The 57,671-nt window shown below is 64.2% G+C and carries 46 protein-coding genes and 1 pseudogene (1 of these 47 running past the window's edge); 29 read left to right on the top strand and 18 right to left on the bottom strand.

All coding sequences use genetic code 11. From position 1 onward, the window contains the following. Together B2246_RS14035 and B2246_RS14030 are read right to left on the bottom strand one after the other, a co-directional pair. Positions 1 to 326, bottom strand: the beginning of a protein-coding gene (locus B2246_RS14035; RefSeq protein WP_024570037.1) for a CoA transferase. 787 nt of this gene lie to the left of the window's left edge; the window shows 326 of its 1,113 coding nt (coding positions 1-326); it begins with the start codon at positions 324 to 326; its stop codon lies beyond the left edge, outside the window. Positions 327 to 334: 8 nt separating this feature from the next. After that, on the bottom strand, positions 335 to 1,336 hold the full coding sequence (locus B2246_RS14030; protein ID WP_008646695.1) for a tripartite tricarboxylate transporter substrate binding protein: 1,002 nt from the start codon (positions 1,334 to 1,336) through the stop codon (positions 335 to 337). 130 nt (positions 1,337 to 1,466) lie between these two features. On the opposite strand from B2246_RS14030, the gene B2246_RS14025 reads away from it, so the two are divergent. Next, complete coding sequence (locus B2246_RS14025) at positions 1,467 to 2,408, top strand: LysR family transcriptional regulator (protein WP_008646697.1); 942 nt, start codon at positions 1,467 to 1,469, stop codon at positions 2,406 to 2,408. On the opposite strand, the gene B2246_RS14020 is transcribed toward B2246_RS14025, so the two are convergent. Next, positions 2,365 to 2,919, bottom strand: coding sequence for a DMT family transporter (locus B2246_RS14020; RefSeq protein ID WP_286882325.1), 555 nt, complete (start codon positions 2,917 to 2,919; stop codon positions 2,365 to 2,367). The two genes, B2246_RS14025 and B2246_RS14020, sit on opposite strands and share 44 nt — an antisense overlap. A gap of 98 nt (positions 2,920 to 3,017) precedes the next feature. On the opposite strand from B2246_RS14020, the gene B2246_RS14015 reads away from it, so the two are divergent. Both B2246_RS14015 and B2246_RS14010 read left to right on the top strand, forming a co-directional pair. Further along, on the top strand, positions 3,018 to 3,929 hold the full coding sequence (locus B2246_RS14015; protein ID WP_035884076.1) for a LysR family transcriptional regulator: 912 nt from the start codon (positions 3,018 to 3,020) through the stop codon (positions 3,927 to 3,929). Between the two features lie 164 nt (positions 3,930 to 4,093). Next, positions 4,094 to 5,635, top strand: coding sequence for an MDR family MFS transporter (locus tag B2246_RS14010; RefSeq protein WP_286882323.1), 1,542 nt, complete (start codon positions 4,094 to 4,096; stop codon positions 5,633 to 5,635). 5 nt (positions 5,636 to 5,640) lie between these two features. Here B2246_RS14010 and B2246_RS14005 read toward each other — a convergent pair whose 3' ends face one another. The 5 genes from B2246_RS14005 to B2246_RS13985 form a co-directional block, all read right to left on the bottom strand. Further along, positions 5,641 to 6,567: an oxygenase MpaB family protein gene (locus tag B2246_RS14005; RefSeq protein ID WP_286882322.1), complete on the bottom strand. Its 927-nt coding sequence runs from the start codon at positions 6,565 to 6,567 to the stop codon at positions 5,641 to 5,643. A 49-nt stretch (positions 6,568 to 6,616) separates the two neighbouring features. Further along, on the bottom strand, positions 6,617 to 7,654 hold the full coding sequence (locus B2246_RS14000; protein WP_286882320.1) for a cytochrome d ubiquinol oxidase subunit II: 1,038 nt from the start codon (positions 7,652 to 7,654) through the stop codon (positions 6,617 to 6,619). Beyond that, positions 7,651 to 9,012 (bottom strand): cytochrome ubiquinol oxidase subunit I, encoded by a 1,362-nt coding sequence (locus tag B2246_RS13995; protein WP_017511167.1) that lies wholly within the window; start codon positions 9,010 to 9,012, stop codon positions 7,651 to 7,653. The genes B2246_RS14000 and B2246_RS13995 overlap by 4 nt, the downstream gene beginning before the upstream one ends. 3 nt (positions 9,013 to 9,015) lie before the next feature. Beyond that, positions 9,016 to 9,660 (bottom strand): GbsR/MarR family transcriptional regulator, encoded by a 645-nt coding sequence (locus B2246_RS13990; RefSeq protein WP_008652475.1) that lies wholly within the window; start codon positions 9,658 to 9,660, stop codon positions 9,016 to 9,018. A 693-nt stretch (positions 9,661 to 10,353) separates the two neighbouring features. Then, on the bottom strand, positions 10,354 to 12,774 hold the full coding sequence (locus B2246_RS13985) for an AAA family ATPase (RefSeq protein WP_035884071.1): 2,421 nt from the start codon (positions 12,772 to 12,774) through the stop codon (positions 10,354 to 10,356). 212 nt (positions 12,775 to 12,986) lie between these two features. Here B2246_RS13985 and B2246_RS13980 point away from each other — a divergent pair, with 212 nt between their 5' ends. After that, positions 12,987 to 13,937 carry a toll/interleukin-1 receptor domain-containing protein gene (locus tag B2246_RS13980; RefSeq protein ID WP_035884069.1) on the top strand — a complete coding sequence of 317 codons (951 nt, stop codon included), beginning with the start codon at positions 12,987 to 12,989 and terminating at the stop codon, positions 13,935 to 13,937. A 21-nt stretch (positions 13,938 to 13,958) separates the two neighbouring features. On the opposite strand, the gene B2246_RS13975 is transcribed toward B2246_RS13980, so the two are convergent. Further along, entirely contained in the window at positions 13,959 to 14,633 is a 675-nt protein-coding gene (locus B2246_RS13975) for a hypothetical protein (RefSeq protein ID WP_035884068.1), read from the bottom strand. 177 nt (positions 14,634 to 14,810) lie between these two features. Here B2246_RS13975 and B2246_RS13970 point away from each other — a divergent pair, with 177 nt between their 5' ends. From B2246_RS13970 to B2246_RS29165, 8 genes and pseudogenes are all read left to right on the top strand, one after another. Next, the gene (locus B2246_RS13970; RefSeq protein WP_286962655.1) at positions 14,811 to 16,985 is read left to right on the top strand and encodes a phage integrase family protein; all 2,175 of its coding nucleotides are present in this window, start codon (positions 14,811 to 14,813) and stop codon (positions 16,983 to 16,985) included. 465 nt (positions 16,986 to 17,450) lie between these two features. After that, positions 17,451 to 17,963, top strand: a complete 513-nt coding sequence (locus B2246_RS13965) for a hypothetical protein (RefSeq protein ID WP_286882318.1) — start codon at positions 17,451 to 17,453, stop codon at positions 17,961 to 17,963. Positions 17,964 to 18,033: 70 nt separating this feature from the next. After that, positions 18,034 to 20,151, top strand: a complete 2,118-nt coding sequence (locus B2246_RS13960) for a Mu transposase C-terminal domain-containing protein (protein WP_286882317.1) — start codon at positions 18,034 to 18,036, stop codon at positions 20,149 to 20,151. Continuing rightward, positions 20,141 to 21,067, top strand: a complete 927-nt coding sequence (locus tag B2246_RS13955; protein WP_286882316.1) for a TniB family NTP-binding protein — start codon at positions 20,141 to 20,143, stop codon at positions 21,065 to 21,067. Before B2246_RS13960 ends, B2246_RS13955 begins: the two co-directional genes overlap by 11 nt. After that, positions 20,973 to 21,404, top strand: a pseudogene (locus B2246_RS29170) (TniQ family protein); the annotation flags it as partial. The gene B2246_RS13955 and the pseudogene B2246_RS29170, both read left to right, overlap by 95 nt. Positions 21,405 to 21,533: 129 nt before the next feature. Further along, on the top strand, positions 21,534 to 22,751 hold the full coding sequence (locus B2246_RS13950; protein ID WP_035884062.1) for a hypothetical protein: 1,218 nt from the start codon (positions 21,534 to 21,536) through the stop codon (positions 22,749 to 22,751). A 256-nt stretch (positions 22,752 to 23,007) separates the two neighbouring features. Continuing rightward, the gene (locus tag B2246_RS13945; RefSeq protein ID WP_035884059.1) at positions 23,008 to 23,553 is read left to right on the top strand and encodes a DUF2726 domain-containing protein; all 546 of its coding nucleotides are present in this window, start codon (positions 23,008 to 23,010) and stop codon (positions 23,551 to 23,553) included. Between the two features lie 7 nt (positions 23,554 to 23,560). Then, complete coding sequence (locus tag B2246_RS29165) at positions 23,561 to 23,941, top strand: DUF4124 domain-containing protein (RefSeq protein WP_411431806.1); 381 nt, start codon at positions 23,561 to 23,563, stop codon at positions 23,939 to 23,941. Positions 23,942 to 24,342: 401 nt separating this feature from the next. On the opposite strand, the gene B2246_RS13940 is transcribed toward B2246_RS29165, so the two are convergent. Together B2246_RS13940 and B2246_RS13935 are read right to left on the bottom strand one after the other, a co-directional pair. Continuing rightward, positions 24,343 to 26,376, bottom strand: a complete 2,034-nt coding sequence (locus B2246_RS13940) for an alkyl/aryl-sulfatase (protein ID WP_080709852.1) — start codon at positions 26,374 to 26,376, stop codon at positions 24,343 to 24,345. 166 nt (positions 26,377 to 26,542) lie between these two features. Then, the gene (locus B2246_RS13935; RefSeq protein WP_008652497.1) at positions 26,543 to 27,715 is read right to left on the bottom strand and encodes a porin; all 1,173 of its coding nucleotides are present in this window, start codon (positions 27,713 to 27,715) and stop codon (positions 26,543 to 26,545) included. A gap of 443 nt (positions 27,716 to 28,158) precedes the next feature. Here B2246_RS13935 and B2246_RS13930 point away from each other — a divergent pair, with 443 nt between their 5' ends. Then, positions 28,159 to 29,286, top strand: a complete 1,128-nt coding sequence (locus B2246_RS13930) for an MBL fold metallo-hydrolase (protein ID WP_008652499.1) — start codon at positions 28,159 to 28,161, stop codon at positions 29,284 to 29,286. Continuing rightward, positions 29,283 to 29,528, top strand: coding sequence for a hypothetical protein (locus tag B2246_RS13925; RefSeq protein WP_035884057.1), 246 nt, complete (start codon positions 29,283 to 29,285; stop codon positions 29,526 to 29,528). The genes B2246_RS13930 and B2246_RS13925 overlap by 4 nt, the downstream gene beginning before the upstream one ends. 223 nt (positions 29,529 to 29,751) lie before the next feature. Here B2246_RS13925 and B2246_RS13920 read toward each other — a convergent pair whose 3' ends face one another. Further along, a complete protein-coding gene (locus B2246_RS13920) occupies positions 29,752 to 31,329 on the bottom strand; it encodes a class I adenylate-forming enzyme family protein (protein WP_008652500.1) in 1,578 nt (525 codons plus the stop codon). Positions 31,330 to 31,579: 250 nt separating this feature from the next. On the opposite strand from B2246_RS13920, the gene B2246_RS13915 reads away from it, so the two are divergent. Genes B2246_RS13915 through B2246_RS13905 form a run of 3 tightly spaced genes read left to right on the top strand, consistent with a single transcriptional unit; the run spans position 31,580 to position 34,445 of the window. Next, positions 31,580 to 32,752, top strand: a complete 1,173-nt coding sequence (locus B2246_RS13915; RefSeq protein ID WP_008652502.1) for an acyl-CoA dehydrogenase family protein — start codon at positions 31,580 to 31,582, stop codon at positions 32,750 to 32,752. Positions 32,753 to 32,794: 42 nt separating this feature from the next. Continuing rightward, positions 32,795 to 33,250, top strand: coding sequence for a MaoC family dehydratase (locus tag B2246_RS13910; protein ID WP_035884161.1), 456 nt, complete (start codon positions 32,795 to 32,797; stop codon positions 33,248 to 33,250). A gap of 58 nt (positions 33,251 to 33,308) precedes the next feature. After that, positions 33,309 to 34,445, top strand: a complete 1,137-nt coding sequence (locus B2246_RS13905) for an acyl-CoA dehydrogenase family protein (RefSeq protein ID WP_200876311.1) — start codon at positions 33,309 to 33,311, stop codon at positions 34,443 to 34,445. A gap of 102 nt (positions 34,446 to 34,547) precedes the next feature. Here the strand turns inward: B2246_RS13905 and B2246_RS13900 are convergent, their stop codons facing one another. Then, entirely contained in the window at positions 34,548 to 37,268 is a 2,721-nt protein-coding gene (locus B2246_RS13900) for a LuxR C-terminal-related transcriptional regulator (protein WP_186425588.1), read from the bottom strand. Between the two features lie 273 nt (positions 37,269 to 37,541). Here B2246_RS13900 and B2246_RS13895 point away from each other — a divergent pair, with 273 nt between their 5' ends. From B2246_RS13895 to B2246_RS13880, 4 genes are all read left to right on the top strand, one after another. Next, the gene (locus B2246_RS13895) at positions 37,542 to 38,315 is read left to right on the top strand and encodes an enoyl-CoA hydratase/isomerase family protein (protein WP_008652512.1); all 774 of its coding nucleotides are present in this window, start codon (positions 37,542 to 37,544) and stop codon (positions 38,313 to 38,315) included. 74 nt (positions 38,316 to 38,389) lie between these two features. Beyond that, positions 38,390 to 39,634: a thiolase family protein gene (locus tag B2246_RS13890; RefSeq protein ID WP_286882314.1), complete on the top strand. Its 1,245-nt coding sequence runs from the start codon at positions 38,390 to 38,392 to the stop codon at positions 39,632 to 39,634. 277 nt (positions 39,635 to 39,911) lie between these two features. Next, positions 39,912 to 41,270, top strand: a complete 1,359-nt coding sequence (locus B2246_RS13885; RefSeq protein WP_286882313.1) for an MFS transporter — start codon at positions 39,912 to 39,914, stop codon at positions 41,268 to 41,270. 69 nt (positions 41,271 to 41,339) lie between these two features. Continuing rightward, positions 41,340 to 42,095: an SDR family NAD(P)-dependent oxidoreductase gene (locus B2246_RS13880; RefSeq protein ID WP_286882312.1), complete on the top strand. Its 756-nt coding sequence runs from the start codon at positions 41,340 to 41,342 to the stop codon at positions 42,093 to 42,095. 66 nt (positions 42,096 to 42,161) lie between these two features. Here the strand turns inward: B2246_RS13880 and B2246_RS13875 are convergent, their stop codons facing one another. Continuing rightward, positions 42,162 to 42,944 carry an SDR family NAD(P)-dependent oxidoreductase gene (locus B2246_RS13875; RefSeq protein WP_286882311.1) on the bottom strand — a complete coding sequence of 261 codons (783 nt, stop codon included), beginning with the start codon at positions 42,942 to 42,944 and terminating at the stop codon, positions 42,162 to 42,164. 27 nt (positions 42,945 to 42,971) lie between these two features. Continuing rightward, positions 42,972 to 43,766, bottom strand: coding sequence for an enoyl-CoA hydratase/isomerase family protein (locus B2246_RS13870; RefSeq protein WP_008652519.1), 795 nt, complete (start codon positions 43,764 to 43,766; stop codon positions 42,972 to 42,974). 276 nt (positions 43,767 to 44,042) lie between these two features. Here B2246_RS13870 and B2246_RS13865 point away from each other — a divergent pair, with 276 nt between their 5' ends. From B2246_RS13865 to B2246_RS13835, 7 genes are all read left to right on the top strand, one after another. Next, complete coding sequence (locus B2246_RS13865) at positions 44,043 to 44,840, top strand: enoyl-CoA hydratase/isomerase family protein (RefSeq protein WP_035884052.1); 798 nt, start codon at positions 44,043 to 44,045, stop codon at positions 44,838 to 44,840. 54 nt (positions 44,841 to 44,894) lie between these two features. Continuing rightward, complete coding sequence (locus tag B2246_RS13860) at positions 44,895 to 46,076, top strand: lipid-transfer protein (RefSeq protein WP_008652521.1); 1,182 nt, start codon at positions 44,895 to 44,897, stop codon at positions 46,074 to 46,076. An 11-nt stretch (positions 46,077 to 46,087) separates the two neighbouring features. Then, positions 46,088 to 47,284, top strand: coding sequence for an acyl-CoA dehydrogenase family protein (locus B2246_RS13855; RefSeq protein ID WP_186425586.1), 1,197 nt, complete (start codon positions 46,088 to 46,090; stop codon positions 47,282 to 47,284). Positions 47,285 to 47,298: 14 nt separating this feature from the next. Continuing rightward, positions 47,299 to 48,420 (top strand): CaiB/BaiF CoA transferase family protein, encoded by a 1,122-nt coding sequence (locus B2246_RS13850; protein WP_035884050.1) that lies wholly within the window; start codon positions 47,299 to 47,301, stop codon positions 48,418 to 48,420. Between the two features lie 27 nt (positions 48,421 to 48,447). Beyond that, entirely contained in the window at positions 48,448 to 49,242 is a 795-nt protein-coding gene (locus B2246_RS13845; RefSeq protein WP_186425585.1) for an enoyl-CoA hydratase/isomerase family protein, read from the top strand. Between the two features lie 139 nt (positions 49,243 to 49,381). Further along, positions 49,382 to 50,296, top strand: a complete 915-nt coding sequence (locus B2246_RS13840) for an SDR family NAD(P)-dependent oxidoreductase (RefSeq protein WP_215242742.1) — start codon at positions 49,382 to 49,384, stop codon at positions 50,294 to 50,296. Positions 50,297 to 50,448: 152 nt separating this feature from the next. After that, complete coding sequence (locus B2246_RS13835; protein WP_286882309.1) at positions 50,449 to 52,017, top strand: class I adenylate-forming enzyme family protein; 1,569 nt, start codon at positions 50,449 to 50,451, stop codon at positions 52,015 to 52,017. Positions 52,018 to 52,075: 58 nt separating this feature from the next. On the opposite strand, the gene B2246_RS13830 is transcribed toward B2246_RS13835, so the two are convergent. The 3 genes from B2246_RS13830 to B2246_RS13820 form a co-directional block, all read right to left on the bottom strand. Then, on the bottom strand, positions 52,076 to 53,137 hold the full coding sequence (locus B2246_RS13830) for an NAD(P)-dependent alcohol dehydrogenase (RefSeq protein WP_286882308.1): 1,062 nt from the start codon (positions 53,135 to 53,137) through the stop codon (positions 52,076 to 52,078). Between the two features lie 89 nt (positions 53,138 to 53,226). Then, positions 53,227 to 54,690 carry an acyl-CoA reductase gene (locus B2246_RS13825; protein ID WP_035884159.1) on the bottom strand — a complete coding sequence of 488 codons (1,464 nt, stop codon included), beginning with the start codon at positions 54,688 to 54,690 and terminating at the stop codon, positions 53,227 to 53,229. Between the two features lie 23 nt (positions 54,691 to 54,713). Then, entirely contained in the window at positions 54,714 to 56,141 is a 1,428-nt protein-coding gene (locus tag B2246_RS13820; protein ID WP_008652536.1) for a hypothetical protein, read from the bottom strand. 279 nt (positions 56,142 to 56,420) lie between these two features. On the opposite strand from B2246_RS13820, the gene B2246_RS13815 reads away from it, so the two are divergent. Then, complete coding sequence (locus B2246_RS13815) at positions 56,421 to 57,089, top strand: TetR/AcrR family transcriptional regulator (protein WP_008652537.1); 669 nt, start codon at positions 56,421 to 56,423, stop codon at positions 57,087 to 57,089. Positions 57,090 to 57,671 lie beyond the last annotated feature (582 nt).

The raw sequence follows: 57,671 nt of genomic DNA, 5'->3' as shown, positions 1-57,671 counted from the left end.
CCGAGGCCGAATCGTTCCAGCACGCCGGGGCGCAGGTTGTCGACGACGACATCGCACGTGGCCGCCAGGGCGAGAGCGTCGGCGCGGCCCGCTTCGGAGCCCAGGTCGATATCACGACAGTCCTTGCCCGCATTGAGCGCAAGAAAGCCCTTTCGGCCAGTCTCGGTCCTGCGCATGACATCGCCGCCATTGGCGTTCTCCATCTTCAGCACATCGGCCCCGAGCTGTGACAGGTAGAACGTTGCCAACGGGCCCGCGATGACATGCGAGAAGTCCAGTACCCGGACGCCGGCAAGGGGGGAGAACGAGAGGTTTTCGGTGGTCATGGGTGGCCTCATTGCAGCGAAATATGGTTCGATTCGATGATCCGGCGGTACTTGACCATCTCGTCGGCAACGAATCGGTCAAAGGCTTCCTGGCTCGGTGTGGGGTCGATCACCGAACCCGCCTTCTGGAACATGTCGCGTGTGCCCGGATCATTCAGGGCCTTGATCACAGCAGCCTGCAGGCGTGCAACCACGGGCTTTGGCACGCCGGCGGGCGCCCAGATGCCGAACCATGAATCCAGCGCCAGGTCGTTCCGGCCCAACGCCTCGTTCAGGGTTGGCACCTGGGGCAAGCCGGGCAAGCGGGATGCGGAGGTAACCGCCAATGCACGCACCTTGCCGTTCTCGATCTGCGGGATCGCGGTCGATGCAATCGGGAAGCCAAGTGTTGCATCGCCCCGGATCAGCGCGGGAACGATCTCGACCGAGCCCTTGTAGGGCACATGGACCAGGTCGATCGCCGCGGCGCTTGCCAATGCCGCGCCCGACAGATGGGCGGCGCTGCCGATGCCCCCCGACGCATAGTTGAGCTTGCCCGGCGACTTGCGCGCGGCAGCGACAAGATCGGCCACGGACTGGTAGGGCGAGTTGCTCCTCACCAGCATGACCTGTGGGCTGAAGCCGGTACGGATGATGTGGGTGAAATCCCTGGCAGGGTCGAACCTGACCGACGGCTGCATCAGTTTCTGCACCAGATGCGTGGAGGCGCCGATCATCAGCGTGTAGCCGTCAGCCGGCTGCTTGGCGACGAACTCAGCGGCAAGAATGCCTCCTGCGCCAACCTTGTTCTCCACAATGACCGGTTGTCCCAGGTCGCGCGAGACGACTTCGGCCAGCTTGCGGGCCTGGATGTCCGGGCCGCCACCTGCGGCGTAGGGAACGATCAAGTGCACGGGCCGCGTGGGATATCCGGTTTCCGCCGAGGCTGCTGCCACGCTTGCCACCCCTGTTGTGCCGATCGCCACTGCCAGGCCAGGTAGCCATGCCAGTCGCCTTGCGATTCGCCGCATTTTGTCTCCTCTTGCTCAGGTGAGCTTGTTTGACAGCATTGTGCGAGCCGGATTCTTTCCTGTAAATTATGATGTCTTGATTGCGTCATCACGTTTTGTTATGACCCGGGTATTGCCTGAGCAACACGGTATGGGCCTGTACAGGCCAGCGCGCGCGCAGCGGCTGGATCGCTTGCGCATCCGGCATCTACGCTTTCTGGAACTCGTGGCCGAGCATGGCTCGTTGACGACGGCGGCCGCACAACTGGCGCTCAGCCAGCCTGCCGCAACCAAGATGTTGCAGGAGCTGGAATCTGCCTTCGGGGTGGAACTGGTCGCGCGTACCACGCGCGGCGCAGCACTTTCCCCTGCGGGACTGGTCGCACTGGACCGTCTGCGTATCGCGCTCAGCGCGCTGGCGGTGGCGGCTCAGTCGGCGGCGGAAGCACCCCCCGCTCCCGTGGTGCGGCTTGGCGTACTCCCGCTGGTTGGCGTGGTGATCCTGCCGAGATTGCTGGCGGCAATGGCTGCGCGGCCAGACTGCCCAAGACTCGTCGTGCGTGAATCGACGGTGGGCGGGCTGCTCCGAATGTTGAGCCGTGGCGATGTCGACTGCGTGATTGGCCGAATCGGCGTGGAGCTGGATAAGCAGTCTGCAAGCAAGCTGGCGGTCACGCCGCTGTGGCAGGAGCCGCTCGCCATTGCGTGCGCACAGGACCACCCACTGCGCCGCAGGCGCAACGTCGGGTTGGCGGAACTGCGCGAACAGGGTTGGATCGTGGCGTCACGCGAGGCCTATACGCGCCAGGTGTTCGACGACACCTTTCTGTCCGCAGGGCTGGTGCCGCCCCATCCCAAGGTCGAGTCGTTCTCGTTCCACACGAATCTGAGTGTGGTGGCAAGCAGCGATCTCTTGACCGTCGCACCGGAAAGCGCCGTGGCGCACTATGCGCAACTGGGAATGGTGCACCCGGTACGCCATGATTTTTCGTTCCCGGTGGGGCGCACGGTATTCATCACAATGGCGGAGATGGGGGCCTGGCCCGGCATCACGCTGATCCGAGATGCCTTGGCTGATCTGACTGTCCCCTGAGATTCCGCTCGCTTAATGCGTTGCTCGTGGCTCGCGCCGGCTGCCATTGCATGACGCAGATGCCCGCCAGGACCAGCACCACGCCGGCCAGGCGCGCCAGCGTGACGGGCCGGGCAGGCAGGCCCACCAGTCCGAAATGATCGACCAGCATCGACGCCAGCAACTGGCCGGCCACGGCGCCGACGATGAAGTTCGCGGCGCCCACGCGCGGCGCCAGCCACAGCGCCGCGGTGATGTAGATCACGCCGAACAGCCCGCCGATCCATTGCCACCACGGTCCCTGCGCGGCCGCAGCGAGATTGGGCGCCGATGCGCGCAGTGCCAGCAGCACGGGCACGACGGCAACCAGGCTGATCACGAGCGAGACGACGGTGGCCCAGAGCGGGTGCCCGAGCGCGCGGCCCAGCGTGGCGTTGCTGCCGGCCTGGAATGGGATCATCGCGCCGGCCAGAAGCGCGACGCCCAATGGCATCCAGAGCGAGCCAGCGGATGCGGCAAGCGGCGAGGTCATGATAATTTCTCCGATTCGAATGCAATCTGTTGTCGGGCATGTTGCACGCGCCGCCGCCGCAATGGAAATTCGCAATCCATACATGAGACATTCGCCGCATGGATGACCTGCGCCGTATCGACCTGAACCTGTTGCTGACATTGCACGCCTTGCTGACCGAGCAGCATGTGACGCGTGCCGCCGTGCGGCTGCACAAGAGTCAGCCGGCCGTCAGCCACGCGCTGGCCCAGTTGCGCGATATCTTCGACGACCCGCTGCTGGTGCGTCGCGAAAACGGCCTGACGCTCACCGCACGCGCGCGCGATTTGCTGGGCCCGCTGGACGATGCACTGGGTCAATTGAACGGACTGGTGGGCGAATCCACGTTCGACGCCGCCCATGCGCGCCGCTGCTTCCGGCTGGCCTTGTCCGACTATGGCGCGCGCAGCGTGTTGCCCGCGCTGATGCGGCGGCTGCGCCGCGAGGCGCCCGGCATCGACCTCGCCGTGATCCAGGCTGGCCGCGAGGCGATGCTCGCGCAGCTTGCCGATGGGGAGACCGATCTGGCGATCGGTGTCTTTCCACGGCTGCCCAGCGATATCGAGGTGGCTACGCTGTTCGAAGACCACTACACGAGCGTGGCGGACCGGACCACGCTGCCTCGGCGGGGGCCGCTATCGGCGGAGGACTGGTTGGCGCGGCCGCATGTGCTGGTGGCGATGCGTCCCGACGCGCCCAGTGAGATCGATCTCGCCCTGGCCGAGGCTGGCATGCAGCGGCATGTGGCCCTGGTGCTGCCCCATTGGGGCGCTGCGCTCGATCTCGTGCCCGGCACCGACCTGATCCTGACCGTCGCGACCCGCGCGGTTGCCGCGGCGCCAAATCGCGCGCTGCGGGCGTTCGCGCCGCCGATCGCGTTGGCGCCGGTGCCGTTCCAGCAGGCCTGGCACGCGCGGCGCAGGGCCGATCCCGCGCATCGCTGGCTGCGCCAGACGGTGTGGGAGTGCAGCCAGCAGCCCGAGGGCACCTAGCCGCGCGGTTTCGATGTGGTGGCGGGTGATGGGGCGAGCACGCGCCACCGGGCTGAAAGCAAGCCGACAAGCACGGTTTGAAGCGCTCGCATAAAATGGCGGCTCTTCTTGACCAACAAGAGCAGGCAGGCCGTCCGGCCAATGCCTGCCGTGCAGGCTCCTCCATGTCCGCTCCACAAGCGCCCTCCGCCCCGCATTCCCCCCCAGACGTGCCCGTGATGCAGGTCATCTTCGGCCTGATGCTGGCCATCATGCTGGGTGCCCTCGAACAATCGATCGTGGCCGTGGTCCTGCCCGAGATCGCCTTGCAGCTCAACGGTTTCGAGGACATGGCGTGGGTGATCTCCGCCTATCTGGTGGCGTCCACCGTGGTCACGCCGATCTACGGCAAGCTGTCCGACGTGCTCGGGCGCCGCTCCGTGCTGACGTTCTCGATCGTGCTGTTCGTGCTGGCGTCGATCGCCTGCGCGATGGCCACGACGATGCCGATGCTGATCGTCGCGCGCATTCTGCAGGGCCTTGGCGGTGGCGGCCTGATCTCGGTATCGCAGGCAACGATCGCCGACGTGGTGCCGCTGCGTGAACGCGGCAAGTACCAGGGCTACGTCAGCGGCGTCTGGGCCGTGGCCAGCATGGCCGGGCCCGTGATTGGCGGCTACCTTGCGCATTTCCTCTCATGGCGCTGGATTTTCTGGATCAACATTCCGCTGGGGCTGATCGCGCTGGTCGTGGTGCGCCGGGCGCTGCGGCATCTGCCGGTCAGCGGACGCAAGCATCGCATCGACTACCTCGGCGCGCTGCTGTTTGGCGGCGGCCTGTCTGGCGTGCTGGTGTTCCTGACGCGGATGGGGCAAGGCCACTCGCCGATGGAGCCGCAGACGATCGGTCTGCTGGCTGCCGGGGTGATCGGTCTGGTGCTATTCGTCTGGCAGGAGCGGCGTGCCATCGACCCGGTGATTCCGCTGAAGATGCTCGCCGTGCCGACCGTCGCGATCTGCTGCCTGACGCTGTTCCTGTGCTTCTTCCAGTTGATCGCGATGTCGGTGCTGCTGCCGCTGCGCTTCCAGGTCGTGGGTGGCGCGGGGGCCGACACCGCCGCGCTGCGGCTGGTGCCGCTGACGCTGGCCATTCCGTTCGGCGCCTATGCGTCGGGCCGGCTGATGTCGTGGAGCGGGCGTTACAAGCCGCTGCAACTGACTGGCTGTCTGGTGGCGCCGATTGCCATCGTCGGGCTGGCCTTTGTGCCGCCGCAGGCGGTGGTGCCGGCCGCGCTGGTGATGATCGTCCTGGGCCTGTCAATCGGCCTGCAACTGCCGAGCGGGCTGGTGGCCACGCAGAACTCGGTGCCACCGCAGCAGGTTGGCATCGCCACCGCGCTGACCGCGTTCTCGCGCCTGCTTGGCGGCGCGGTGGGCGTGGCGGTGCTGACCACGGTGCTGATCGCGCTGCTACGCCATAGCGGCATGGCGGTCAGTGACCTGCATGGTGGCGAGGATGTGCTGATGAGCATGTTCCGACGGGCCATGGATGCGGGGGATCAGGGCGACGCTGCCACGGTGCGCGAGGCGGCGGAGCATGCGTTCCGCCTGCTGTTCCTGATGAGCGCGGGCGTGTCGTTGATCGCGCCGTTCTTCGTCATGCGGCTCAAGGAGAAGACGCTGCGCGGCAGCCCGGCCGGGGCGGCATCGGCAGCCGCCGCGGAATAACGCCGTCAGCCCGTGCTGGCCACGCGTCGCCGCGCGCGCGCCGCCAGCCCTGGGCCAAGCGCCCAGCGCAACGTGGGCGCCAGCGCGCGCATTCCGGTCAATGCCAGCGAGCGGCGCAGCGATGGCCGGTGCAGGCCGAGCATCTGGCGCGCCCAGGGCGGCAGCAGCGCCACACCCGCATCGGCCATGGTCCGTACCGCCGGTATCAGCAGCGGATTGGCCACCGGCATCGTCATTACCAGTTGAACGACTTCGCGGGTGCGCTCGCTATTGACCAGCAGCGGCCGCTGCGCCTCCAGATATGCGTCGATCTCCGCGCGGGAACGCGGCACGTCCGGCGCGCCAAGCAGCGCGGCGACCCTGGCTTCCTCCTCGAAGTAACGATCCTGCTCGGCTGCGGAGAGCGGCCCGACATAGCGCAGGTATCCCGTCAGAAAGCTCGACACTTCGGCCACGTGTACCCACGTCAGCAGCGCCGGGTCGTCGGCGGCGTAGGGCTGGCCATCGGGCGCGGTGCCCTTGATGCAGGCATGGATGCGGCGCACGCGCTCGATCAGCGCCATGGCGTCGGCATGGCTGCCATACGTGGTGCCCGCGATGAACTGCGCCGTTCGCCCGAGCCGGCCCTGCATGTCGGTGCGAAACGTGGAGTGGTCCCAGACGCCCGCCAATGCCAGCGGATGGAGCGCCTGCAGCAGCAGCGCGCTGACACCCCCGGCCAGCATCGCCGGGAAATCGGAATGGACGCGCCAGCAGACCGCGTCCGGCCCGAACAGGCCGGGGTCTCCGGGTGGGTTGTCGTAGTCGAGCGTCAGCCCGGAATTGCTGCGCGTCAGGGCGCGGACCTGCGCGCCGGCCTGGTTGCGCAGACGCTGCAACGGGCCGGCGGAAGGTGTGGACGGGGCGGACGAACGGGGGAGTCCTGGCGGCATTGCGGCATGGGCGCCTCCTCGACGCCAGAAAGCCACGGGTTCGATGGGGTCAGTCGTAACGCAGGTCCGTGGCCTTGCCCCAGAATACACGGTACGCGTAGGCCGTGTAACCCAGGATCGTGGGCAGCACAATCGCCGCGCCGATCAGGATCACCATCAGCGATTCCGGCGCGCTGGCCGCCTGCCAGATGTCGATGCGATCGACCACGAGGTACGGGAACAGGCTGTAGGCCAGGCCGTTGAACGCCAGCAGGAAGATCACGGCGGTGCCCACGAACGGCACCCAGCACCAGCGGTCGTTGCCGTTCGCGTGCAGCTCACGCATCCGGCGCAACAGTCGCTCGATGACCACGAACAGCACCATCGTCAGCAGCGGAATCGGCGCCAACAGGATGATGTTCGGCAGGGAGAACCACTTCTCGAAGATGCGCTCGCTGACCATCGGCGTGACGATCGAGATGGCGGCCACGCCAATCGCGGTGAGCCACAGGCTGCGGCGCGCCCAGTAGATCGCGCGCAACTGCAGGTTGCCCGTGGTCTTCATGATCAGCCAGCTTGCGCCCAGCAGGCAGTAGCCGGCCACCAGACACAGGCCCACGGCCACGGCGAACAGCAGGTTGGGCAGGTCGTAGCGGAAGCCGGTGATGTACAGGCCGAGCATCAGACCCTGCGAGAAGCTGGCCAGCAGCGAGCCGGCGTAGAACGCGAAGTTCCACCAGGGCTTGTGCGGGTCTCGTGCCTTGACGCGGAAGTCGAATGCCACGCCACGGATGATCAGGCCGGCCAGCATCAGCGCCACGGGCAGGTACAGCTGCGTCAGGATGACGCCGTGCGCCATTGGAAACGCGGTCAGCAGCAGGCCCACGCCGAGCACGAGCCACGTTTCGTTGGCGTCCCAGAACGGCCCGATCGAGGCGATCATGGTGTCCTTGTCGGCGTCGTCGGCGCGCCGCAGCAGCACGCCCACGCCAAGATCGTAGCCGTCAAGGATCACGTAGATCAGCATCGACAAGCCCATCAACGCCAGGAACACCAGCGGCATCCAGCCGGCCGGCTGGGAGAGATCGTGCATCGTGGCCGGGTTCATTGCGCGCTCCTGAGCTGACCTGGGATAACGGATTGGGAGGAATCGCCCTTTGACTTGCCGGCCTTGCGCGCCAGGTGGAATACCACCGAGATATAGGCAACGATCAGTACGGCATAGAGCGTCAGGTACATGGCAAGCGTGCTGCCGATCATCGTCGCGGGCACCTTGGAGGCAGCCTGCGCCGTGGTCAGCACGCCGTACACCAGATACGGCTGGCGGCCGATCTCGGTGACGTACCAGCCGGCGACCAGTGCGACCCAGCCGGAGAACGTCATCACCACCAGCAGCCGCGCCATCCACGGCGCGGGTGCGCCGCGCTTGCGGAACTGCCACGCAGCGACCCACGAGGCTGCGAGCATCAGCAGGCCAACGCCAACCATGATGCGGAACGCGAAGAACAGCGGGGCTACGGGCGGGTGGCGATCGGCAAATGCGTCGATGCCCTTGATTTCGCCGTCGATCTTGTGGGTCAGGTAGATCGATGCCAGCTTCGGAATCGCGATCTCGAAATCGTTCGACTGCGTCGTGGCGTTGGGCAGGCCGAACAGCACAGCCGGCGCGCCCTTCTCGGTCTTCCAGATACCTTCCATTGCCGCGATCTTGGCCGGCTGGTGATGCAGCGTGTTCAGGCCGTGCAGGTCACCGGCCACGATCTGCAGCGGAATCAGGATTGCCGCCAGCACCACGCCCGTACGCATCGAATGCAGGACTTCGCGGCTGCGATCGTTGCGCAGCCAGCGGTATGCGGAAATGCCGGCCACCAGGAAGGCAACGGTAAGACCGGAAGCCAGCAGCATGTGGACCAGACGGTAGGGGAAGGACGGGTTGAAGATGACCTCGATCCAGCTTGTCACATGCGCGCGGCCGTCGATCATCTCGAAGCCGGCCGGGGTTTGCATCCACGAGTTCAGTGCCAGGATCCAGAACGCCGACAGCGTGGTGCCACCTGCCACCAGCAGCGTGGCGATGGTGTGCATCCGGTTGCTGACGCGGCGCATCCCGAACAGCATGATGCCCAGGAAGGTGGCTTCCAGGAAGAACGCGGTCAGGACTTCATAGGCCAGCAGCGGGCCCGCGATATTGCCGACGGTCTCCATGTATCCCGGCCAATTGGTGCCGAACTGGAAGCTCATCGTGATGCCGCTGACCACGCCCAGCGCGAATGTCAGCGCGAAAATCTTCACCCAGACGCGATACGCGTCCATCCAGCTTTCGTCGCCGGTCTTGTTGTAGCGCAGCTTGAAGAACAGCAGAACCCACGCCAGAGAGATGCTGATGGTGGGGAAGAGGATATGGAACGTGATATTCGCGGCGAACTGGATGCGGGCCAGTATCACCGGATCGACACTTGCAAACACGAATTACTCCTTGCGGGAACGGGCGGACTTCGCGGGGGCCTTGGCGGCTTCCCGGGGGGCTGGCTTGCTCGATGCCTTGCTGGATGCCTTGTCTCCGCCGATACCGATGGCGGAGGTCAGGCGGTCCTTCACGTCGAGCAGCTTGGTGACGCGCGAGCCCAGGCGCATCAGCTTTTCCAGCGTGGCGACGTCAAGCTTCTGCGTGTCGCCGAACCACGTGGTGACCAGGAAAATCAGCCCGTACATCTCCTTCATGCGCGCCTGCGCGTGGAGATCCTCGGGTGATGTCGGCGTTTCGAGCTGCACTTCGCGCAGCATCGACAACGTGGGATCGATCTCGCGCCGGCGGCGTTGCTCGGCCAGCGTGCGGAAGATGGCCCAGACGTCGTCGGGCGCGGAGAAGTACTCGCGCCGGTCGCCGGGCTGGTGGGACAGGCGCACCAGATTCCAGGATTCCAGTTCCTTCAGACCGATGCTGACATTCGAGCGCGAAAACCCAAGAGATTCGGCGATTTCGTCGGCGTTGAGGGGGCGCGAGGCCGTGAAGAGCAGGGCGTAAATCTGACCAACCGTTCGGTTAATCCCCCAGCGACTGCCCATCTCCCCGAAGTGGAGAACAAAGCGCTGGATCAGGGGCGAGAGTTGCATGTTCGTTTCGAACTTTCAGAATTTTGTGAAAGTTTAGTACGAAACGCCTGATCGTGCTCAAAGAAGTTTGCGCGGCGCTTTGCCGCAGGGGGTCAATCGGCCTGTCACGTCTCATAGTTTGTGGGTTCTGTCTCACAGTTTGTGGGTTGAATTCTCAAAGTTAATGGGTACACTGGACGACTCGGATCCGGCCATGGAGGCCGATTTCGGGGCGGCGGGACCTCCGTGGGATTTGTCGAATGGTGTTCTTCTGCTGGCGCTCGCACAGGGAATGCTCCCGTGTCGTCGATGCGATGGCCGAAGCGACGCACGCCGCGGCAGCAAGACGGTTCTCGTACGAACGCCGGTCGTTGCTCGAGTGTGGCGGCGATGTCAAGGCGACGCTTTACGCCGCGTTGCGCAGAACGGCCCTTGCGGCCAGCGCATCCGCTATAGGCTCTGGAATTGCGAGCAATGGTGGGCTAAGTCACCGGTTGGCGTAGCCGTAAGCGATTGGTGCGCGGTGTTCAGTGCACCGTCGAGTCCTGAGGCAGATCGTATTCTCGGCTTGTGTTCGGTGCGGAGACCTGCGTGGGCCGCTGCGTGGCTCTCGTGCCGAAGCGCCGCCAATATTTTCCGCTGCACGTCGCGACTCGAACGTGCATGCGTATCCGGAGTTGATCGATTACGACTCAAGCTCCGGACGAAGACCGCTCAGGCTTGTGCAAAGGGATCCGATCTTTCGATGCTGAGCAGAAAGTGATCAAACTGTTGGCGATCGTTGTCGCGAATCTTCTTCAGCACAAACTTTGCGAGGGACGCAATCTCCGTGCAATCGATTGGCTGCGTGCTCCGATCGATGAATTCGCCCAGATGCGAAAACTCATTGATGAGTCGCTGGACGAAGGCCTCCGTATTGGAGCCGTCACCAAAAAATAGTCTGACGCGCTCATCATGATCGGCGCGGTCGTTCCGGGCAGAGGGATACTTGAAGAAGAGAAAGGCCTCGAGAAACTTCCGTAGATTGTTGCCGAAATTGTAGAAGCTATGGAACTGGTCCGTGGCATTGGCATCATCTGCGCAGCAAAAAATCTCACCGAACAAATAGTTCAGCTCAGTCACGTAGTTGCGCAAGTAATGCGGCATCAGCCCGATTGCGCTGGATGAGTCCTTGCGCGTGATAAGGAAGCTCTCATTGTCCTTCCCGGGCTTCGTTAGCCGCTTCAAGTACTTCAGAAATTCGAGATTGTGAGTAGAGATGAACAGCTGCTCATACCGATAGGTCGGCTTGGCGTTGGCGTCCTTGATGACATTGCCATCGTTGTCTTCGAGCGGCTTTGCGAGGTACGTCTCGATCAAGCTGAAAACGAAGAAGATATGGTTGCTGTCCAGGCTCGAGATCGGGTCGTCGATATAGACGATTAGTTTCTTACCCTCGGTGTCGACATCCTTGAGCTTGGCAAGAAAGTAGCAGAACGCCACCAAGCTGCATTCCCCCTCACTGAGGTTGTACGCTGCGTGCTCCCCGCGCATGATTTGGAACCGATACGTGGTCGAGCCTTCCGCTTCCAAGGCCGACAACCGCAAGCCACCATGTCCAAGAAAGTGGCCAAGATATCGGTTGACCTGCTCGGCGCCCCGGCGCTCATCGCGAAGCTGGGTTTTCAGATGAGCGATCTTTTCACTGCGTTGCTTGCCCTCTGTTTCGATTGCATCACGCTCGGCCTTGGCAGTGCTCGCATCGGCCGACAGCCCACGGATTCGATCTTCCTCCGCTGCGAGGCCAATATCCGCCACGAACTGCGCAATCTCACCTAGACGAAGTTCAGTGCGCGCAGCTGCCTGTGTGTCTGCCAACGATGCGGTTGCCTGATTGTTCAGGTCGATCAGCACGTTGATGGCCGCGATGGCTTCCACAATCGACGGTGACGGATCCAAGGCGTCGTGAGGCAGTCGCTCGACAAAGATATTGTCGCGGCGCGCGGTCAGCTCGGTCTCTAGTGCGTGCAGGCTGGCTCGGTAGCGATCAAGGAGTTCCTGCAACGTGCGCGCCAGCTCGTCAAAGCGCGCCCGATGCGATGCGTAAAAGGCTTTGGGGCTGATTAGAAGCAGGGCGTCGATGCGACCGCGCTCTTTCCAAATCTCGCCTAACACCGCGGTGATTTGACTGTCGAGGTCGGCCGATTCCTGATTAAAGTGGCCGCCCAACGTATCCCACAACGCTGCCGGCAGAGGTGTGCCACAGAATCCGCACGTCGTTCGCGTATCGCGGTGGAGGCCGATACCGGCTTTCACCCAACTTTGCAGGACGGCATTGTTCAGCAGTTCCTGGAGCGGCGCGCTTGGCTGGATCTTCTTGGTGATCAACTTGTTGGTCGTGGCACCGAGCGCCGCGAGCGATGGATTGAACGACGGTAAGAGCCGGACGTCGGGCAGCGGAGCTTCGCCGAGTAGCGCGATCAGGGCTTTCTTGTCCTCCTCGGCTAGGGGCGCAAGGCTGCCATCCTTCACGGATTTGATATCGAGCTTGAGCTTACGAATGTCGTACGTCGCGTCTCGGTACAGCGGGTTGTGCTTGATGCCAGTCGGGCGTCGATTGGCCTTGTCGACAAGCAACCGTTCGAGGCCCTCGGCCGCATCGCTAGCCAGCTTGTGCTTGTTAGCGTGCGCTACCTTCTTGACTTGAAAGTCGTGCCGCAGACCCGTCTGCGACTCGACGCTGCCCAGTTCCTTCTCCAAGGCGTCGATTTGCGCTTCGAGTTCCTTGTTTTGCTGGCCCAGCACGGCAAAGGGTGAAATGTGGCCGGTCTCATCTCGCAGAAACGCTAAGTGCTCATCGACGAAATCCTTGTTGTAGACGCGTACCGTGTGGGCATGGGTGGGAATATTGTGGTGAGACAGGACGCCACCAGACAGCGTCACCTGAAACGCCGGCCCAGCATAGCGAGGCGATATCGAGCCAGTCTCTAGGGCGCGGACGATACGCGAGAGCGTGGTCTTGCCAGAATAGTTGCGACCGTACAGGACGTTGAGCTTCTTGAATTTGGCAACGTTGTTGCCCGGATCCCTGACTGCTTTGTTCCAAACGAAATTGGCATAGCACCCGAAATTCTCGATGTCGATCTTCTCGATCATGTAATAGACCCCTCCGATTGTATGAACGCATACCTTTCCTCACCCCGCCTCCCGACCGTGATCTGGGGCGGATCATCGCAGTCTCTGGTACGCGGCTTCGACTCACTTCGCCGCAGCGCCCAAAGCGCTGGAAAGGCTCCGACAGCAGTGGCGGCGCGCCGGTGCATGCAAGGATTGGCTAGAATGCGAAATCCCTGGTCATCGGAGCCGCCATGACGCGCGCGTTTGTGTCCTATAGTCACGCAGACGAATCCTACCGTGCCGAACTCGAAAAACACCTCTCCCTCCTACGTAAGCAGGGGCTGATTGACCTTTGGCACGACCATCGGATTCCGGCCGGAGGGGAGATCGACCGCCATGTCAGTGCCGAACTGGAGGGCGCCGACCTGATCCTCATGCTGGTCAGCGCCGACTTTATGGCCTCGGATTACTGCTATGGCATCGAGATGACCCGCGCCTTGGCACGGCACGCGGCGGGCACCGCCATCGTAGTTCCTCTGATTGTGCGGCCCTGCGACTGGCACTCAGCGCCGTTTGGCCGTCTCAAGGCGCTGCCACAGGACGGCAAGCCGATCAGTAAGTGGCCCTCCCACGATGATGCATTTGTGGACATTGTGCAGTCGCTGCGACAACTGGTGGCGCCGCGACGCGAGAGCCTGAGCGGGGCGACGGCACCGCTCGCCCAAGCGACGCCGGCCAGCACACCGGTGGCGGCTGCGCGGCCGCGTTCAAGCACGCTTGCGCTACGCAAGCAGTTCAGCGACATCGACCGGGATCGGTTCCTCGAGGAGGGGTTCGCCTACATCCGCGCCTTTTTTGAGAACTCGATGGAAGAGTTGGCGCCGCGCAATCCGGGCTACGAGGCGCGTTTCCGGCCGATTTCCAACGAGGGCTTTACCGGCGCCCTCTATCGGGACGGCAAGAAGGTGGCGGGATGTTACGTTCGCATCAGTCGGCTCTATGGCGGGCGCGCGCAGATTGGCTACTCCGGCAATGACAATGCCCAGGACAATGGCTACAACGAGATGCTGCATGTCGAGGCGGATGATCAGGCGATGTACTTTCGCCAGCAAATGCAGCAATGGTCCGGCAACGACGCAAAGCTGACCCCCGAAGGCGCGGCGGAGGTGCTCTGGCAACTGTTCGTGGAGCGTCTCCGCTGACGCGGTGCGTGGCCCGCCGTACTAACGCGACTCGGGGTGGTAGACAAGGCCGTATGCGCCGAATAGTTCAGTATTCATCGCGGTGACGGCGGCGTTCCACGCATCGGGTTGTGACACGGTGCGAAGGGGCCACTGCAGCGTAGTGAGGTGTGGCGCTGGGGTAGTGCGAGACCAGCCGCGATTGCCGGTGACGAAGGGCAAGCGGTTTGCGTGCAGGAGGGTGGCCGTCAACCGATAGGATGGCGCCGTTTCGCCGGTGAGCCGCAGCGCCATTTCTACGAAGTCCTCGAAGGCGCCCGCATAGAAGTCATGCAAACAAGGTCCGGCCGGTTCGCGATGGCCGTCCGGGAAGGCCCACACGCCGGCGATACACGAGCCGTCGCGATGCATCTCGAGCGCCCATTGCGGATCGTCCCTTGCGTCTCGGCACGCCCAGCCGCGGAAGACCGGGCGGGCGGCCTGAGAGGAGTGGAAGCCATCCCACCAAGCTACCTGGCGGTTTGTCCCGTGGCTTAACGCCATCTTGATGGCCGAGTCGGCCAAGGGGGGCGCGGCGTCCTGGTTCTCGGGGCTCGCCTGCACAATTAGTGCGGGCTTATCGGCCAGTGCATAGCTGCTGGCGAATTCCGCCAGGCGCAGCAGCATGTCGGGCCGCCCGGCATAGGCGATCTGCAAGGCGGTGTCCTGCGTCAGCATGAGGGGAAACCTCCGGTCAGTGTGGATGTGTCTCGCACTATACCCGTTAAGGTTGAGGGCGACTCATGCATGCCGCCATGCCTGAGCGCGCAGGCTTCTGGGGGCGATTTGCGTTGACCCCTGAAATCCGCTGCAAGATAAGTCGTCTTATTTTCTATAGTGGAACGGCCGACGCCCATGGCCGACCGCCGCCTGCTCCCGCCTGACGACCCCGCCGACCCCGCTACGCCGTGCCTGATTCACGACTCCGGGGAGTGTGACGTGACGTCTGATCCTGATGCCTTCTGCCCGCTGCGCGCGCCGCGGCCACCCCATGCCTACGGCGTCACGCGGGCCCGCCTGCACCGCGGCCACTTCGCTTACCTGCGGGCGGTGGTCCAGGGGCTGTCACCCCGGGCCGCCTGGGAGCGCTATCTGCCCGACGCCGGGGCGTTTGAGGACACGCCGCACGTGCACCGCATGTCCGCATGGATACGCACGGAGCTGTCCGCCGCGGCAGCCCGGGGCGGGGATTTCGGCCAGGCGCGGCTGCTGCGGCTCGACCTCGCACCCCTCCCGGACGATCTGCCGTCACTGGAAGCGTTCATCGACCGCGAGGCGCTCGACGACCTCGCCGAAGCGGAGCAGCTCGCCGCCTATCAGGCCGCCTTTGATTCCGAGCTGGCGCGACAGCGGCGCCGTGCAACCCTGCTGCGGCGGCAGTTGGGCGCCATTTACGCACTGGAGGCACGGGTCGCGGTGCCCGTTGCCCTGCAGGATGGCGTGGAGGCGTGGTTCACCGATGCGATCGCGCAGCGTCTCCAGGCTGCCGGGCTGCCGACCCTCTATGCCCTGCGCGCCCGGATGGCGAGCCGCCAACGCTGGTGGGGCGCGATCCCCGGCATCGGACCGATCAAGGCGGGCGCCCTGGCGCAGTTCATGGCCGCGCATTTCGAGGCTGCCCAATTCGCGGACGCGCCGGCCTGGCCCGTGACCGCCCGGCAAGCGCCATCGGACACGCTGGACGGGAGCCTATCGGCTGGTGGGGTGTCGGCCCTGATGCCGATGGAGCGGCTGATTGTGCCCGACGATCTCACGGGACGGCAGGGCCGCTTTCGTGCGCCGCCCGGGCAGTGCCTGCTGGACGCCGATGACGACCGCGCGGCCATCCTGGCCTGGCTGGCTGCGCGGGGCCGGCCCCGCGGGCGTCGCCGCCCGCCACCGTCCGTCGCATCGGTCGTGCCGGCCGCGGATCTGCCGGCTCCGGATCTGCCGGCCCCTCCGGGCGCGCGACTCACGTGTACCCAACTGGCCTACCGCAAGGAAGCCGAGCGCTTCCTGCTGTGGGCCGTGGGCGAGCGGCGGCGCGCCCTGTCATCGATGACGGTGGAGGACTGTCTCGCCTATCGGGACTTCCTACTCGCCCCGCCCGCGGCGTGGTGCGGCCCGCGCGCACAGCCGCGCTGGAAAGCCAGCTGGCGCCCATTTGCCGGGCCGCTGTCGCTGCGTTCCTGTGCCTTCGCCGTCGGGGTGCTCGGTAACCTCTTCGCCTTCCTGGTGGACCAGGGCTATCTGATCGGCAACCCGTGGCGTGCGGTCGTGCCGCCGGCCGAGGGGCCGCGCGGGCCGGATCCGGGGCGCGGCCTGACGGCGTCACAATGGCAGGGCGTGCTGGCGGCACTGGCGAGACTGCCCGACACGCTGTCCTCGCGACGTCTGCAGTTCGCCTTGCCGTTCCTGCACGATACCGGTTTGCGCCTGGCCGAGTTGCTGGCGGCGACCACTGCCGACCTGTCGTGGGAGGCCCTGCCGCAACCGGGCAGGCCGCCACTGGAGGGATGGTGGCTCACCGTGCGGGGCAAGGGCGATCGCATCCGGCAAGTCCCGGTGTCGCCGGACTCGATGGCGAGACTCTCCGCGTATCTGCTGGCGCGTGGGCTACCGGCGGATCCGGGCGCGTCGCCCGCGGTCCCGCTGATCGGCGCGAATCCCTCGCCCGCGCGCGCGCGTGGCGCGGCGGCGGGGGACCCGACGCGGCACGTCGCGGCCAGCAGTTTCCACCGGCACATCCGGACCTTCTTCGCCCGCTGTGCGCAGGGGCTGCGCGTGAGCGATCCGGCGAGTGCCGCACGCCTGGGGCGGGCCACCACCCATTGGCTGCGCCACACGCACGTATGGCACGCGCTCGATGCCGGTGTGCCCGTCGAGATCGTCCAGCAGAACGTCGGCCATGTCTCACTGGACACAACGACCCGCTATGTGAAGACCGAGCGTGTGCGCAGGCTGCAAGCCATGCAGCAGCTTTGGCAGACCACTAGCAGGGCGGCTTCCGCCGCTGGCGTCGACCAGGCGTCTTCCCGCGCGAGCCCGTGAAGAGGCCGTGATCGATTTCTCACGGAAACGCATTGACGCCGGACGCCGTTCCGCCGCGCTGCGCTCGGCTACCAAATGGGTCGCTAAATCGCTACCAAATAGTGGCCTAATTTATATCGTGGCGAGTACCGCCACGTCAAAGCATCGCCCGACCGCAATTAATCCGGTGGGCGATTGGTTCGGGATTTGAAAGCCCGCGTATCGCCGACTAAGCTTAGCTTGGACGTTTCCGTTTTGGCGAACGGAAATGAAAAACCGCGTGCGGCAGTTGGCGCTGCGTCACGCGGTTCAGAATTCTGCGTACGACCAATGGGCCTACGCATGCCGGATGTTCGATTACTGGGCTATGCAACCCCAGTATTGAACAGGGGGCATGCCAGGTCAAGGACTTTGTCGTCCTGCAATTCACGAGGTGATTTAAAAAATACTTCGTGGGAGGCTGATATGCCCGCAGTTCTATCACGCATGGATCCGCTTGGCGGTTTTCGATGGACCCCTTCGGTCGCGCAGGGGGGGCGCCGTGGGGTGAGCTACTACGGTCGCTGGCCCTCGCCGACGCAGGGCCGCTCGATCCTGCTGCGCGCCAAGGAGTTGTTGCCGATTGTGAGTTTCCTGGAGGCTTGTGCCGTCTTGCAGCTCATTCAGGAGTTTCGCGAGCAACCGGGCGTTCTCACGCGGTTTGTTGGCGGAGAATCGGCTGAATACCGGCCGGATTTTATCTTTTCTCGCAATGGGACTTTCTATCTCGTTCTCGCGTCCGCGCGGTCGCGCGCGCGCGGCGCAACACTGGACGCAAATCTCATGGCCTATTGCGGAGCGGAGCGCTGCTATTTTCGCGTCCGCGGATTTTCGCCTACGAAGGTGTCCATCGCCCTATTGACTGCGCTGAGCCCTGCGCAACTCAAGCGGGGATTGCTAAGCGACACTCAACGCGGGATGGTTGTTACGCTCTTCGACGAATTGATTGGTGCCCCGTAAATGCCACCGACGTGAATCAGGGAGCGCCGATTTCTAGGGGCAGCTTATCTATCCATTCCGGGGGTGGAACATGAAGAACGCCGATCAGCTTGCGGGATCGAAAAAGGGGGCGCGCGCCGCCGGCGCCCCTCGCGCACAAGACAAGGCGGACACGGTGGCAATCACCTCAGATGGCCGGGTCCGGATCTTCCAGCGTGGTGGCAAGACCTATCAGGTTTGCGTGGCGCTCGACGCCCGGACGGTGATATGTCGCGACCTGCAAGACGGCAAGCTCGTTGAGTTCAGCACCGGAGAGATCGGCCTGGAGTCCGTCCCCATTGCGCCGGGGGCGACCGGCCAGCTTCGGGATGCGCCGGACTCCGTGCGAAAAGAGACCGCGCGAAGGCGCCATTATCTGCGCGAAGTCGCGAAACATGGCGCAACGAGCTTCCGCCGAGGCGACAGGTTGCGCGAAGCCATCGGTAAGGCGGCACAGCGACTCGGTGACCCCCAGCCACCGTCCGATTCTACGGTGGTGCGCTGGTGGCACGCCCTGCTACGTGACGGTTTCGCGGGGCTGATGTCGCATACGGATCTGCGGGGCGGAAAAGGCAAGCCCCGCCTCGCCGCGGGCCACATCGAAAAAATCTCCGGCGCCGTGGAGCAGTGCCTGCAGCGGCCGCGGCGCCCCATCGTAGAAATTCTGGATGAGGTCAATCAGCGGGTCGCGGCGGAAAATGCCTGGAAGCTTGGCCTGCCTGACCGGCCCATCACCCGGGCGACCTTGTACCGCTTTCTTCGGAAGCAACCGGCCATCGAGAGATTGCGGGCGAAGGTCGGAACAGCCGAGGCGCACCGGATGCTCAGTCTGTCCAAGGCAGACCCGAGCGAGGGGCCGTCGCGGCCGCTCCAGCGTGTCCAATCTGACCACGGTCAGCTCGATGTGATGCTCGTCGATGAGGTGACAGGAGAGCCGGTAGGCAGGCCATATTTTTCCGTCATGGTCTGTGTCGCCACGCGCATGGTCGTGGCGTGGGAGGTGTCACTGGCTTCCCCCAACGAACAAACCGTTCTCGCCCTCCTGCGGCAAGCGATGACCGGTCTTTCCGGAGGGGCCCAGGAACAGAAGCTCATCAATAACGGTGCAGGGGTCACTGACCGGCAGACCGACTCGCCAAACGCACCGCCGCGACGCTTGGCCCACGGCCAGATCGAAATGCTGCTGTTCGACCGCGCCAAAGAATTCGACTCCGCTGCGGTCCAGGCAGCATGTGCCGATCTGGATATCGTGGCCATGTTCTGTCCGGCCTATCGCCCCGACAGCAAGGGGCATGTTGAGCGATTCATCGGGACGGTCAATCGAAGCTTCATCAGCTCATTGCCTGGAACCACTTACGGGAGCCCCAAAGAGCGGCGCGGTTATGACGCGCAGGGCAATGCAACCCTGACTATCTCGGAGCTTCGCACGGTTCTTGGGAGGTGGATCGATACGGTCTATGCATTGACCCCTCACGATGGACTGAAAGGGGTGACGCCAGGAAATGCCTGGCAGCAATTCGCGGCGTCGCACTGTCTCGATTCGCTGCATAGCGATGAGGCGGTCTCGCGCGCATGCCGCCCGCGGGAGCGGCGGCATATCGGCAAAAGCGGCATCAAGCTGTTCGGCAATCAACGTTACGCCTCGGCAGAACTCGAGGCCTTGCGGTGTCACTTTGGCCTGCACTGCGAGGTCACGGTTCGCTTCGATCCGCTTGACCTTGGGCGAGTCTGGGTCATCCATCCGGAGACGCGACTCGAGCTCGCCGTGCCTAACGTCGATCCGACCTACGCCCGCGAGCTCACACTGCGCGAGCACGAGCTCCTGAGGAAGTGCCAACGCGCCAGCAATCATCACGCAAAGAATGCGGCGCAGTTGAGCAGCAACCGTGAGGCGGTCCGCCGAGAAGTCGAGAAGGCGCAGGCGGACCGGACGATGCGACGACGCAAGGCCGCCGCCATCGCCAGGGATGCCGGCCGTCGCGCCAGGCCATCGCCTCCAACGTCGGAAGGGACGTCCGTCCAGGACGGCGTGCCCGCGGTGCTTGGCGTCTTCCGTGTGCGACCACGCAAGGATCTGCCCGGCTTCGTTCTGGGCGGTAAGACGCGTCTTGGCGTGGCGATCCCGTTGACAAATGCCGATCCGTCAAATGGAGCAAGCCATGAAGAATGAGCTGCAAGGCCAGCAGGCCACGCGGGAGGTGTCGCAGTACATCATTGACTATCCCGCCTTCCATGCGCTGAGGGAGAAGATGGAGCGCATGCTCCGTTCGCCCGACCCGCGTGGTTTGCTGATTGTGGGCGACACGCGGGTGGGAAAGACAACCCTGGCGAAGTCCGTTCTCGATGTACACCCCAAGACCATCATCGACGGCACGCCGAGCGTTCCGGCTCTGTACATCGAAATTCCGACCATTCCGACCGAAAAATCCATTGCGCGCGCCCTCATGCTGCAACTCGACGTGACAACGAGCCGGGCGCTCAGCGAGCAGGAACTGATCAGCCGCTTTGCCCGAATCGCCGAGTACTGCCGGATCAAGCTGGTCATCATCGACGAGTTTCATCACTTCACCGAATCGTCGCAATATCCCAAGCTGCTCCGGTACGCGAATTCCGTTAAGAGCCTCATGAATCGAGCCGGCGTTTCCGTGGTGCTGATGGGACTCCCGAGCTCGCGCGCGATTCTTGATAAGAATCAGCAATTGCGCGGCCGCTTTTCATCGGTGCAGCACATCGGCGCCTTCGCGATGGAAGATACCGCGCAGTTCAATGATTTTCTGGACGTCCTGCGGGCCTTGGCGGACAAGCTCCCCTTTGAGAATGCGCAGGAACTTGCGGGCGAGCTGTACGGCCCGCGCATGTGGTATGCCACCCATGGCGCGCTCGGGTACGTCAAGAAATTGCTGATCGAGGCCGTCGAAACGAGCGACGCCGCCAACCGAAAGCTCAGCATGGCCCTGATGGAGAAGGCGTTTACGGCGGCGATCTGGCACGATGGGGTCGGGAAACTCAATCCGTTCAATCGCAACTTCAGCCACAATCTACTCGACGAAGTCGGACAGCCGTTCTGTCCGGACATGGCATTCTAAGATGGCACGGGGAGCGTTGGCTGGGAATGCCTGGGTTGCCGACGAGTGGACGATATCGCCGCTCAACCACTGGCCGTCTATGAATCCGACGCGTATGCCGACGGCGCTGGCATGCCGGACGCGCTTGGAGAACGAGAGCGCGCGTGGCTACGCGCTTCGCACAAGGAGCAGGCCGGTCACGACGGCAGCGGCAAAAGCAGCCGCCAGCAGACAGTCTGCGGTGCCGGAGTCCGATCGGCTGCGCCACCGTACGTGCTTTTGCCCGGCATGTTTTGAGGATGATCCCTTCTGGCATGACGAATGGGAACGCCGAGGTGTTTTGGCATGCCCGGTACACGGACTACGCCTCGTCACGCGATGTCCGATCTGCGGAAGCCCTTTGAAGTGGCACCGAGCGGACCTTTGGCATTGCTGCTGTGGATTTCCACTGTCACTGTGGCCACGTGAGCCTGCCAGTGATGGAGAGATGGCCGCCACCCGATTCATCTTGCGACGGAAAGGCGTGGAGGGCGAGACCCGATGCACATTGCAAGGACTGTCGCGAGGTGTTCGCGTGTCTTTTCTCCGAGCCCTTGGCTACGCGTGGCTGGGCGAAGCGATCACTGCGCGGCAACGGCTGGGCGGGCTTGGCGAGAACGGGGATGCCCGTGCTTTTGCCGCGGCAGGCGACGCGCTTCTGCGGTTAAGTGATCCCGTTTCCTTTCTCGTAAGCGAGTTTGCCGAAGTCACTGATGCAAAGTACCGCGACTTGCAGAAGCTGGTCGCTTCCGAGCTGTATCGAGGGATGCGAGATGTGGACTGTTCTGGGCTGCATGATCTCTTACGCGAAGCCGTCGCCAAGCGCTTCGCGACCCGTGCAATTGACGGAAGCGTTCTGAGCTATTGGATGCCAATCTTCCTCGATAGCTCGGGCCATTGGCCAGTTGACATCGAGCCGCTCGCTTCGAAGGGCTTTCCGGCTGCGCATTCCTTCCGAACGATTTGGGCGAAACGTACTCAGAGAGTGTCGCTGAGGGATCTGTACAGTGCCTGGCTTGCAAGGCGTGGGGGGCAATCGGCCCGAGAGCTCTCCGAGCGGTACAAGCTTCCCATGAGCGTCGTGGCTCGCATGTTAAGGCGCTTAGGCCATAGCAAGTGCGGCGCAGAGCATAAGTACCCTGGTCAGGCAGTGGATGCCGTGTTCGGGCGCTACAAGACGGTTGGCAATCGGGAAGACTACATCGACATTGCAACCGTCTTGCGCAATGGCATGACGCTTGACGAGTGCGTCAGGCGGATCCTGGACCCCGCGAACATCCAGCGCCGTGCGATCGCGCTCGTGCAACACGGGGACAAGCGGGATCTGATGTTCGCCAAGTGGGTGTTGCCGTACTGCTGGTCGGTTCGCGTTGTGGTTCCATATGGCTACGGCGAGAATCTTAGTGACTTGCGGTGGACCAGCGTCAAGATCGCCGCCAGGTTTCTACGCATTGAGCGAGCGACGGTGTATCGTTGGGTCGAAGAGGGACACTTGGGCATCGTACTGCCTGGCGTGCCAAGCGAGGCAATGGGGATTCCTCGAGAAGCCCTGCGTCGGCTGCGGCACAGCCAATTGGGCTGGTATCTGCCGGAAGGCCAACGATCGCCTAGGAGGTTGACAGTCAGTTCGCAGAACCGGGCAGCGGCATCGCGTACAGACAGTTGAATTTGCAGCCTATAGAGGCGGCCGAAGGCGTCGATCAAAGTCTTCGGTCAGCCAATCTCCTGTTGGAGCCAGACTTGTTGTATGGCCGTGTCTTTCACCTATTTGCGTCAGCCACCTCCGCGGGAAAGGCACTATGCCATCTTCACTTGCCCTTTTACTTTCAGCATTGCCCCACTATCGGGGGATGCAGCTAGCTCGGGCTAGCCCTTAGTATCGCGCGGAATAACAGCAGATACGGGAGGGTCAAGTGAAAACGATGCTTGGGTTGGCGTTCCTTTTCGCCATTGTCATCGTTGTCGTGTCGAGACTGAAGGCAGCAGGGCGAGGCGGGCGTTCCTCGACAAATTTTAGCTTTGCCCGTAGGACTCCATTCTTGCGCCATGACGAGATACAGCTCTTCGAACGGTTGACGGCCGCCCTGATAGACACGCACATCTTTCCCCAAGTAGCGATGTCCGCGTTCGTACAGCATAAGGGAAAGTCGCAAGCGGCGAGGAATCTGTTCGCTCAGAAGTATGTCGACTACCTCGTTTGTGAGCGCAAGACGATGCGGCCCCTCTACGTCGTTGAGCTTGATGGCGCCTCGCACGGAAGTGCTAAGGCGCAGAAGCGCGATAAGCAAAAGAACGATGTTCTCGCATCGGCCGGTATCCCGATCATGCGCTACGCGTCCAAGGATGTCGATCTGCGGACTATCCTGCGTGACTACGAGAGTGTTGTATCGCCACGGTCCACCGAAGGAATTGGCTCGTCAGGATCAATTAGCGAACCAAAGTCGCGAGCCGTGCAGCCTCTTGCATAAGGCCAACATGCGCGGATACTTTGCCGTTGCGATATTTGTCATGGCCACGAATGCTGCGGGACAGACCATTTATCAATGTCGAAATGCTGCGGGACACGTCACGTTGCAGGATGGCCCGTGTCAGAGCGACGCAAGAACTGAGACGGTAAGCAAATCCATCGGTCAACGAAACGCCGAGTATCGCGCTGAACCATCTTCCATTTTCGACCCGAAAGGGCAGGCGAGGCTTACGTCGAGCATCATCTGTCCGTCCCTTCGCCAGTCCTACCAGGCTGCCGTTGCCAATTCTGAGCGGGCAATGCTTAGCCGAGATTCGGCACAGATCCAACAAGCATCGGAGGCCGTGCAACGAGCTGGTGCCCAGGTATCAAAGTACCGGTGCGAGTAGAAGTTCGGTGGGGCCAGCCAGCGTCTACCACCGGCATCAGCTCTGGGCTTCCGCCACGACCGGTGACGGCGGCATATGACTCACGATCGAAGGCGGCGCAACCGGCTGTAGCCGACCCATCTGCGACGTCCGATGCGATAGTTCGAAGGGCTGTAAATGCTTGGGACGCGGACGATCGCCCAGTGGTATGTGGAGCTTGAGGCGCAGCGGGCTTACAACGCCCTATGCTACCTGAGGCAGCAACAGATCCAGGGGAGCAGACAACGACCGGCGAGCCGGTCGTGTGCAATCTGCTGCTCGGCACTGTCGACTCAACTGACTTCATGCCGGCTGCGTGAACGGAGGGGGGCTGGTTCGGAAGATGCGGGTAGCGGGACGCCTTCTTGGGCTCCCCCGGCGATCTAGGCTGGCTCAGGATTGGGCGTCACGATGTTGAACCAGGTCGGGAATGTATCGAGCATGCCCAGTAGCTGGCCGAACACCTCCTGCTTGCCCTCGATGCGCAGTTCGCCAGCTGCGATGGCTTGCTCGATGCTCGTGGGCCCGACTTGCTGCAAACGCGCCAGTACGGCCTTGCTGAGCTTGATGGTGGCGTCCGCCCTGGGTGTCGCGTTGGCGAAATGGTTGAGCACTCCGTGCTTGACCTCAAGCGTGTACTGCTGGTCCACGTCGGTCAGGACCACATTCAGCACGAGGTGCTTGCCGGCTGCCTTCGGCCCGTTCAGCCGCACGGCCATGTAGCTGAACAGCATTTCGGGCGCCATCGCGCGGACCACGTCGGGGCTGGCGGACTGCATGCGGCGGATGTTCGGCACGCCGTTGCGCAGTTCGTTCGCACCTTGCAGATACTCGGCGCGCCACGACGGGGCTTCGGCCTGGTAGCCGAGCTGTTCATACGTGTCGGCCAGCAGCTCGCGCGCTTCCTTGTTCCCGGGGTTGGCAAAGACCACCTGCCGTAGCGCCTCAGCAAGCCAGCGGTACTCACCCTTGTCGAAATCCGCGTGGGCACGTGCCAGGATCGCCGCCTCGCCGCCCATGTACTCGACGTACTTCTTCGCGGCCTGTGTGGGCGGCAGCGGATCGAGCGAGGACGGGTTGCTGTCGTACCAGCCAAGGTAACGCTGGTAGACCGCTCGCGTGTTGTGCTTGACGGTGCCCCAGTAACCGCGGTTCGGCCAGTACTGCGCCAGTTCGGGCGGCAGCTTGACGGCTTCGGCGATCTCCGTGCCGACGTATCCCTCGTTCATCAGGCGCACCGACTGGTCGTGGATGTAGCGGTATGCGTCGCGCTGCTTCTCGAAGTAGTCGATGATGCGGTCGTGGCCCCACATCGGCCAGTGGTGAGACTGGAACTTGACCTCGATGTCCTTGCCGTAGCTGGTGATCGTGGCATTGATGCCGTCCACCCACTTGAGCGCATCGCGGACCTGCGCGCCGCGCAGCGTCAGAAGGTTATGCAGCGTGTTGGTCGTGTTCTCGGCCATCCACATTGCCTTGAACTGCGGGAACCAGGTATTCATCTCGGCGGGCGCCTCGGTGCCCGGCGTGAGCTGGAACACCATCTTCACCCCATCGATGACCAGTTCCTGGCCGTCCTTCGAGATCGTGTCGGTGGGTGGCACCAGCGACATGGTGCCGGGGGCGGCAAAGACGCCCAGACCAGCCGCCAGACGGCCCTGCGGATTGACGGGCAGCGGCGCGCCGCCCATGTAGACCGCGCGGCGACTCATGGCGTTGCCGGCGATCACGTTCTCGCTGACAGCCTCTTCCATGAAGCCTTCCGGCGCGATGATGCGCACCTTGCCGGACTGGATTTCCGCGTCGGTCACGATCCCCCGGATGCCGGCGTAGTGGTCGCCGTGTGAGTGGCTGAACACCACTGCGACGATGGGGCGCTGGCCAAGATGCTTGGTCACGAGATCGTACGCGGCACGCGCCGTTTCCGAGTAGCTCAGAGTGTCCATCACGATCCAGCCGGTATCGCCCTGGATGAACGTCATGTTGGCCAGGTCGAGGCTGCGGACCTGGTAGATGCGATCCGTAACCTTGTAGAGCCCGTAGTTCGCCAGAAGCTGGGAGTTGCGCCACAGGCTCGGGTTCACGGTATCCGGGGCATTCTTGCCGACGACCTGCGCGCGCAGGGTGGCCAGGCTGGTGCCGACGTTACCGTGGGCGGCACGCATCTCGGCCAGATCCGGCGCGGCAATCAGGCCGCGTTGGGCATCCTCAAACTCCTGCCTGTCCTGGAACGGCAACTCCTTGAGCACGGCGGCATTGGCCGCGCGCGTGGCGGCCGTCGCGGGCTTTGGTGCGACCTGCGCTACGGCACTGCCATGCGCGAGGATGAAGGTCGCCAGCCAGACCGCCACGCGGGCAGGCGTGGACGCGCCGGTTTGCCGGCTGGACGATGTGGGGGAGTTGCGAAGGACAGGCATGGTACTCAGCTTGACAGTAGTGCGTGGATGCGAAAACAGCGGGTTGGCGCGGCGCGGCGGGCGATGATGTGCCAGACACGACGAGCCCTGATGTTGGCCGCGGCACGAAGCGTGAAACCTTCGAATCGTGCCGCGGCATCTGATGCGTGTACTGATACCTCCAGCGTCAGAAGATGTGGCGAATGCCACTCATCACGCCGACCATGTTCTTCTGGCCGGGGGCCTGCGGATAGTTGAACAGGTAGCCGGTGAACGGGCCGTCGTTGGCCAGCGCCCCGTTGTGCACCCACGCGGTGGTGAAGTAGATGTCGGTGCGTTTGCTCAGCGCGTAGTCGGCCACGAAGCTGACCTGCTGCGGGTTGGCCGGGTTGGTTGGCACGCTGCTGTTGGAGAGGGCAAGCTGCTTGATGTTCGTGTAGAAGTACGCTAGCTGCAAGTCGAGCGCGGCGTTGATGCGGTAGCTGACACCAGCAAACCAGTAATCGTCACGCATGGCGGTGTTGCCGTTGGCGTAGGTCTGGTCGCCCCAACGGTAGCCTGCCATGACCTTCATCGGGCCGTTGGCATAGCTGCCGGCAATCGCTGCCTTGCGGACTTTGCCGGTGACGCCGATCGAGCCAGCCGGATTCCACTGGTCGTAGCCGACGCCCAGGCCGAAGCGTTCGTCGAGGTAGACCAGCGAGCCACCCCATGCCGTGTTGTCGCGCGGGGCACCCGGCGTTTCACCGAGGCCGCTGCCATAGAGAATGCCGCTGGGGCTCAGCGATGTCAGGCCCACGCCGGTGCCGAACGAGTAGTGGGCAGCGGCGGACACTGGCCCGAAGTTGCCCGTGTACTTGACCGTGTTGGCGGGCCGGTAGTTGATGCCCAACCACCAGACGCCCGGCTCATACGCCGGCGCGGCGCGCGTGGGCGAGAAGTTCAGCATGCCTTCGGCAAGACTCGAATACTGCTTGCCGAACGTCACCTTGCCATACTGGTTGCTCAGGCCGAGATAGGCCTGGCGATTGAAGATGCCGGTGTTGCCGGCGAACGCACCGGTATCGGGACTGAACTGGCTCTCGAGCGTGAAGATGGCCTTCAGGCCGCCGCCCAGGTCTTCCGAACCGCGCAGGCCCCAGCGCGATGCGGACAAGCCGCCCGTGCCAGGCATGTCGACGCGGCTACCTGCCGGCGGAACGCCTGCGAGTGTCTGCGATGCTGACGTCGGCGCCGTGGCGACCCGGTTGATGTACTCGACGCCGAGGTCGATGACGCCGTACAGCGTGACACTGGACTGCGCGTGCGCCGCGCTGGTCATTGCACTGAGTGCAGCCAGTACGACAAGTGATTTCTTCATGCTTTGAGGTCTCCTCTGCCTTCTTGATTTGTGACGCCCACGTTTGAGGCTGTCTGTTGTCGGCCCTCGATGCTGCTGTGCTGCGCGGCAGATCCTGCGGCCGGAGGACCTGCGCGTCTCGACAGTAGAGACGGCACCCCCCTGCTTCGCCTATCAAAATGGGGGGGGAGGGGTAGGGAGGGTGCCATCGCGGATGCGCACACCGTCCCGAAACCACGCCCTGATGCGGCACTTGGTGGTCCCGCCGCGGCCGTGCCTGGCGCATGAGGGAATTCACCAGTGTGTTGCCGGCGTCGGACATCCATGGCGGGCCGATCCGCTTCCGGCCACCGGGCAGTCGTGGCCCCTGTCTTCAGGGGAGGGGCGAGGCGGCGGGTTGCGTGACTACAGTGGCATGACAAGCAGAGAATGACGGCCGGCAACGGTCGGCCACGGAGTCCCCCATGTATCGACCAGATTCACACCATCACAGCAGGCCGGCCGCGAGGCTGCACTATCCATGCGGCGAGGCGCCCGCGCCAGGGCAGGCGTTCGAGATCGCGCCCGGCGTGTTATGGATGCGTCTGCCGCTGCCCAATGCGCTGTCGCATATCAACGTCTGGGCTATCGAGGACGGCGAGGGCTGGGCGATCGTGGATACAGGCGTCCATACCCCGCAGTCCGTGGAGGCCTGGCAGATGCTGCTGGAAGGCCCGCTGGGCGGCCGGCCGGTCACACGGGTGCTGGTCACGCATCAGCATCCGGATCACGTCGGCATGGCGGGCTGGCTCACGGAACGATTCGGTTGCCCGCTCTGGATGACGCGGTTGGAGTACCTGCACAGCCTTGCCACCGTTGCAGAGACCGGACAGGAGGTACCGCGCGAAGGCCTCGACTTCTATCGCCGCGCCGGTTGGGACGATGGCGCGCTCGACGGCTATCGCCAGCGATTCGGGCGCGCGGGGCGCATGATCTCGCGCCTGCCGCGCAGCTACCGACGTCTGAACGATGGCGAGACGCTGCGGATTGGTGCCCACACGTGGCAGGTACTGACCGGGCAAGGCCATACGCCTGAACACGCCTGTCTCTACTCGCATGAACTGGCGGTACTGATTGCCGGCGACCAGATTCTGCCGCGCATATCGCCCAACGTATCGGTGCATCCGATGGAGCCCGAGGCGAATCCGTTCGCCGGCTGGCAGGCATCGCTCTCCCGCTTCCGCAGGCTGGTCCCGGACGATGTGCTGGTACTGCCGGCACACAATGATCCGTTCGAAGGCCTGCACGCGCGCCTCGACCGGTTCGAGCAGTCGCTCTGGCGCGACCGGGCGCGGTTGCGCAACGCGTTGGGAGAGCCCCGGCGCGCGATCGACCTGTTCGGCGTTCTGTTTGCTGCGCCCGTGGCGGCAAACGATGCGCTCCAGTACGCACTAGCCACGGGCGAGACCGTCGCCTATCTCAACTACCTCCAGGTGCTTGGCGATATCGATGTGCGTATCGATGATGCTGGCGTGGCGTGGTATCGGGCCGTTGCGGCGATCGAGGTGCCACCGGCGACATCGATGCCCACCGAAGCGGCACTGCCGACATGACACCGGAACCCCTTGCCCCGGCGAGGTTCGCCGCGTCGGCTGACGCCGGAGGCGATCCGTTACGCGTGGCACCGGCGTTGCGGCAGTGGCGCGAGGTGCTGATGCAGCAGCTTTCGCGGTTGCCGGCAACCGGCGCATCGATCGATACGCGGCACGGCCTGCTGCTGCAGCTTGCCCGTTGTGAACTCGATCTCCGCGCGATGCTCCCTTCCGCCTCCCGGCACGGGGCCCGATCCCGTTAGCCCTGCCGGCGCCTGTCACCAGGCGGGGACGCCCCGGCCCGAGCCCAGTGCGGGTGGGCCGCGGAATTGCCCGGCTACCTCCCCAAACAGATTCCGCAAATCCGCAAAAGAAAACTCCGGCTCGAAGCCGGAGGGCCAAACACTGGCAAGTCAACGTGGAGACAACACGTGGAACAGGTGCGGGCATGCGGGCGCAAGAATCGCGTCCGCATGCCCGCGAAAGTCAGGACACGCGGCGGGACTGATCCTTCCAGTACTTCTCGCGAACGTGCCGACGCAGGACCTTGCCGACCGCACTGACGGGCAGGGCCTCGACCACCGCCACAGTCTTGGGCGCCTTGAAGCGGCCGAGCTTTTCCTTGACGTGTTCGATCAGCGCTTGCGGATCAACCGACGCGTCGGACTTCAGTACTACCTCCGCGTGCACGGCTTCGCCCCATTTGTCATTGGGCACGCCGACCACCGCGGACATGGAAACGGCGGGGTGCGCGTTGAGCGATGCCTCGACCTCGACGGCATACACGTTGAAGCCGCCAGTGATGATCACGTCCTTCTTGCGGTCGACGATGAACACGTAGCCCGCGTCGTCGACGTAACCTAGATCGCCCGATTTCCAGAATCCGTCGTGGAACTCGGCCGCGGTGCCTTCCGGGTTGGCGTGGTAGCCGCTGATCGTGCCGCGCCCGCGCAGCCAGAGTTCGCCGGTGGTGCCAGGTGGAACATCGTTGCCATCGGTGTCGACGATCCGCAGTTCGATGCCGATGGTCGGTCTGCCGGCGGACGCGAGCCGGCCGGTCTCCACCGCGGTCAGGTGGTCGGACGGTGTCAGCGTGCAAACCGCCTGTGCGCACTCGGTGGCGCCATAGAGCTGGAAAAAAATGTTGCCGAAACGCTGTTGCGCCTGGGCCAGCTTGGCGGGGCTCATCGGGGCCGCACCGTAATAGAGCGTGCGCAGGCTGGAAAGATCATGCCGCGAGGCTTCGGGCAGATCCAGCAGCCAGTTCACCAGCGTTGGCACCATCAGCGTAGTGGTGACTCTTTCGGCTTCGACATTGCGGCACCACGCCTTGAGGTCGGCGGCGTTCTGCGTCAAGGTGCAGCCACCGCGGAACATCGTGGGCAGGAACGAAAGGCCGGAGCCGTGGCTAACTGGCGCGATGTGGAGGTAGCGCGTATTGCGGTTCAGCGCCACGCCTTGCTCTTCATCGGCATACATCGTGTCGCGTGCCGCGAGCCAGTTGTCGATGGTGTACTGGGCGCACTTGCTCCTGCCGGTGGTGCCGCCGGTGAAGCGGTAGATCAGGACGTCCGAGCAGGTGTCCGACTGGATGCCGGGTTCCCCATCGGATACCCCTTCCAGAAGATCCCAGAAGTAGTGGATGCCCTCGCGCGGCGCCGGGATCGGGTCCATGCAGACCACGGTTGCGCCGTGCTCGCACAGCATGTCGCCGTAGCGATCCAGCAGCGCAGTCTCGATGAAGACGACCTTGGGTCGGATGAACTCGACCTGCCAGCGGTGCTCGTCGAACGCATCGCGGATGTTGGTATGGGCCAAGGCGGAATCGCCCTTGAAGGCGGTCCACGCATGCAGCAACGAGAGATTGTCGTTTTCCAGGATGCAGAGCGCGACATCGCCACGGCGCAAGCCAAGCCGACTGCGCATCATGTTGGCAATAAGGTTGGTCAGCCGGTGCAGCTCGCGGAAGGTGTATCGCCGGTTGCGCTCGATATTTACGAGGGCTTCCTTGTCGGCGAACTGCGTGGCGGCCTGCCCCATGACGCGGGCAAAGTCCATCTTCATCGTTGTCTCCGTGGCGCTCTTGTTGGGATTGGGTCCGACCCAGTGTAGGAGCGCCGATTTCCGGATTGCCCCTCTCCCGTGGAGAGGGGGAGTGGCTGGGAGCGGCCAACACGAATCCATCCCGGATGCGCCTCCCCTGCAAGAAAGGGGGGGGAGCAACACGCGGCGCCTCACTAAGATGAGCCTCACACATGGCACCGAGCGCCGTCCTGGCGCAGGCGATCGCCAGGATCAGGGAATAGGAGACAGCATGGATTTCGAACTGAATTCGGAACAGCGACTGTTGCAGGACAGCGTCCGCCGCTTCATCGAGCGGGAGTACAGCTTTGATGCGCGCGCCGCGCTGCTGACGGCGGGCGGCAGCGGCATCGCGGCCAACTGGAGCACGTTCGCGGAGAACGGCTGGCTGATGGCCGCGCTGCCGGAGGCCTACGGCGGCCTCGGCGGATCACTGCTCGACACCGCGATCATTGCGCAGGAGCTCGGGCGCGGGCTGGTCGTCGAGCCTTACCTCGGCTGCGCCGTACTGGCCGCGCAGACGCTGGTGGCCGGCGGCACCGAAGCGCAGAAGGCGTACCTGTTGCCGCTGGTTGGCGCCGGTGCGCTGCGTATCGCGCTGGCGTACAGCGAACCCGCATCGCGTGGCATGCCGGAGCCGGTGGGCCTGCGTGCGGAACGCGACGGCGACGGCTATGTGCTGCATGGATGCAAGTCGCTCGTGCAGGGCGCCGTCGGCGCATCACTGTTCATCGTTTCGGCCCAGATCCCCGACACGCCGGGCGTCACGCTGCTGCTGGTGGATGCCGATACCCAGGGTTTGAGCCGTCGGGCGTTGCCATTGCATGACGGAAGCTGGGTCGAGGCACTGACATTCGATGCCGTCCAGGTCCGGGCCGACGCCGTACTGGGTGAGCCGGGACAGGGGCTACGGGCGCTCCGGGCCGGTCTGGCCGCGGGCACGGTCGCGCTCTGCGCCGATCTGATCGGCGCGATGGAGAAGACCATCGAAATGACTGCCGAGTATCTGAAAACGCGGCAGCAGTTCGGCGCGCCAATCGGCACCTTTCAAGTCCTGCAGCACCGCATGGCCGACATGGCCGCGGAACTGGAAGTGGCGCGATCGATGCTGCACGCTGCACTGGCCTCGCTGGCCAATGACGATGCACCGAAGCAGTTGAAGGCGCTGTCGGCGGCCAAGATGCTGATTTGCCGCACGGCGAAGTTCATCTGCGGCCAAGGCATCCAGCTCCACGGCGGCATTGGCATGACCGAGGAGTACTCGGTTGGCCATTACTACAAGCACGCAGTGGTGGCGGACGCGCTGCTCGGTGGCAGCGATGCGCACGAAGCAGCCTGCGCCACTGCGCTGCAGACCGAACTTCGCGCCGAACCTGACACCGAACCGCTAGAAATCGCTGCCTGAGCGATATCCGAGCCATCACCCACATTCGGAATGAACGACACCATGAAGACCTACGAAACATTGGCCCAGATGCAGTCCCTGATTGGCGAGGTGGTTGGCACCAGCGACTGGGTCATCATCGATCAGCAGCGCATCCAGATGTTCGCCGACGCTACCGGCGATCACCAATGGATTCACGTGGACCCGGAGCGCGCCGCCAAGGGTCCGTTCGGCGCGCCGATCGCCCATGGCTTCCTGACCCTGAGCCTGTTGCCGGTCTTCACCACGCGAGCCTTTGCGATTCGCGACATCAGGATGGGCGTCAACTACGGCCTGAATCGCGTGCGCTTCCTGAAGCCGGTACCGGTCAACAGTCGGCTGCGTGCGCACTTCAAACTGCTGAGCTTCGAGCCGCTGGACAACAACGGTGCGCAACTGACCTACGAGATGACAGTCGAGATGGAAGGCGGCGACAAGCCCGTGTGCGTGGCCGAGTCGATCGTGCGCGCGTTTGCCTGAGACAGCCAGAACGACTGAAACGAACCAAGGAGAAAGAGAAATGAGCGATACATCCGCCGTGCTCCTGAGCGAGCAGGAAGTCATGATCCGCGATGCTGCCCGCAAGGTGGCGCAGGAAGTCGTTGCCGCCACCGCCGCCGAGCGCGATCGCAGCGGTGCGTGGCCGCGCAGCGAATTGAAGGCCGTAGGCGAACTCGGCTTTCTCGGCATGCACGTTCCCGAAGAGTACGGCGGCTCCGCTGCCACCTTCCCGGAGTACTGCCTGGCCATCGAGGAATTCGCTGCTGCCGACGCGGGCTTTGCCACCATCCTGCACGTCCACAACGGGCTGGCAGGCGCGGTGGTGCATGCCGGCACCGAGGCACAGAAGCGCAAGTACCTGCCCGGCATGGCGTCCGGCGAGACCATCGTCGCGGGCCTGCTGACCGAGCCGCAGGCGGGCTCGGATACCGGGGCCTTCCGCACCACGGCGCGACGCGATGGCAATCACTATGTGTTGAACGGCAGCAAGCAGTTCATCTCGAACGGCAACGAGGCCGGCGTCGGCCTTGCTATCGCGGCAGTCACCGAGACGCCGGAAGGCAAGAAGGGGCCGAGCCTGTTCATCGTCGATCCGCGTGAACCCGGTTACATCGTGACGCGCGTCGAGGACAAGCTCGGTCAACGCTCGGCGCAGGTCGCCGCGATCCAGCTCGATGACCATCGCGTGCCCGCCGAAAATCTGCTGGGCGAGGAGGGCGCCGGGTACAAGCGCGTGATGAGCATGCTGTCCGAAGGCCGTATCGGTATTGCGGCGGTGGCTTGCGGCGTTGCCCGCGCCGCGCTCGAGGCGGCCGTCCAGTACGCAAACGAACGTGAGGCCTATGGGCGGCCGATCATCAACCTGCAGGGCGTGGCGTTTGATCTGGCGGACATGGCCACCCAGGTGGAAGTGGCGCGCCAGTTCACGCTGCATGCCGCACGCCTGCAAGCCGCGGGCGTTCCCTGTGCGAAAGAGGCGTCGATGGCAAAGCTGTTCGCCAGCGAGATCGCCGAGAAGGTGTGCTCGGACGCGATCCAGATCCACGGCGGCTATGGCTACCTGACCGACTTCCCGGTCGAGCGGTACTACCGGGACGCCCGCGTGACCAAGATCTACGAGGGCACCAGCCACATCCAGAAGGTCATCATTTCGCGTGCGCTGGGCGCGCGCTGAGGCGGAACGATCGGAGGGGGAGCCGGGGCGGTCGGCATCTGACCGTTGCCCGGTGATAAGGGAGAGGGGCCAGCCACGAGCTGGCCCTTTTTTCATGGATGGCTACTTCAGAAGCCCACGTTGCCGGGCCAGCGCGATCGCGTCATAGCGGCTTGATACGCCCAGCTTGGCCAGGATGTTCTTCACATTCCATTTCACCGTGCCGAACGTGATGTTGAGCGTCAGCGCGATTCGCTTGTTCGACATCGCCTCGGCGATCAGCGTGAGGATCTCCAGTTCGCGTGGCGTGAGCGGGCCCCGTTCGGCATCTGGCGCGATACGGGTGGCGGCGCTTGCCACGGCGCTCACTGGTGCGGGTTCCGGACGCGCCGCGCCCGGCGTCATCCTCGCCAGGATATCGGCGAGGTAGCGTGCCTCCGGCTCTGGCAGGCTGTCGGCATCCTGAAGCCCGGCGAGTAATCCGGCTGTCTGCTCCTTGGTGTCGAGCAGCGTCCGGACCAGCCCGAGCTTTGCGGCAAGCGTGACCGCATCGGTCAGGCAGCGTGTCGTTTGGTCGTGCTGCTGAAGTCCATCATGCGCCACGGCAGCCAGCAGGTCGGCCACCACCAGCGTCTGGCCACGGCCATACTTCTCGCCGAAGCGTCTCACCTCGGCCAGCGCCGCCAGCGCGTCACGCGGATTGGAGTCGGCCAGCGCCAGACGTGCGCGGACCAGCGCCGCGATGGCTGGGATCTGGACAAATGCCCCGGTGCCGTTCTCATGCGTGTGGCGCAGCCCTTCGAGCCGCGTTGCCAGTTCCCTGGCGCGGCGCTGCTCACCGGTGGTCAGCAGGATGCGGATCTGCTCGGCCAGCATGTACGCCAGCGCACGATCAAGGCCAAGCAGATGGAAGTGCGCGGCCTGTGCCTCGAGGAAGGCGAGGGCGGTCTCCGGCGCGTCCTGCAGGAAGTCGAGTCGCGCACGGCAGATCGACGACTGTGTCATCACGTCGGGCCACGACGATTGCATCATCCCGGCACGGTTGGCGAGCGCCTCGCGCGCATCGTCGATGTGGTCGAGCTCGTAGCTGGCGAAGGCGAGGGTATCCGCGCACAGGTTGGCCGGCAGCGATGCGCGGCCGTACCTGGCCTCCGCGCGGGCCAGCGTGCTCGCGCCCAGCCGTTCGGCTTCCCGCACGTCGCCCGCGAACAGGCAGGTCTGCGCGCGGCGGCTTTCGAAGACCATCGCCATATCGTTGTCGCGGTCCTCGGGGGCGATAGGGTTGGCGTCGAACAGCTCACGCGTGTCGTCCAGTCGGCCGACGGCGAGATAGGCAACCGCAAGCCCAACCAGGCACGCGTAGCGCAGCGACGCGTTCTCCATCGGCGCGTTGCACAGCGGCTCCAGCACCTCGATCACGCGCTGCAGATCGTCGCGCTCCACGGCCACGGAAGAGTCGATGATCGGAAACTTCGACGAAATGGCCGGAATCTTGGCGGCTTCCGTGCGACGGATCTGTTCCAGCCAGCGTTCGGCCTTATCGGCCCGGCCGGTGAAGGCATGGGCCATGCAGCCTAGGAAGAACAGGCGCGGATGCGAGAACAGCGTTTCCTGTGGCAGGCGATCGATCATGTACAGCAACGGGCCGATGTACGACATGCTCCAGGTCGAGCGGGTGGCGGCTTGCTCCATCGCATCGGCGGCGAAGTCCAGGTCACCGCCCAGGCTGGCGTGGCGCACGGCTTCCACAAGCAGGTCCTGCGCGGCAAACCAGCGGCTCGCGCGGCGGTGCACGGCTTCCACTGCCTCCTTGCCCTGTTGGGCAAGGCGCTGGGCGAGGAACTCGCCGAACAGTGGATGAAAGCGGTACCACGGCGACGGATCGTCGGTCTCCACACGATAGATCAGCAGGTTCTCGTCCTCGGCGCGCTTGATGAGATCCGCCGCATCGGGGTTTTCCGTGACGGCCTCCGCCAGGCCAGCATTGAAGCGGCGAAAGACAGACAGTTTCTCCATGAATGCCGTCAGTGCCGGCGGCAGGTACGCCACCACATCCTCTGCGAGATAGGACTGCAGGTCCGCCGATTTCCAGAGTAGCGAGCGCAGGTTGGTCCGCTTGCCAGGCCGGATACGCAGCATCGTCGCCACCGGTTGCAGGCATGCCGGCCAGCCGTTGGTCAGATCGTGGATCAGGCGCACTTCGTCTGCCGTCAGCTTCAGCGTGCTGAGGCTCTGGTCGAAGAACACGCGCGTTTCATCGAGGCCGAACGGCAGGTCTGCGAAGTCGATCTCGGACACCTGACCCTGCATGCGCAGCCGACCCAGGCTAAGCGGCGGCATGGTGCGCGACGCGATCACGAAATGCAGGTTGGCGGGGCAGTGATCGAGCAGCTTCTGCATCAGGCGGTGAGCGGCAGGTGCCTCCGCGTACTGGTAGTCGTCGATCAGCAGGTACAGCTCGCGCTCGACTTCCTCGAGGGCACTGGTCGCCACGGCCACCAGTGCCTCCATCGACTGCTCGCTGCCTGCGGCATCGGGCACCACGTAGTCAGCGCGCATGCCCAGACGCTGGAACGCCGTCATCAGATAGGTACAGAAACTCGAAAACTGCCTGTCGTCATGACTGAGCGACAGCCACGCCACGTCGATGCCGGCGCGCATCAGCTCCTGTCGCCACTGCGCGAGCAGGATGGTCTTGCCGAAGCCAGCGCCGCCGGTGAGCAGGGTGACAGTGCAGTCCTTCGTATCGCGCAGACGGGCGAGCAAATGCTCACGCGGAATGTGGCGAGGGCTGATGCGCGGTGGGGAGAACTTAGTCGCCACCAGGAGGTTGTCGGAATTCATCGTGGATGCTTGCCAGGAGGGATTCGCCTTTGACACCGGCGTAGGGGTACCAGCCAGGGGCGTAGTGATGGCACATGAGTGACAGCACATTATGGCGACCCGCCACCCGTTTTGGGAATGGGGGTGTTACCGGGTATGCGCGACTACGTGCGATATCCGGCATATGTCGCTGCTCACGTCCGCAAGGGGAGGGGCAGGCAACCATGCCGCTGACGTACCTTGCTTCCAACCAGAAATGCTGTCGGCAATAGCACATTGGAACAAGGAGAAGACATGAGCGAACCCGTAACTTTTGCGGTGAAGGGTCAGGTTGGCTGGATCACCCTGATGCGCCCCGAGGCCCGCAATGCGATCAGCAAGGACATGGCGCTGGCTATGGCCGCGCAACTGCGCGCGTGGCAGCAGGATGAAGCCGTGCGCGTGGTGGCGGTGACCGCCACCGGTCCCGCCTTCTGCGCCGGTGCCGACCTGAAGGCAGGGGGCACTCCGGGCCCCGGCGAGCCGGACCTGCTGGACACGCTGGTCGCGTTCTTCGACACCCTGCGCGCGTTCCCGAAGCCCACTATTGCTGCCGTCAACGGCCTCGCCATTGCGGGCGGGCTGGAAACCGTGCTGGCGTGCGATTTTGTGATTGCCGCCCAGAGCGCGCGCTTTGGCGATGCCCACTCGAACTTCGGCGTGTTCCCCGGCGGTGGCGGTGCCGCCATCCTGCCGCGCAAGATCCCGCAGAACATCGCCAAATACCTGCTTTACACGGGCGATTCGCTGCCTGCGGCCGACATGAAGCAGTACGGCCTGGTGGCCGAGGTGGTGGCCGACGAGGAACTCGTGGACCGTGTGCAGGCCATCGGCGACAAGCTGGCGAAGAAGAGCCCGCTGGTGCTGCGCAAGATGAAGAAGGTGGCCGATGAAGCGGCCGACAAGCCACAGGCCGATGCGCTGCGCCACGAACTGCTGGAGTTGCGTAACCACCAGCGTTCGTACGACATCGCCGAAGGCCTGCGCGCGTTCGCGGAGAAGCGCACGCCCGAGTTCAAGGGTTATTGACCGGGTCAGATACCCCCAAGCACCTCAAGCCCCCCCAATCATCTCAAGTATCTACAGCATTGGAGTAAGGAGACATGGAGAACATCTATATCGTTGGCGTTGGCATGACGCCGTTCGGCCGACATGCAGACAAGACCGTCAAGCAACTGACCGCCTGGGCCGTGGAAGGCGCGCTGAAGGACGCGGGTTGCGATCGCAAGTGGGTGCAGGCTGCGTTCTACGGCAACTGCACGCAGGGCCATTTTGATGGCCAGCACATGATCCGTGGCCAGGTGGCGCTGCTGCCGCTCGGCTTCGACAGCATCCCCATCTTCAATATCGAGGGCGCTTGCGCCTCGTCGAGTCACGCCTTCAATCTGGCAGTGACGCAACTGCGCGGCGGCGCCGCCGACGTAGCGATCGCCGTGGGCGCGGAGAAGATGTTCTACAGCGACAAGGCCAAGATGTTCTCGGCGTTCGAGTCGGCCTGGGACATCGAAACCTTCGACGAGAACCGGAACTACCTGGCGGCGATGGGCAAGGGCATCGTGCCGCCGCCGGGCTCGCAGTCGGAGAAGCCGTACAGCCCGTTCATGGACGTGTACGCGGCACTGGGACGCGGCGGCCTGATGGAACGCTTCGGCATCACCCAGCGCCAGCTTGCGGCGGTGTCGTCGAAGAACCACGGGCACTCGGTGCACAACGAACGCTCGCAGTATCGCAACCCGATCAGCATCGAGGAGGTGCTGGCCGCGCCTCCGATCACGTATCCGATCACGCTGCCGATGTGCTCGCCGATTTCTGACGGCGCGGCGGCAACCATCATCTGCACGGAATCGGCGCTGAAGAAATACGGTTTCGACCGCAAGCGCGCGGTCAAGGTGCTGGCGAGCGTGGTGCGTTCGGCCTCCGCTCGCGCAGCGGATGCATTCGATCAGGGCTGCACTCACCTGGCTGGCAAGGCGGCATTCGAGCAGGCCGGCATTTCGCCGAAGGATGTCGACGTGGCGGAGATTCATGACGCCACCGCTATTGGCGAGTTGCTCTCGATCGAATCGCTGGGTCTGTGCGAGCCTGGTGCAAGCGGCGAAATGGCGGAGCGCGGCGAAACCACACTCGGTGGCCGGCTGCCGGTGAATCCGTCTGGCGGCCTGGAGTCCAAGGGCCATCCGATTGGTGCGACGGGACTGGGCCAGATCTTCGAACTGGTCGAGCAGCTTCGCGGCAACTGCGGCAAGCGCCAGGTCGAGGGCGCGCGTATCGCGCTGCAAGGCAACGGCGGTGGGCTGTGGCGTGTGGAGGAATCGACCGAACACGTCGGCATCTTCGGGCTGGCATAAGGAGGGATGCCCACGTCTGCCGCGGCATTGGCAGAGGTGGCGCGTGAGCGGGGCCGGAAGGATGCGGGAGGGCACGCATTTCCCGGCCCCGTTTGCATTTGGAGCCATATCGGCTCACTCGGCAGTGTTCCCCCTCCCATATATGGAGGGGAGCACCGCAATCGCGGTGCGTATCGTCAAACGCGTCCAGTGGCAAGTTGCTCGGGTTTCCGGGCGCGCCATGGACCGGCGCCGGCCCCCCGGCGCACGACTCTCACAACAATGCTGAGGAGACGAAATGACGAGTGTGTCCCGCACGCTGGACGTGCAGCAGTTCATCAACGAACACCGGTTCTCACGGTATCAGTGGAAGATCCTGGTCACATGCTTCCTGCTGATTGCCATCGATGCCTATGACGGCCTGGCCATTGGCTTTGTTGTGCCGGTTCTGGTGCGCGAGTGGGGAGTGAACAAGGCAGCGTTCGGCCCGGTGCTGAGCGTGGGTGTACTGGGCCTGGCACTCGGCGCGCTGCTCGCCGGCCCGCTCTACCATCGCACCAGCCCGAAGACGGTGATCATCGGCTCCATGCTGCTGTTCGGCGTCTGCAGCCTCGGCACCATGACGGCCAACTCGCTCGTGTCGCTCGGCGTCTGGCGCTTCTTCACGGGCATTGGCGTAGGCGCGGCGGTTCCCGGCGCCGCCACGTTGATGTACGAGTACGCGCCAAGGCGCATGAGCGCGTTCCTCGTCAATGCGATCGCGGTAGGCGCCCTGATCGGCGCCTCGGCCTGTGGATTGACGGCGGCGGCGATGGTGCCCACGCACGGATGGACCAGCGTCTTCCTGATTGGCGGCGTGCTGCCGATCGTGCTGGCCGTGTTCATGCTTGCCGCGATGCCGCAGCCGCTGCACTTCATGGTGCAGAAGGGCTACCCGGGGCATCGGATTGCCGCCGTGCTGCGTCGGATTGCACCCAATGCCGCGATCGATGACGATACGCGTTTCGTGCTGCCGGAGGCGCAGGATGCCGGCAAGCAAGGTGTCGCCGTGGTGCTGTCAAAGCAGTTCCGCACCGGTAGCGTTCTGCTGTGGGCCGCTTACTTCTTTGGCACGTTCGCCTACTACCTGTTGGTCGGCTGGCTGCCGACGCTGGTGCAGGACATGGGGGCCTCGCTGCGGAACTCGCAGCTCATCACTGTGCTGCTGACCGTCGGCGGCATCGTCGGCACGTTCCTGTTCGGCTGGCTGATGGACCGCTTCGATAAGTACACCGTGGTGGCCCTGGCCTATGCGCTGGGCGGCATCGGCATCTGGCTGGTCGGGCAGCAGCGGGGGGACCTGGCCTGGGTGGCGGTGTGCGTGTTCGCAGGCGGCATTGGCCTGAGTGGCGCGCTGATGTCGATGGGCTCGCTCGCGGCGGCGTTCTATCCGGCCAGCGGCCGCTCCACTGGCATCTCGTGGATGCACGGTATCGGCCGGTTCGGCGGCATCGTCGGTCCGATGGTCGGCGCGTACATGCTGCGTGACGGCTTCAGCCTGCCCGCCGTGTTCACGGTGGTGATGGTGTTCGTGCTGCTGTCTTCGGTGGCGCTGATCATCAATAGCGCGGCTGCCCGACGCAGCGCGGCCAACGGCATGCAGACAGAGTCCGCGTAACGTGTCCTGACCATCTGCCGCCCCCGCCGGGCACGGCGAGGGCGGCATTTCATTTATCTGGAACGCATCATGTTTGATCTGCAAGGCAAGGTTGCCATCGTGACGGGGGGTGCCGCTGGAATCGGTCGCGCCGCCGCCATCCAGTTCGCCCGGGCCGGCGCGCGCGTCGTCGTGGCAGATTGGTCGGCGGAAGCGGGGCGGGGTGTCGTGGCGGAGATCGTCCGAGACGGTGGCGACGCATGCTTCCAGCGCGTGGACGTGAGCCGCGATGACGATTGCGCGGCGATGGTCGGCGTCGCGCTCGACCGCTTTGGATCGCTCGATATCGCTTTCAACAATGCCGGCATTTCGGGACCTGTTTCGCGCACCGAGGACCAGGGGCTGGAGAGCTGGCACAAGGTCATCGGCGTCAATCTGACTGGCGTGTTCCAGTGCATGGTGCATGAGCTGCGCGCCATGAAGGCGCGCGGTGGCGTGATCGTCAATACATCATCGGTCGCCGGTGTGAAGGGCGCGCCGTATAGCGCCGCATACTCGGCCTCCAAGCACGGCGTGATCGGGCTGACGCGCTCGGCCGCCAGGGAATATGGCAAGCACGGCGTGCGGATCAATGCCATTTGTCCCGGCGTGACCAGCACCGCCATGGCGGACGAGATCGCCGCCGGCTCCGCGCCTGGTGCGTCAGCGGCGCTGCTGGCGGCCACCGCGCTGCGCCGCGCCGCCACGCCGGACGAGGTGGCTGAGTTGGTGGTGTGGCTGTGCTCGGAAAAGGCGTCGTTTGTGACCGGGGCGCACTACATGGTGGATGGCGGGCTGACAACGTAGGGCGATCGCGTTACGCCCCTCTCCCATGAAATGGGAGGGGGGAGCTTGGAGCAAGCTAGCGGCAGATCATCCGCCCTTCGACGCATTCCCATCCGCGCCAAAGGCCGTCCATCCACCGTCCACAGGCAGCGTGACGCCGGTCACGTACGACGCCCAGTCCGAAGCCAGAAAGGCCACCGCCTGCGCCACCTCGCGGGGATGGCCGAGCCGCCCCATCGGCGTGCGGCGCTCGAGCGACGTGACATCGAGCCGGCCTTCGCGGGTCATGGCGTCGAGTGGCGGTGTCCGGATGATCGCGGGCGCAACGCCGTTCACACGAATGCCCTTCTGCGCCCACTCGCAAGCCAGCGAGCGCGTCAGCATCACCACTCCGGCCTTGGATGCCGTGTAGGCCGCGATGCCGGGGCCGCCGCCGAGACCATAGATCGACGCGATGTTGACGATCGCGCCGCCACCGGTCGCCAGCATGTGCGCACCGACGGCCCTGGACATCAGCCATGTGCCCGTCAGGTTGATGTCGAGGGTGCGTTGCCACGTCGACAGAGACTGCCGGTCCGTGCGTGCGGCGGACTCCAGCACGCCGGCGTTGTTGACCAGAACATCGATCCGCCCCATGTGGGCAATGGCCTCGGCGGTGATCCGTTCGACGTCGGCCTCGGAAGACACGTCGCCGTGCAGCATCTGCGGTCCATCCGAACGGTGAACTTCATTCAGGTCGGAGGCGCAGACCACCGCGCCCGCTTCCACGAAGAATGCCGCCACCGCCGCGCCGATGCCGCTGGCGCCGCCTGTCACCAGCACTCGCTTGCCGGTGAAGTCGATGCGCTGGATATCGCTCACTCCGTACATCGTTGCACCTCCATCTCAAGGGAGCCGTTACTTGCCGGTGAACGCCGGCTTGCGCTTTTCCAGCAAGGCGCTGACTGCTTCGCGATGGTCGTCGGTCTTGCTGGCCAGCCATTCGTACGACATACACGTATCCATGACTGAATGCGCGATCTGCTTGAGACCGATGTTGGTGGCCACCTTGGTCCAGCGGATGGCGTTGGTCGCGCCATTGGCCAGCCGGTCGGCGAACTGGTCGACACGCGCGTCCAGCTCGGCGGACGGCACGGCATGGTTGATCAGGCCGATGCGTGCCGCTTCCGTGGCAGTGATCGCGTCGCCAGTCAGCAGGTATTCCTTGGCGCGGGCATAGCCGATGAGCTGCGGCCAGATGATGGCGCCGCCATCGCCGGCCACCAGACCGACGTTGACATGCGGATCGGCGAACTTCGCGGTGTCCGCCGCGAAGATCACGTCGCAGAACAGGGCGATGCTGCAGCCCAGGCCGATTGCCGGGCCATTGACCTTGGCGATGATCGGCTTTTCGCAGTCGAGCTGGGCGAACACGATCTGCTTGCCTTCGCGCGCGGTCACGCGGAAGGCTGCCGGATTGTCGAAATCCGACTTCACGGCTTCAAGGTCGCCCCCGGCCGAGAACGCGCGTCCGGCGCCGGTCAGCACGATGACCTCGGATTCCGGGTCGTTGTTGGCGTCGATGAAGACGCGCGCCATTTCGGCGTGTAGCCCGGCGTTGAAGGCGTTGAGCTGTTCGGGGCGATTCAGGGTGATCTCCAGTACGCGGCCGCGCCGGGCGAACGAGATGTACTGGTAGTCGGCGAAGTTCATGGGGGTTCCTCCAGGTTGGTGTGGATGCGCTTGCCCGTTGCACGATAGCCAGCCGGCTTCGCGGGCGCCCCTCCCTGGATGGCGGGGGACGTTCCAACGCCATGCGTTGCAGACTTCCCATCACTTCCCGATGGGGTATCGCCGTCCGGGCCTTGCCGCCCCGGCCCCTGCCGACGGCAAAAAAGGGAGGGGCGGACCCGGTTTGCTGCTCTCTAAGATGGTTCCCGCAGTACAGCACTTCAGAACATCAGAACAACTTGCCGGAGGGGAGCCAGCATGTCCGACAACTCGGTGGTACTGGAAAGGATCGGCGGCACGGCGGTCATCACGCTGAACCGGCCGCAGCGGCGCAACGCGCTCGACGACACCATCATGGCGGCGATGGACCGCATCGTCCGGAGCATCAGGCAGGACCGCTCGGTGACCGCCGTGGTGCTGACTGGCGCAGGCGGCAACTTCTGCGCGGGCGCCGATCTGGGAGACGGCGACGCGCAGGCCGAGCGCGGTTTCTACGTGCGTGACCTGCTGCAGAACCATCACACATGGTTTGCCGCGCTGTGCGATCTGGAGATGCCGGTCATCTCCGCCGTGGACGGCTTTGCCACGGGCGCCGGGCTCTCGGTGGCACTGGCGGCGGACTTCGTCATTGCCAGCGACCGCGCGCGCTTCGTATCGAGCTTCGCCCGCGTGGGATTTGTCCCCGACCTCGCGCTGATGTACGTGCTGCCGCGCCGCGTTGGGCTGGTGCGTGCCAAGGAGATCGTGTTCTCCGCGCGCGAAATCCGCGCCGACGAAGCCGTGGCCATTGGTCTCGCCGAGACCGTAGTGCGGGCCGATGACCTGCGTGACGCGGCCATTGCGTTCGCGCGGCGTTTCGAAGACGCGCCGACCCGCGTGCTGGGCATGGCCAAGCACATCATGAACCGTACCTTCGAGACCGACCGGCAGGCGCTGCAGCAGCAGGAGGCCGCGGTGCAGGGCCTGTGCGCGGCCAGCCAGTACAACGCCGAAGCGGTACGCCGCTTCTTCTCGAAGGAAGCGCCAATCTTCCCGGGCACCGAACGTCTGTTCTGACGGGACGCCCCACGTTCCCGTCCCTGTTTATTCCAATTACTCAAGGAGAAAGTCATGACGCAAAAAGTCGTCGTTGCCGGTGTGGGCATGATCCCGTTCAAGAAGCCGGGCCAGAGCGATCCCTACACGATCATGGGCGCCCAGGCGGTGCGGCTGGCGCTGGCCGATGCCGGGGTGGGCTACGAGTCGGTCCAGCAGGCGTTCGCCAGCTATGTCTTCGGCGATTCCACCAGCGGGCAGCGTGTGCTGTACGACATCGGCATGACGGGCATTCCGGTCATCAATGTGCACAACAATTGCGCCAGCGGCTCCACGGCGCTGTATCTGGCCAACCAGGCCATCGCCAGCGGCATGGCCGATATCGTGCTCGCGTTTGGCTTCGAGCAGATGAACCCAGGCGCGCTGGGCACGATTTACACCGACCGTCCGGCGCCTCTGGAGCGGTTCAACCAGGCCTGCGAGAGCGTGGTGCCGGAAGGTGTGCCGCCCGCGCTGCAACTGTTCGGCGCCGCCGGACTCGACCACATGAAACGCTTCGGCACGCCGCTGGAGACGTTCGCCAAGATCCGCGCCAAGGCCAGCCGCCATGCGGCCAATAACCCGATGGCGGTGTTCCGCACGGTGGTGACGCCGGAAGAGGTGATGGCCGAGAAGGTGATGTGGCCGGGCGTCATGACGCGTTCGATGGCGTGCCCGCCGACCTGCGGCGCTGCCGCCGCCGTGCTGTGCAGCGAGGACTACGCGAAGAAGCACGGCCTGAACAGCCGCGTGTGGATTGCCGGCCAGGCGCTTACCACCGATGGCGTGGAAACGTTCAAGTCCGGCGACCTGCGTCATCTGGCCGGCTTCGGCATGTCGCGCTCGGCGGCCGACAAAGTCTATGCGATGGCCGGCATTGGCGCAGAAGACGTCGACGTGGTCGAGCTGCACGACTGCTTCGCCCAGAACGAACTGTTGACCTACGAAGCACTCGGTCTGTGCCCCGAAGGCGGCGCGGCGAAGTTCGTTGACGATGGCGACAACACTTATGGCGGCAGGTTCGTGGTTAACCCGTCTGGCGGTCTGCTGTCGAAGGGCCACCCGATCGGCGCGACCGGGCTAGCCCAGTGCACGGAGCTGGTGATGCAGCTGCGCGGCCAGGCCGATCGGCGCCAGGTGGAGGGTGCTCGTGTGGCGCTGCAGCACAACGTCGGTATCGGTGGCGCGGCAGTCGTCACCATGTACCGGAATGCCTGACGGAGCCACGTATGGACTTTCAAGCTGATCCGGGTCTGGAGGCGTTCCGCCAGGAGGTCCGCCAGTTCCTGCGGGACAACGTGCCGCAGGAACTGAAAGGGCAACCGCGCTGCACGCGCTCGCCGCGCGAACAGATCCTGCGCTGGCAAAAGGTGCTGGCCGCACATGGCTGGGGTGCGCCTTACTGGCCGGTGGAGCACGGCGGCACTGGCTGGTCGGTGGCGCAGACGCTGGTGTTCGACGACGAATGCACGCGGGCCGGCGTGCCAACGCAGGACGGCTTTGTGCAGAAGATGCTCGGCCCGGTGTTGAACGCGTTCGCCACGCCCGCGCAGAAGGCCGAGCACCTCGCCCCCGCCCTCAATGGCGAGCGGCTGTGGTGCCAGGGCTTCTCCGAGCCGGGCGCGGGGTCCGACCTCGCCTCGCTGAAGACGCGCGCGGTGCGCGACGGAGATCATTACGTCGTCAACGGCCAGAAGATCTGGACGAGCTACGCCCATCACGCGGACTGGATCTTCCTGCTGGTGCGGACGGATTCGTCCGGCAAGAAGCAGGCGGGGATCAGCTTCCTGCTGGTAGACATGAAGACGCCGGGCATCACCGTGCGCCCGATCCGCAGCATCGACGACGCGCACCACCTGAACGAGACCTTCTTCGAGGATGTGCGCGTCCCTGTGGGCAACCTGATCGGCGAGGAGGGCGCGGGCTGGAACATCACCAAGTACCTGCTCAACAACGAGCATGCGACCACCGCCGACTTACCGGACCTCAGGCGCTACATGCGCGAGCTGCGCCGGATCGCGACAACGCTGGATGCTGGCGACGGCAAGCTGATCGACCGTCCCGAGTTCGCGCTGAGACTGGCACGGCTTGACGCCGACCTCGAAGCCATCGCGATGTTGGTGCAGCGCGTGGCGCAGCTCGACATGGCGCACCACCCGGCTTCGCACCTGTTGGGTTCGATCCTGAAGCTGCGCGCTACCGAACTGCAGCAACGCATCACCGAGGCACAGACCGAAGCACTGGGCGACCACGGCGCCGTGGCATACGCGCATTGGCACGACGCTCCGCCGGCAGAGGCGTTTCCGATGCAGGACCTGGCGCGTGGCATCGCCAACGACATGTTCCTGCGCCGCGCCGCCACCATCTATGGCGGTACCAGCGAAGTGCAGCGCGGCATCATCGCCAAGCTGATGTTCCAGCTATGAGACCGGAGGCAGCCATGGCATCGAAACGAAGCGGGCCGCTACAGGGCCTGCGGATCCTGGAAATCGCCGGGCTCGGGCCCACGCCGATCAGCGGCATGACGCTGGCCGACATGGGGGCCGATGTCGTGCTGGTCGATCGGCTGCAGCCCGGCGCGGAAGACCTCGATATCGGCCGGCACGCGATCCAGAACCGTGGCAAGCGTTCCATCGCCGTCGACCTGAAGACCCAGGCCGGCATCGACACCGTGCTGCGTCTGGTGGAGCAGTGCGACGCGATGATCGAGGGCATGCGTCCCGGCGTCATGGAGCGGCTCGGTCTGGGCCCGGACGTGTGTCTGGCGCGCAATCCGAAGCTCGTGTACGGCCGCATGACCGGCTGGGGGCAGGACGGCCCACTGGCGCAGGCTGCTGGGCACGACCTGAACTACGTCGCGCTGTCCGGCGCGCTCTGGTGGTCGGGCCAGCCTGGCGAGGCGCCGATGTCACCGCCGAGCCTGGTTGGGGATATCGGCGGTGGCGCGATGTATCTGCTGGTGGGGTTGCTGGCCGGCATTATGAGCGCCCGCGAAACCGGCAAGGGGCAGGTGATCGACGCGGCCATCGTCGACGGCAGCGCGCACATGATGAATCTGCTGCTGGGGCTGAAGTCCGCCGGTGTGTTCCGGAACCAGCGCGGCAGCAGCCTGCTCGACGGCCCGCACTGGTATCGCACCTACCGCTGTGCCGACGGCAACTACGTGACCATTGCCGCTGCCGAGCCGCGCTTCCACAAGCTGCTGCTGCAAAAGCTCGGTCTGACCGACGATCCGGCGTTTTCCGCCCAGCACGACCAGACACAGTGGCCGGCGCAGCACGCGCGTCTGGCCACCGTGTTTGGCTCGAAGACGCGTGACGAATGGTCCGCGCTGCTGGAGGGGACCGATGCCTGCTTCGCGCCGGTGCTGAACCCGGATGAAGCGGCGGCCCATCCGCACATGGTGGCCCGTGGGGTCTATGGCGAGATCGATGGCGTCCTGCAGGCCAATCCCGCGCCCCGCTTCTCGGGCACGCCACTGGCGCGGCCCGGGCGGATTCCACAGCGAGGACAGGACACGGCATCGGTGCTGGACGACTGGTGCAACGCCGGGGCCACCTGAGCGTCGCCGGCATTCAAGGAGAGAGACATGAGTGATAGCAAGGTCCTGTTCGAGATGGACGGGAAGACCGCGGTCATCACGATCAACCGCCCGCAGCGCCGGAACGCGCTCGATGATGAAGCCAAGCAGTTGCTGGCCGACGCGATCCGGCGGGCGCGCGAGGACCGTTCGGTCCGTTCCGTGGTGTTGACCGGCGCGGGCGGCCATTTCTGCTCGGGCGCGGATCTCAGTGGTGAGGCCGAGGGCGAGATGCCGTTCCTCGTCCGCGATGCGCTGCTCGGCGCCCACCGCTGGCACGCGGAACTGATGGATCTGGAGAAGCCGGTGATCTCCGCCGTGGACGGTTACGCGGTGGGCGCCGGGCTGTCGCTGGCGCTGGGCGCGGACTTCATCATCGCCAGCGACCGGGCGCGGCTGGTGTCCAACTTCCCGCGCATCGGCTTCGCGCCGGACCTGGGGCTGATGTACATCCTGCCGCGGCTGGTGGGCCTGGTGCGCGCCAAGGAGATCGTCTTCTCCGCGCGCGACATCCTGGCCGACGAGGCACTGTCGATCGGGCTAGTGCAGGCGGTGGTGCCGTCCGAGCGATTGCGCGAGACCGCTGTTGAGTACGCGCGCCGCTTTGACAACGCGCCGACACACGTGCTCGGCATGGCCAAGGGCATCATGAATCGCACGTTCGAGACGGACCGGAACGCGATGACGCAACTGGAAACCGCCGTGCAGGGCCTGTGCGCGGCCAGCAGCTACAACGCAGAGGCCGTGCGCCGCTTCTTCGCCAAGGAAGCGCCGCTTTATACGGGCGCCGAACGCCTGTTCTGATGGCATCGCCCCGCACGTCCACAAGGGGAGGTGAGGGGCGTCCGCCACCGGCGTAACGTGACAGCCAGGGCAGCGCGGGTGCCGGCGATGGACCGGTCCCGCGACGCCTTCCATCACTCAAGCAATTTCGGGGAATACCATGACGATTCGATTTGACGGCCGTGTGGCCATTGTGACCGGCGCCGGCAACGGATTGGGCCGCGTGCACGCGCTGGAACTGGCCCGCCTCGGCGCCAAGGTCGTGATCAACGATTTCGGCGGCAGCCGCGACGGCACGGGCGGCTCTTCCGATGCTGCGCTGGGCGTGGTCGAGGAAATCCGCAAGGCTGGTGGCCAGGCCATCGCCAACGGCGCCAACGTCACGGACTTCGAGCAGGTCACCGCGATGGTCGCGCAGGCCAAGGCGGAGTTTGGCCGTATCGACATCCTGATCAACAACGCCGGCATCCTGCGCGACAAGACCTTCGCCAAGATGGAGATGGCCGATTTCCGCGCCGTGGTGGACGTGCACCTGATGGGTTCCGTCTATTGCACCAAGGCGGTGTGGGAAACCATGCGCGAGCAGAACTATGGCCGCGTGTTGATGACCACGTCGGCGGCCGGCCTGTTCGGCAACTTCGGCCAGGCTAACTATGGCGCGGCCAAGATGGCCGTGGTGGGCCTGATGAACATGCTGGTGCTTGAAGGCAAGAAGAACGACATCCGCATCAACACGCTGGCGCCGATGGCCGCCACGCGCATGACGGAAGACATTCTGCCGGAAGACATCCTGAAGGCGACCGGGCCTGAGCAGGTGACGCCGGGGGCGCTCTTCCTGGTGAGCGAGGATGCCCCGAGCAAGGTCATCCTCGGCGCCAGCGGAGGTGCGTTCTCGGCCGTCCGCATGGAGGAAACCGCGCCGGTGTACATTCCCGGCAAGGAATTGTCGGTGGACGCCGTGGCGGCGCACTTTGCCCAGATTACCGACTGGAGCACCTCCGCTTACCGCGAGGACGCGAACCATCAGGTACATGCCTTCGTCACGGCCATGATGCAACGCGCAAAGGCCGCCTGAGCCGGGCAGGCTGGAAAATAGCCGTACCGAGGGGAATCCCGGCCACAGGGTCGGGGTTCCCCTTGCCTATTGAAGAATTGAAGACCTGATCTGTACCGAGGCATTGCGGCCTACGGTGCAGGCATGAAAGTAGACAGTAGAGGAGACTAAGGATGAAAACGAACTTCTCGCGCCTCTTCGGGAATCTGGTTCTGCGCTTCGCCGAGAGGGAGGCGCTGGTCAACATCGAACGCAATCGCCGCTACAACTATCGCGAATTTCATTCGCTGACCAACCGCATCGTCAATATGATGCGCGAGCGGCTGCAACTGCGTCGTGGCGATATCTATCTCTGCGTGCTCGAGAACGACAACATGTCGCTGCTCCACTTCTGGACGGCGCTCAAGGGCGACGCTGCCGCGGCCTACGCGAACTTTCGGGACTCATTCGACGAACACCGCCGCCAGGCCGAGTACATCCAGCCGAAGGTGGTCTTTATCGAGACCGCGCTGCTGGACCGCTACTACGACACGCTGCGTGCGCTCGGTGCCACCGTGGTGTGCATGGACCCGCCGGCCGCGCCGCGTGAGGGCCTGCATGATTTCTGGGAGCTGATGGAAGGTGTGGGTGACCACGATCCTGGCGTCGAGAACGACGCGGAGAAGGATGTACTGGTCTATCGCTTCACCGGCGGCACCACGGGCGCAGGCAAGTGCGCGCAGTACACGATGGATAACTGGCTGGCCTGCCGCGACACCATGTTCGTGGAGCCCGACCAGTTCCAGTTACCTGATACCCGCATGCTCCATATGGCGCCGATCAGCCACGGCTCCGGCTTCGGCGTGCTGGCGACGCTTTTCCGTGGCGGCTGCACCGTGACCCAGAACCTGCCCGACCTGGCGCTAATGTGCCGGAACATCGAAGCAGAGAAGATCACAATGACGCTGCTGCTGCCAACGCTGATCTACCGGCTGCTCGACATGCCGGAAGCGAGCAACTTCGATCTGTCGTCGCTGAAGACCATCGCCTATGGCGGCGCACCGATGAGCCCGGCCAAGCTCCGGCGCGCGCAGGAACGCTTTGGCAATATCTTCATCCAGTTCTACGGGGCGACCGAAAGCCTGCAATCGGTTGGCATCCTCGGCAAGGCCGATCACCTGACCGCAAGCGAAGCACAGCTTGGCTCCGCCGGGCGTCTGCAGCCGAACGTGGAGGTGCGGATCGTCGGCCAGGACGGCAATGATGTGGAACCCGGCACAGTCGGCGAGATCTGGGCCCGCAGCCGTGGCGTGATCTCCGGCTACTACAAGAACCCGGAAGCGACGGCGGCGGAGTTCGAGAACGGCTTCTGGAAGTCTGGTGACCTTGGCTATATCGATCAGGATGGTTTCGTCTATCTGGTCGACCGCAAGAAGGACATGATCATCACCGGCGGCTTTAATGTCTACGCGGTGGAGGTGGAGGCGGCACTGAACGCGCATCCGGCCGTGTCGAATTCAGCTGCGGTTGGCGTGCCGCATGAGGAGTGGGGCGAGGCGGTCCACGCCGAAGTCCAGCTGCGGAGCGGCGCGCAGGTCAGCGCCGAGGAACTGATCGAGTTCGTCAAGGCGCGCGTCGGCCGCTTCAAGGGACCGAAGTCGATCACGTTCGTCGAGGCGTTGCCGGTCAGCGTAGTAGGCAAGGTGCTGCGCCGGCAGGTGCGTGACAAGTACTGGGTGGGGAAGGGCCGGCACGTATCCTGATGCGGCTCCCCTCTCCCGCTTGCGGGAGAGGGGAGTAAAGCGACGGTAAAGCAACGGGTTACTTCACACCCACCTCGTGCATTGACGCCATGTCGATCACGAAGCGGTACTTCACGTCGTTGGCTTGCATGCGCTGGAATGCCGTGTTGATGTCGCGCACGTCGATCATCTCGCAGTTCGGCAGTACGTCGTGTTCGGCGCAGAAGTCCAGCAGTTCCTGCGTGTCATTCAGGCCACCGATCAGCGATCCGGAGATCGAGCGGTTATTCATCACCAGCAGCGCGCCGTGGATCGGTTCCAGCGGCTCCAGCGCGCCCACCAGCACCAGCACGCCATTGCGCCCCAGCAGCATCAGGTAAGGGTTGACGTTGTGCTTCGTCGGAATGGTGTCGAGGATGAAGTCGTAGCGGTTGCCCGCCGACTGCATCGCCTTGGGGTCCTTCGACAGCAGCACATCGGTGGCGCCCAGCGCGCGCGCGTCGTCGGCCTTGCTGGCAGACGTGGTGATTACGGTGACTTCCGCGCCGAGCGCGACGGCCAGCTTGACAGCCATGTGGCCCAGACCGCCCAGGCCTACCACGGCCACCTTCGATCCCTTGCCGACGCCGTGACGGCGTAGCGGCGTCCAGACCGTGATGCCGGCGCACAGCAGAGGGCTCGCGTACTTCATGTCGAGCGCGGCCGGCACGCGCAGCACGAACTTCTCGCGGACGACGATGCTTTCCGCGTATCCGCCGTATGTAATCTCACCGGTATGACGGTCCTTGCCGTTATAGGTAGCGGTAAGACCCTTGGAACAGTTCTGTTCGTGGCCGTGGTCGCACGATGGGCAATCCTGGCAGCTATCAACCATGCAGCCGACCGCCACGCAGTCGCCAACCTTGTAGCGCGTGACGTGTGGGCCGATGGCGGTCACGTGTCCGACGATCTCGTGGCCGGGCACGCATGGGTAGACGGTGGTGCCCCAGTCGTTGTTGACGGCGTGGGCGTCCGAATGACAGATGCCGCAGTAGTCGATGGCGATGGCGACGTCATCGGCGCGCAGGGCGCGGCGTTCGATATGCATCGGCGTAAGGGCGGCATGGGCCTCGCAGGCGCCGAAAGCTTTGCAGGTGGTCATGGGAGATTGGTTGTGGAGGGTGACGGATGGGTTGGTCCCCTCTCCCGCTTCGGGAGAGGGCTGGCGGTTCAATCGACGATGACGAGCGATCAGGCTTCGATGCTCGGGCGCGTCCAGGGCGCCGGCGCGGTCTCCGGTGCGGCGATCTGGTTCGAGATCCACTTGCCCATGCGGCGCAGCGGTTCGATCGCATCCTGTGGCGCGGCCCACTTCATCACGGCCGCGTAGCCTAGCGAGACAATGCGCTGGGCGCCATACAACGGCAGCTTGTCCTTCAGTTCGTCCTTGATGCTTTCCGGGTAGACCCCGACGGTCTGCGTGTACGCGTCCACGGCGGCCATCACCTCGTCGAGGGTATCCACCGGCACCAGATTGGCGGTGCGGTCGTCGAGCCGCGTGGCAAACGAGACCGGCTCCGGAATCTGCGAGCAGATGATCGCGCCTTCGCCATCCTTGCCGCCGATGACCTGGTACCACTCGTCATCGAGCCGCAAGGCATCGACTTCCGCCTTGATCGCCGGATCGTAGCGCCTGGGCGAGGTGGAAAGCGTGTTGGGCAGGCCGAGCATGGCGTCGTACACGTAGCGGCCGAACGTGTTGAGCTTGCGCAGGCCAGCTTCATCGGTGCCGCATTGCACGTACGCCACGCGGGCGCATACGCAGCCTTTCTGGTTCAGCGCGCCGATGTCGCTGGCCAGGCGCAACGCTGCCTCGCGCATGGTTTGCTCGCTGGCGAAGGCGTCCTGACCGATGATGCTGGCGCTGCGTTTCGGGTCGAGCGAGATCAGTTCCAGACCCGGCTGGACGTAGCGGGTCACATGCTTCATCGAGGCGTAGCCACCCCACGCGACGATCTTCTCCAGATGCTGCGGCTGGTACAGGCGCTCCTCGAAAGCCTGGTCGCCACCTTTCCAGTAGGCCACGCTCAGGTGCCGCGTGAGCGGGTGGTCGGGCGCCATGTCGATCATTGTGCGCGCGATGGCCAGCGCGGTGAACGGGTCGTTGGACGGCGCTTTGATAATCGCGTCGCTGCGCATCACCATGTTGCGAATGATCGTGAGCAGGGAAAGACCGGCCGCGTTGCCAGCGACAATATGCAGCGTGCGTGCGCCGAAGCATCGCACTTCCAGATCGGTGCCGTCGATCAGCTTTTGCTTGACCCAGCCTTCGAGGTACTTGATGCCTACCGTGCTCTCCACCGCTTCGGTGATTGCCGCGCGCGACAGCATATTGCGCAGGCCCATGTACGTGCCCTTGATCATGGTCGGCGTGACCGGCGACGTGTGATACGACAGCGCGCAGGCTTCCTGCAGGTACTGATTGGTGGCGAAATCGAGGCGCTCGCCGAGGGCCTCGGCGTAGTCAAGGATATCGCCGAAGGTCAGTTCATAGAGATCCGCAAGACGCGCTGGATTCCCGAGCGGCAGTTGGTCGAGATACGCGTGCGCGTCCGGCGTCAGGAACGTCAGGTCGCCGCCACGGCCGCCCACTTCGATGAGGTTGTCGGTGATGACGTTGCCGCGAATGACCATCGGCGCGATGGGGTGAGTCATGATGTCGGTCCTCTCGTTCATTGTCATTGTTCTACGGTGTTCAGGAAGTCCATGGCCTCGCGGTGCGAGCTTTCTGTGGCCGCGCACGTGATCTTGTCGTCGCCGCCGTTCTTGTCGCTGTATCGCTGGATGCTGCCGCTCACGACGTAGCGGCTTGGACGGCCGCACGCGCAGGGCTTGTCCCATTCGACCGTGACCTCGTCACCGGTGATGAAGCCCCCCCATTTGACTTCGGCGCCAAGGTCGAAGAAGGCGGCGCGGCCCGTGACCCGGCCCTTGCGCGGCAGCGGCTGGCCCGTTTCCGGATCGAGAACGAACGGAATCACGGTGTGCGTGAAGTGGAAATTGCCGTGTTCGCAGCGTGGATTCGACCCGCTGACCAGTTCCGACATCGCGTAGGTTTCGTTCAGGTAGCTGACGCCCGTAAAGCGCATCACCTCCTCGCGCCAGCCATCGGGCTGCACCACGCCCTTGGCGCCACCGGTCGTGGTAATGAAGGAGTCGGGATGGAATACACCTTCCAGCCCCTGTTCGAGCCCCGCCTTCGCCATGTTGTGCAGCAGGTTCCAGGTGGCGCCGATGTAAACGCGCTTGCCGCGCAGGTCCTTGGCCATGCGCTGGAAGAAGCTGGCGAGGTAGGCCGGCATCTCGGCCTGTAGTGTGTCGAAGGCCTTCTTCTTCGCCAGCAGGTCCGGGTTGATCTCCAGACGATCCAGCGTGCCTCTTGCGTGCGCGGCGCGTAGTCTTGCGCCAAGGTGGAGCATGTCACTCGACAAGGTGGCGGGGTAGGCCGCGTGGAAATGATCCTCGCCCGGCAGTAGCGCGCGAATCAGGAAGTCGTTCGCGCGCACATGGCTCAGGTAGCCGTTGCGGTAGTACGGATATGGGATGTGCATTTCCGGCATGGGCGTATCCGGTCCGGCCATGCGCAGGATGTACAGCTTGCGGATGTCGCATGCCTTTTCCCACTCGCGAATGCCCTGCGGCAGGAATGACACGGTGCCCGAGGTGCCTGAGGTATGGCTGATGCGCATCTCTGGCACGGCGGCGTCGAGCGTGGCGAACCAGTCGTCCAGACCCTGGCAGTGGCTGACGTCCACGGCAGCAAAGCGCGCCGCCATCTCGGGCGTCATCAGCTTGCCCAGCCACTTGTTGATCTGGCTGAAGTTTCGTTTCTCGAGGAGCGATGGTGGGTAGGATTTGAAGACCGTGTGCTCGAACAAGAGCGGCACCACATCATCGAGCTTGTCGATGCGGGTCAAGTCTTCGCCGTCGGCAAGCTTCGTCAGGACCGGCACACGGTCACGCAATTGGGCGAATCGCTGTTTCAGCGCCACCAGTTGTATCTCATCGACTTCGTCTCGGGGCATGTTCTGCCACGTTTGCAGATCGTGGTTCGCGAGTGCTGACGGATCGTTCAGCAGTAACTCGACCTTCCTTTCCAGGGACATGTTTTCGCCATGCGTGAGCGTTGATGGGAAGCCCAGTATAGGAGCGCGAATGCGTCCCCAGACTCCGGGTTTCCGGGTCGGTATTCAGTACCCAATTCACTGAAACTAAAGGGAAAAAATGCGGCGCAAGGTCGCAGGCTCTGCATTTTCGTGGAACGTATGAACGCCCGGGCGGAACATCCGGAAAGGGAGGGGACGAGCGGCTTGATTCCGCAGCAAGCTGGTTAGCTTGCTGGCCACGTCGGGCCATTCCAAACGAACTGGATGAGGTGATCGACAATGTCGTCCCGCAAGCACCACACAGCGCCTGATCACCTGCACATCGAAGTCCCGGCAAGGCCGCGCAAGCAGCCCAGACAGGAGCGGTCGCTCAAGCTCGTCGACGCCCTAAAGACAGCCGGGTGGGAGATTCTCGAGAAGGAAGGGCGAGAGGCGCTGTCGCTGGAACGGCTATCCGTACGCGCTGGCGTGGCGGTCAGCTCCATTTACGAGTACTACCCGACGATGGAGTCGTTGGTCGTCGCAATCTTCGACGACTTCCGCGCGGAGGCCAGGCGCAGGCTCGTAGAGGATCTGCAGCGTCTGCCGCCGGGCACGAAGTTGTTTGATGGCATCCTGCTATTGCTGCGCATTGGCCTGCCGATGCTGCACAAGTGGGTGCAGATCGATCGCGAACTGCTCGTGAAGTCGTCCCAGTATGACGAACTGGTGCGTCTGGACGTCATCAAGCCTGAGCAGTACTGGACCTCCATGGCGACGGATGCCCTGATGGAACGGTTCCCCGACGAGGTACTGGTGCGCGACAAGGCCAAGGCGCGCTTCATGGCCTTCCACACAATCCTGGCCTTGCCACGAGCGATGGCACTGATGCGGCCAGAATTCCTCATCGAGCCGGATACGGAGCTTCTGATGTGCAGAATGCTTTACGTGTTGCTGACGTCCGCCTAAGACCGCGCTTCAGTCACTAAGGGCTGAATCTGGAAACGGCAACAAATGGCCGGTAAGGGGCCTTGGAGATCGGCGGCTGGCGTCGACTGCCAGTGCTCTTCCCTCGCCAGTTCTGTGTACCCATTTACTGTGAGACTGATCGCGCCTTTTACTCACTTACTTCGAGATTTTGACTCAGGTAGTTTGCGACAAGGCTCCGTAAGTCCTTGATTGTTCGACGTCAGGTTTCCCATTAACTGTGAGATGGGACAGAAGTCCGCTTGCGGATCAGTCACCGGCATCTGATGGTCGGCATGGCGAACGTTTGCGGCGACAAAATTGAGTGTGATTGCGTGAACCTACATCCCTCGGTGTGTCTGGCTAATCCACTGCAGCCCCTTCAGCGAAACCTCACCTTCACGCTCCAGCCTCCCGACGTCCGCCACGTAGCAGTCTGCGCCACCGCTCGGATAGATGAACTCGCATCACGGATTCCTGGCCATCTCCATTGCGGAGATGGCTTTTTTTTGGTTCTTCGGAGAATTCCGGGGACTGAATTGCCACATTCCGTATCCTAATGGCCGTTAAGAGGGCCGTTGAGGA

The organism is Cupriavidus sp. UBA2010 (assembly GCF_002335265.1).
Lineage (GTDB): Bacteria > Pseudomonadota > Gammaproteobacteria > Burkholderiales > Burkholderiaceae > Cupriavidus > Cupriavidus metallidurans.
Note: the sequence above shows the minus strand (reverse complement) of the source record. Positions and strands in the feature narration are given on the sequence as shown.

Coding starts and splice junctions, on each gene's coding strand:
- B2246_RS14030 (WP_008646695.1), bottom strand. CDS start 1,336: ATGCGGCGAATCGCAAGGCGACTGGCATGGCTACCTGGCCTGGCAGTG.
- B2246_RS14025 (WP_008646697.1), top strand. CDS start 1,467: ATGGGCCTGTACAGGCCAGCGCGCGCGCAGCGGCTGGATCGCTTGCGC.
- B2246_RS14020 (WP_286882325.1), bottom strand. CDS start 2,919: ATGACCTCGCCGCTTGCCGCATCCGCTGGCTCGCTCTGGATGCCATTG.
- B2246_RS14015 (WP_035884076.1), top strand. CDS start 3,018: ATGGATGACCTGCGCCGTATCGACCTGAACCTGTTGCTGACATTGCAC.
- B2246_RS14010 (WP_286882323.1), top strand. CDS start 4,094: ATGTCCGCTCCACAAGCGCCCTCCGCCCCGCATTCCCCCCCAGACGTG.
- B2246_RS14005 (WP_286882322.1), bottom strand. CDS start 6,567: ATGCCGCCAGGACTCCCCCGTTCGTCCGCCCCGTCCACACCTTCCGCC.
- B2246_RS14000 (WP_286882320.1), bottom strand. CDS start 7,654: ATGAACCCGGCCACGATGCACGATCTCTCCCAGCCGGCCGGCTGGATG.
- B2246_RS13990 (WP_008652475.1), bottom strand. CDS start 9,660: ATGCAACTCTCGCCCCTGATCCAGCGCTTTGTTCTCCACTTCGGGGAG.
- B2246_RS13985 (WP_035884071.1), bottom strand. CDS start 12,774: ATGATCGAGAAGATCGACATCGAGAATTTCGGGTGCTATGCCAATTTC.
- B2246_RS13980 (WP_035884069.1), top strand. CDS start 12,987: ATGACGCGCGCGTTTGTGTCCTATAGTCACGCAGACGAATCCTACCGT.
- B2246_RS13975 (WP_035884068.1), bottom strand. CDS start 14,633: ATGCTGACGCAGGACACCGCCTTGCAGATCGCCTATGCCGGGCGGCCC.
- B2246_RS13970 (WP_286962655.1), top strand. CDS start 14,811: ATGGCCGACCGCCGCCTGCTCCCGCCTGACGACCCCGCCGACCCCGCT.
- B2246_RS13965 (WP_286882318.1), top strand. CDS start 17,451: ATGGATCCGCTTGGCGGTTTTCGATGGACCCCTTCGGTCGCGCAGGGG.
- B2246_RS13960 (WP_286882317.1), top strand. CDS start 18,034: ATGAAGAACGCCGATCAGCTTGCGGGATCGAAAAAGGGGGCGCGCGCC.
- B2246_RS13955 (WP_286882316.1), top strand. CDS start 20,141: ATGAAGAATGAGCTGCAAGGCCAGCAGGCCACGCGGGAGGTGTCGCAG.
- B2246_RS13950 (WP_035884062.1), top strand. CDS start 21,534: ATGGCCGCCACCCGATTCATCTTGCGACGGAAAGGCGTGGAGGGCGAG.
- B2246_RS13945 (WP_035884059.1), top strand. CDS start 23,008: ATGCTTGGGTTGGCGTTCCTTTTCGCCATTGTCATCGTTGTCGTGTCG.
- B2246_RS29165 (WP_411431806.1), top strand. CDS start 23,561: ATGCGCGGATACTTTGCCGTTGCGATATTTGTCATGGCCACGAATGCT.
- B2246_RS13940 (WP_080709852.1), bottom strand. CDS start 26,376: ATGCCTGTCCTTCGCAACTCCCCCACATCGTCCAGCCGGCAAACCGGC.
- B2246_RS13935 (WP_008652497.1), bottom strand. CDS start 27,715: ATGAAGAAATCACTTGTCGTACTGGCTGCACTCAGTGCAATGACCAGC.
- B2246_RS13930 (WP_008652499.1), top strand. CDS start 28,159: ATGTATCGACCAGATTCACACCATCACAGCAGGCCGGCCGCGAGGCTG.
- B2246_RS13925 (WP_035884057.1), top strand. CDS start 29,283: ATGACACCGGAACCCCTTGCCCCGGCGAGGTTCGCCGCGTCGGCTGAC.
- B2246_RS13920 (WP_008652500.1), bottom strand. CDS start 31,329: ATGAAGATGGACTTTGCCCGCGTCATGGGGCAGGCCGCCACGCAGTTC.
- B2246_RS13915 (WP_008652502.1), top strand. CDS start 31,580: ATGGATTTCGAACTGAATTCGGAACAGCGACTGTTGCAGGACAGCGTC.
- B2246_RS13910 (WP_035884161.1), top strand. CDS start 32,795: ATGAAGACCTACGAAACATTGGCCCAGATGCAGTCCCTGATTGGCGAG.
- B2246_RS13900 (WP_186425588.1), bottom strand. CDS start 37,268: ATGAATTCCGACAACCTCCTGGTGGCGACTAAGTTCTCCCCACCGCGC.
- B2246_RS13895 (WP_008652512.1), top strand. CDS start 37,542: ATGAGCGAACCCGTAACTTTTGCGGTGAAGGGTCAGGTTGGCTGGATC.
- B2246_RS13890 (WP_286882314.1), top strand. CDS start 38,390: ATGGAGAACATCTATATCGTTGGCGTTGGCATGACGCCGTTCGGCCGA.
- B2246_RS13885 (WP_286882313.1), top strand. CDS start 39,912: ATGACGAGTGTGTCCCGCACGCTGGACGTGCAGCAGTTCATCAACGAA.
- B2246_RS13880 (WP_286882312.1), top strand. CDS start 41,340: ATGTTTGATCTGCAAGGCAAGGTTGCCATCGTGACGGGGGGTGCCGCT.
- B2246_RS13875 (WP_286882311.1), bottom strand. CDS start 42,944: ATGTACGGAGTGAGCGATATCCAGCGCATCGACTTCACCGGCAAGCGA.
- B2246_RS13870 (WP_008652519.1), bottom strand. CDS start 43,766: ATGAACTTCGCCGACTACCAGTACATCTCGTTCGCCCGGCGCGGCCGC.
- B2246_RS13865 (WP_035884052.1), top strand. CDS start 44,043: ATGTCCGACAACTCGGTGGTACTGGAAAGGATCGGCGGCACGGCGGTC.
- B2246_RS13860 (WP_008652521.1), top strand. CDS start 44,895: ATGACGCAAAAAGTCGTCGTTGCCGGTGTGGGCATGATCCCGTTCAAG.
- B2246_RS13855 (WP_186425586.1), top strand. CDS start 46,088: ATGGACTTTCAAGCTGATCCGGGTCTGGAGGCGTTCCGCCAGGAGGTC.
- B2246_RS13850 (WP_035884050.1), top strand. CDS start 47,299: ATGGCATCGAAACGAAGCGGGCCGCTACAGGGCCTGCGGATCCTGGAA.
- B2246_RS13845 (WP_186425585.1), top strand. CDS start 48,448: ATGAGTGATAGCAAGGTCCTGTTCGAGATGGACGGGAAGACCGCGGTC.
- B2246_RS13840 (WP_215242742.1), top strand. CDS start 49,382: ATGACGATTCGATTTGACGGCCGTGTGGCCATTGTGACCGGCGCCGGC.
- B2246_RS13835 (WP_286882309.1), top strand. CDS start 50,449: ATGAAAACGAACTTCTCGCGCCTCTTCGGGAATCTGGTTCTGCGCTTC.
- B2246_RS13830 (WP_286882308.1), bottom strand. CDS start 53,137: ATGACCACCTGCAAAGCTTTCGGCGCCTGCGAGGCCCATGCCGCCCTT.
- B2246_RS13825 (WP_035884159.1), bottom strand. CDS start 54,690: ATGACTCACCCCATCGCGCCGATGGTCATTCGCGGCAACGTCATCACC.
- B2246_RS13820 (WP_008652536.1), bottom strand. CDS start 56,141: ATGTCCCTGGAAAGGAAGGTCGAGTTACTGCTGAACGATCCGTCAGCA.
- B2246_RS13815 (WP_008652537.1), top strand. CDS start 56,421: ATGTCGTCCCGCAAGCACCACACAGCGCCTGATCACCTGCACATCGAA.